50 protein-coding genes and 1 pseudogene (1 of these 51 only partly in view) are annotated in these 56714 nt (G+C 73.0%); 22 read left to right on the top strand and 29 right to left on the bottom strand.

Going from position 1 to position 56714, the window contains the following annotated elements; all coding sequences use genetic code 11:
* Positions 1 to 79: 79 nt before the first annotated feature.
* A complete protein-coding gene (locus QF032_RS22405) occupies positions 80 to 1231 on the bottom strand; it encodes an NADH-quinone oxidoreductase subunit D (RefSeq protein ID WP_306949981.1) in 1152 nt (383 codons plus the stop codon).
* 31 nt (positions 1232 to 1262) lie between these two features.
* Between QF032_RS22405 and QF032_RS22400 the strand changes: the two genes are divergently transcribed.
* The gene (locus QF032_RS22400; RefSeq protein WP_307045110.1) at positions 1263 to 1775 is read left to right on the top strand and encodes a PH domain-containing protein; all 513 of its coding nucleotides are present in this window, start codon (positions 1263 to 1265) and stop codon (positions 1773 to 1775) included.
* Complete coding sequence (locus QF032_RS22395; protein ID WP_373430368.1) at positions 1772 to 3145, top strand: PH domain-containing protein; 1374 nt, start codon at positions 1772 to 1774, stop codon at positions 3143 to 3145. Before QF032_RS22400 ends, QF032_RS22395 begins: the two co-directional genes overlap by 4 nt.
* Positions 3146 to 3229: 84 nt before the next feature.
* On the opposite strand, the gene QF032_RS22390 is transcribed toward QF032_RS22395, so the two are convergent.
* Together QF032_RS22390 and QF032_RS22385 are read right to left on the bottom strand one after the other, a co-directional pair.
* Positions 3230 to 4795: a hypothetical protein gene (locus QF032_RS22390; protein ID WP_307057231.1), complete on the bottom strand. Its 1566-nt coding sequence runs from the start codon at positions 4793 to 4795 to the stop codon at positions 3230 to 3232.
* A 274-nt stretch (positions 4796 to 5069) separates the two neighbouring features.
* On the bottom strand, positions 5070 to 6197 hold the full coding sequence (locus tag QF032_RS22385; protein WP_307045106.1) for an alpha/beta hydrolase: 1128 nt from the start codon (positions 6195 to 6197) through the stop codon (positions 5070 to 5072).
* A 234-nt stretch (positions 6198 to 6431) separates the two neighbouring features.
* Here QF032_RS22385 and QF032_RS22380 point away from each other — a divergent pair, with 234 nt between their 5' ends.
* The 6 genes from QF032_RS22380 (at position 6432) to QF032_RS22355 (ending at position 11630) form a co-directional block, all read left to right on the top strand.
* Complete coding sequence (locus QF032_RS22380; protein ID WP_307045104.1) at positions 6432 to 8243, top strand: phosphatidylglycerol lysyltransferase domain-containing protein; 1812 nt, start codon at positions 6432 to 6434, stop codon at positions 8241 to 8243.
* Between the two features lie 92 nt (positions 8244 to 8335).
* Positions 8336 to 9331 carry a dihydropteroate synthase gene (gene folP / locus QF032_RS22375; protein WP_307057229.1) on the top strand — a complete coding sequence of 332 codons (996 nt, stop codon included), beginning with the start codon at positions 8336 to 8338 and terminating at the stop codon, positions 9329 to 9331.
* The gene (locus QF032_RS22370) at positions 9328 to 9840 is read left to right on the top strand and encodes a nuclear transport factor 2 family protein (protein ID WP_307057227.1); all 513 of its coding nucleotides are present in this window, start codon (positions 9328 to 9330) and stop codon (positions 9838 to 9840) included. The genes folP and QF032_RS22370 overlap by 4 nt, the downstream gene beginning before the upstream one ends.
* A 280-nt stretch (positions 9841 to 10120) precedes the next feature.
* Positions 10121 to 10480 carry a dihydroneopterin aldolase gene (gene folB / locus QF032_RS22365; RefSeq protein ID WP_306949992.1) on the top strand — a complete coding sequence of 120 codons (360 nt, stop codon included), beginning with the start codon at positions 10121 to 10123 and terminating at the stop codon, positions 10478 to 10480.
* Positions 10477 to 11088 carry a 2-amino-4-hydroxy-6-hydroxymethyldihydropteridine diphosphokinase gene (gene folK / locus QF032_RS22360; RefSeq protein ID WP_306949994.1) on the top strand — a complete coding sequence of 204 codons (612 nt, stop codon included), beginning with the start codon at positions 10477 to 10479 and terminating at the stop codon, positions 11086 to 11088. Before folB ends, folK begins: the two co-directional genes overlap by 4 nt.
* A gap of 56 nt (positions 11089 to 11144) precedes the next feature.
* Positions 11145 to 11630 carry a DUF3180 domain-containing protein gene (locus QF032_RS22355; protein ID WP_306949996.1) on the top strand — a complete coding sequence of 162 codons (486 nt, stop codon included), beginning with the start codon at positions 11145 to 11147 and terminating at the stop codon, positions 11628 to 11630.
* A 58-nt stretch (positions 11631 to 11688) separates the two neighbouring features.
* On the opposite strand, the gene folE is transcribed toward QF032_RS22355, so the two are convergent.
* From folE to dacB, 6 genes are all read right to left on the bottom strand, one after another.
* Entirely contained in the window at positions 11689 to 12294 is a 606-nt protein-coding gene (gene folE, locus QF032_RS22350; RefSeq protein ID WP_307045098.1) for a GTP cyclohydrolase I FolE, read from the bottom strand.
* A gap of 151 nt (positions 12295 to 12445) precedes the next feature.
* Positions 12446 to 14485, bottom strand: coding sequence for an ATP-dependent zinc metalloprotease FtsH (gene ftsH / locus QF032_RS22345; protein WP_307045096.1), 2040 nt, complete (start codon positions 14483 to 14485; stop codon positions 12446 to 12448).
* A gap of 185 nt (positions 14486 to 14670) precedes the next feature.
* A complete protein-coding gene (hpt, locus tag QF032_RS22340) occupies positions 14671 to 15231 on the bottom strand; it encodes a hypoxanthine phosphoribosyltransferase (protein ID WP_057577731.1) in 561 nt (186 codons plus the stop codon).
* 74 nt (positions 15232 to 15305) lie between these two features.
* A complete protein-coding gene (gene tilS, locus QF032_RS22335; protein WP_307045094.1) occupies positions 15306 to 16337 on the bottom strand; it encodes a tRNA lysidine(34) synthetase TilS in 1032 nt (343 codons plus the stop codon).
* 192 nt (positions 16338 to 16529) lie between these two features.
* On the bottom strand, positions 16530 to 17663 hold the full coding sequence (locus tag QF032_RS22330; protein WP_307045093.1) for a zinc-dependent metalloprotease: 1134 nt from the start codon (positions 17661 to 17663) through the stop codon (positions 16530 to 16532).
* A gap of 111 nt (positions 17664 to 17774) precedes the next feature.
* Entirely contained in the window at positions 17775 to 19388 is a 1614-nt protein-coding gene (dacB, locus tag QF032_RS22325; RefSeq protein WP_373430486.1) for a D-alanyl-D-alanine carboxypeptidase/D-alanyl-D-alanine endopeptidase, read from the bottom strand.
* Between the two features lie 124 nt (positions 19389 to 19512).
* Here dacB and QF032_RS22320 point away from each other — a divergent pair, with 124 nt between their 5' ends.
* Both QF032_RS22320 and QF032_RS22315 read left to right on the top strand, forming a co-directional pair.
* Positions 19513 to 20004 carry an inorganic diphosphatase gene (locus QF032_RS22320; RefSeq protein WP_007452023.1) on the top strand — a complete coding sequence of 164 codons (492 nt, stop codon included), beginning with the start codon at positions 19513 to 19515 and terminating at the stop codon, positions 20002 to 20004.
* 114 nt (positions 20005 to 20118) lie between these two features.
* Complete coding sequence (locus QF032_RS22315) at positions 20119 to 21780, top strand: threonine/serine exporter family protein (protein ID WP_307045090.1); 1662 nt, start codon at positions 20119 to 20121, stop codon at positions 21778 to 21780.
* A gap of 18 nt (positions 21781 to 21798) precedes the next feature.
* Here QF032_RS22315 and QF032_RS22310 read toward each other — a convergent pair whose 3' ends face one another.
* Positions 21799 to 22773: a DedA family protein gene (locus QF032_RS22310; protein WP_307057223.1), complete on the bottom strand. Its 975-nt coding sequence runs from the start codon at positions 22771 to 22773 to the stop codon at positions 21799 to 21801.
* A gap of 138 nt (positions 22774 to 22911) precedes the next feature.
* Between QF032_RS22310 and QF032_RS22305 the strand changes: the two genes are divergently transcribed.
* Positions 22912 to 23277 (top strand): YbjQ family protein, encoded by a 366-nt coding sequence (locus QF032_RS22305; protein WP_107448815.1) that lies wholly within the window; start codon positions 22912 to 22914, stop codon positions 23275 to 23277.
* Positions 23278 to 23357: 80 nt separating this feature from the next.
* Here QF032_RS22305 and QF032_RS22300 read toward each other — a convergent pair whose 3' ends face one another.
* Complete coding sequence (locus QF032_RS22300) at positions 23358 to 24122, bottom strand: MerR family transcriptional regulator (protein WP_307057221.1); 765 nt, start codon at positions 24120 to 24122, stop codon at positions 23358 to 23360.
* Between the two features lie 160 nt (positions 24123 to 24282).
* Here QF032_RS22300 and QF032_RS22295 point away from each other — a divergent pair, with 160 nt between their 5' ends.
* Entirely contained in the window at positions 24283 to 25566 is a 1284-nt protein-coding gene (locus QF032_RS22295) for an ion channel protein (protein ID WP_307057219.1), read from the top strand.
* 79 nt (positions 25567 to 25645) lie between these two features.
* Here QF032_RS22295 and QF032_RS22290 read toward each other — a convergent pair whose 3' ends face one another.
* The 5 genes from QF032_RS22290 to QF032_RS22270 form a co-directional block, all read right to left on the bottom strand.
* A complete protein-coding gene (locus tag QF032_RS22290; protein ID WP_306955990.1) occupies positions 25646 to 26374 on the bottom strand; it encodes an ABC transporter permease in 729 nt (242 codons plus the stop codon).
* A gap of 35 nt (positions 26375 to 26409) precedes the next feature.
* The gene (locus tag QF032_RS22285) at positions 26410 to 27393 is read right to left on the bottom strand and encodes an ATP-binding cassette domain-containing protein (RefSeq protein ID WP_307057217.1); all 984 of its coding nucleotides are present in this window, start codon (positions 27391 to 27393) and stop codon (positions 26410 to 26412) included.
* 79 nt (positions 27394 to 27472) lie between these two features.
* Positions 27473 to 28114, bottom strand: a complete 642-nt coding sequence (locus QF032_RS22280; protein ID WP_306950016.1) for a PadR family transcriptional regulator — start codon at positions 28112 to 28114, stop codon at positions 27473 to 27475.
* A 72-nt stretch (positions 28115 to 28186) separates the two neighbouring features.
* Complete coding sequence (locus QF032_RS22275; RefSeq protein WP_307057215.1) at positions 28187 to 29650, bottom strand: aldehyde dehydrogenase family protein; 1464 nt, start codon at positions 29648 to 29650, stop codon at positions 28187 to 28189.
* Between the two features lie 135 nt (positions 29651 to 29785).
* Positions 29786 to 30610, bottom strand: coding sequence for a helix-turn-helix domain-containing protein (locus QF032_RS22270; protein WP_306955991.1), 825 nt, complete (start codon positions 30608 to 30610; stop codon positions 29786 to 29788).
* 374 nt (positions 30611 to 30984) lie between these two features.
* On the opposite strand from QF032_RS22270, the gene QF032_RS22265 reads away from it, so the two are divergent.
* Positions 30985 to 31470: an ATP-binding protein gene (locus tag QF032_RS22265; RefSeq protein WP_307057213.1), complete on the top strand. Its 486-nt coding sequence runs from the start codon at positions 30985 to 30987 to the stop codon at positions 31468 to 31470.
* Between the two features lie 92 nt (positions 31471 to 31562).
* Here the strand turns inward: QF032_RS22265 and QF032_RS22260 are convergent, their stop codons facing one another.
* From QF032_RS22260 to rpmG, 5 genes are all read right to left on the bottom strand, one after another.
* Entirely contained in the window at positions 31563 to 31781 is a 219-nt protein-coding gene (locus QF032_RS22260; protein ID WP_107448818.1) for a DUF397 domain-containing protein, read from the bottom strand.
* 829 nt (positions 31782 to 32610) lie between these two features.
* Entirely contained in the window at positions 32611 to 32847 is a 237-nt protein-coding gene (gene rpsR / locus QF032_RS22255; RefSeq protein ID WP_307057211.1) for a 30S ribosomal protein S18, read from the bottom strand.
* Positions 32848 to 32851: 4 nt separating this feature from the next.
* Positions 32852 to 34000 (bottom strand): CobW family GTP-binding protein, encoded by a 1149-nt coding sequence (locus QF032_RS22250; protein ID WP_307057209.1) that lies wholly within the window; start codon positions 33998 to 34000, stop codon positions 32852 to 32854.
* Positions 33997 to 34251 carry a type B 50S ribosomal protein L31 gene (locus QF032_RS22245; RefSeq protein ID WP_307045076.1) on the bottom strand — a complete coding sequence of 85 codons (255 nt, stop codon included), beginning with the start codon at positions 34249 to 34251 and terminating at the stop codon, positions 33997 to 33999. Before QF032_RS22245 ends, QF032_RS22250 begins: the two co-directional genes overlap by 4 nt.
* Positions 34252 to 34255: 4 nt before the next feature.
* The gene (gene rpmG / locus QF032_RS22240) at positions 34256 to 34420 is read right to left on the bottom strand and encodes a 50S ribosomal protein L33 (protein ID WP_266724813.1); all 165 of its coding nucleotides are present in this window, start codon (positions 34418 to 34420) and stop codon (positions 34256 to 34258) included.
* 62 nt (positions 34421 to 34482) lie between these two features.
* Between rpmG and rpmB the strand changes: the two genes are divergently transcribed.
* The 3 genes from rpmB (at position 34483) to QF032_RS22225 (ending at position 35633) form a co-directional block, all read left to right on the top strand.
* Positions 34483 to 34719, top strand: coding sequence for a 50S ribosomal protein L28 (gene rpmB, locus QF032_RS22235; RefSeq protein ID WP_307045074.1), 237 nt, complete (start codon positions 34483 to 34485; stop codon positions 34717 to 34719).
* Positions 34719 to 35024: a 30S ribosomal protein S14 gene (rpsN, locus tag QF032_RS22230; RefSeq protein WP_307045072.1), complete on the top strand. Its 306-nt coding sequence runs from the start codon at positions 34719 to 34721 to the stop codon at positions 35022 to 35024. Before rpmB ends, rpsN begins: the two co-directional genes overlap by 1 nt.
* Positions 35025 to 35111: 87 nt before the next feature.
* The gene (locus tag QF032_RS22225) at positions 35112 to 35633 is read left to right on the top strand and encodes a hypothetical protein (protein WP_307045070.1); all 522 of its coding nucleotides are present in this window, start codon (positions 35112 to 35114) and stop codon (positions 35631 to 35633) included.
* Positions 35634 to 35719: 86 nt separating this feature from the next.
* Here QF032_RS22225 and QF032_RS22220 read toward each other — a convergent pair whose 3' ends face one another.
* A complete protein-coding gene (locus QF032_RS22220) occupies positions 35720 to 36517 on the bottom strand; it encodes a GbsR/MarR family transcriptional regulator (protein ID WP_307045068.1) in 798 nt (265 codons plus the stop codon).
* Positions 36518 to 36740: 223 nt separating this feature from the next.
* Here QF032_RS22220 and QF032_RS22215 point away from each other — a divergent pair, with 223 nt between their 5' ends.
* Together QF032_RS22215 and QF032_RS22210 are read left to right on the top strand one after the other, a co-directional pair.
* The gene (locus QF032_RS22215) at positions 36741 to 37409 is read left to right on the top strand and encodes a DUF4097 family beta strand repeat-containing protein (protein WP_307045066.1); all 669 of its coding nucleotides are present in this window, start codon (positions 36741 to 36743) and stop codon (positions 37407 to 37409) included.
* Positions 37410 to 37512: 103 nt separating this feature from the next.
* Positions 37513 to 38052 (top strand): DUF4232 domain-containing protein, encoded by a 540-nt coding sequence (locus QF032_RS22210; RefSeq protein WP_307057207.1) that lies wholly within the window; start codon positions 37513 to 37515, stop codon positions 38050 to 38052.
* 119 nt (positions 38053 to 38171) lie between these two features.
* Here QF032_RS22210 and QF032_RS22205 read toward each other — a convergent pair whose 3' ends face one another.
* Positions 38172 to 39326: a DUF2786 domain-containing protein gene (locus QF032_RS22205; protein WP_307045063.1), complete on the bottom strand. Its 1155-nt coding sequence runs from the start codon at positions 39324 to 39326 to the stop codon at positions 38172 to 38174.
* A gap of 71 nt (positions 39327 to 39397) precedes the next feature.
* On the opposite strand from QF032_RS22205, the gene QF032_RS22200 reads away from it, so the two are divergent.
* Positions 39398 to 41110 carry a bifunctional 3'-5' exonuclease/DNA polymerase gene (locus QF032_RS22200; RefSeq protein WP_307045061.1) on the top strand — a complete coding sequence of 571 codons (1713 nt, stop codon included), beginning with the start codon at positions 39398 to 39400 and terminating at the stop codon, positions 41108 to 41110.
* Between the two features lie 104 nt (positions 41111 to 41214).
* Complete coding sequence (locus tag QF032_RS22195; protein ID WP_307045060.1) at positions 41215 to 42174, top strand: D-2-hydroxyacid dehydrogenase family protein; 960 nt, start codon at positions 41215 to 41217, stop codon at positions 42172 to 42174.
* A 298-nt stretch (positions 42175 to 42472) separates the two neighbouring features.
* Here QF032_RS22195 and QF032_RS22190 read toward each other — a convergent pair whose 3' ends face one another.
* The gene (locus QF032_RS22190; protein ID WP_307045058.1) at positions 42473 to 43429 is read right to left on the bottom strand and encodes a helix-turn-helix transcriptional regulator; all 957 of its coding nucleotides are present in this window, start codon (positions 43427 to 43429) and stop codon (positions 42473 to 42475) included.
* 146 nt (positions 43430 to 43575) lie between these two features.
* On the opposite strand from QF032_RS22190, the gene QF032_RS22185 reads away from it, so the two are divergent.
* On the top strand, positions 43576 to 44409 hold the full coding sequence (locus QF032_RS22185; RefSeq protein ID WP_307045055.1) for an NAD(P)H-binding protein: 834 nt from the start codon (positions 43576 to 43578) through the stop codon (positions 44407 to 44409).
* Positions 44410 to 44481: 72 nt separating this feature from the next.
* Here the strand turns inward: QF032_RS22185 and QF032_RS22180 are convergent, their stop codons facing one another.
* Positions 44482 to 44805 (bottom strand): 2Fe-2S iron-sulfur cluster-binding protein, encoded by a 324-nt coding sequence (locus tag QF032_RS22180; protein WP_306950047.1) that lies wholly within the window; start codon positions 44803 to 44805, stop codon positions 44482 to 44484.
* A gap of 737 nt (positions 44806 to 45542) precedes the next feature.
* On the opposite strand from QF032_RS22180, the gene QF032_RS22175 reads away from it, so the two are divergent.
* Positions 45543 to 46535: an alpha/beta fold hydrolase gene (locus tag QF032_RS22175; protein WP_307057204.1), complete on the top strand. Its 993-nt coding sequence runs from the start codon at positions 45543 to 45545 to the stop codon at positions 46533 to 46535.
* 148 nt (positions 46536 to 46683) lie between these two features.
* Here QF032_RS22175 and QF032_RS22170 read toward each other — a convergent pair whose 3' ends face one another.
* The 4 genes and pseudogenes from QF032_RS22170 to QF032_RS22155 form a co-directional block, all read right to left on the bottom strand.
* Positions 46684 to 47916 (bottom strand): acyl-CoA dehydrogenase family protein, encoded by a 1233-nt coding sequence (locus QF032_RS22170; RefSeq protein ID WP_307045050.1) that lies wholly within the window; start codon positions 47914 to 47916, stop codon positions 46684 to 46686.
* Between the two features lie 10 nt (positions 47917 to 47926).
* Positions 47927 to 48931 carry an aromatase/cyclase gene (locus QF032_RS22165; protein ID WP_307057202.1) on the bottom strand — a complete coding sequence of 335 codons (1005 nt, stop codon included), beginning with the start codon at positions 48929 to 48931 and terminating at the stop codon, positions 47927 to 47929.
* Between the two features lie 20 nt (positions 48932 to 48951).
* Positions 48952 to 55053 (bottom strand): annotated as a pseudogene (locus QF032_RS22160) (type I polyketide synthase); the annotation flags it as partial.
* Between the two features lie 26 nt (positions 55054 to 55079).
* Positions 55080 to 56714, bottom strand: the 3' portion of a protein-coding gene (locus QF032_RS22155) for a beta-ketoacyl synthase N-terminal-like domain-containing protein (protein ID WP_307057199.1). Its footprint extends 447 nt past the window's final position; only the last 1635 of its 2082 coding nucleotides appear in the window; the start codon falls outside the window, past its right edge; its stop codon occupies positions 55080 to 55082.

The raw sequence follows: 56714 nt of genomic DNA, 5'->3' as shown, positions 1-56714 counted from the left end.
ACCCTGCCTGCCCGACTGCCCGATGGCCCGGCGGCCCGACGACCCGGAGGCGCGATGGCCTGACGACCCGGCGGCCCGGCTATTTGTCGATGTCTCCCACCACGAAGAACATCGACCCCAGGATGGCCACCATGTCGGCGACCAGGGTGCCCGGCAGCAGTTCGGTGAGCGCCTGGATGTTGTTGTACGACGCCGAGCGCAGCTTCAGCCGGTACGGCGTCTTCTCGCCCTTGCTGACGAGGTAGTAGCCGTTGATGCCGAGAGGGTTCTCGGTCCACGCGTACGTGTGCCCCTCGGGTGCCTTGAGGACCTTCGGCAGCCGTTGGTTGATCGGGCCGGGCGGCAGGGCGGCGAGACGGTCCAGGCAGGCGTCCGCGAGAGCGAGCGCGTTGTAGGTCTGCTCCAGGAGGCACTCGAAGCGGGCGAGACAGTCGCCCTCGGTGCGCGTCACCACCTTCAGAGTGTCCTGCAGCTCCCCGTAGGCGAGATACGGCTCGTCCCTGCGCAGGTCGAAGTCGACGCCCGAGCCGCGCGCGATCGGCCCGCTCACGCCGTAGGCGTGCACATGCTCCGGCGCGAGGACGCCGACGTCCCGCGTGCGCCCCCGGAAGATCTCGTTGCCGAGCACGAGGTCGTCGAAGACGTCCATACGGGAGCGCACGGCGGCGACCGCCCCCCGCGCGCGGGAGGCCCAGCCGGCCGGCACGTCCTCCTTGAGGCCGCCGACACGGTTGAACATGTAGTGCATGCGCCCGCCGGAGACCTCCTCCATCACGTTCTGCAGCACCTCGCGCTCACGGAAGGCGTAGAACACGGGCGTGATGCCGCCGAGCTCCAGGGGGTAGGAGCCGAGGAACATCAGGTGGTTGAGCACCCGGTTCAGCTCGGCGAGCAGCGTGCGGGTCCACACCGCGCGCTCGGGGACCTCCATGCCGAGCATCCGCTCCACCGCGAGGACCACGCCCAGCTCGTTGGAGAACGCCGACAGCCAGTCGTGACGGTTGGCCAGCATGACGATCTGCCGGTAGTCGCGGGCCTCGAACAGCTTCTCCGCGCCGCGGTGCATGTAGCCGATCACCGGCTCCGCGTGCTGGATGCGCTCGCCGTCCAGCACGAGCCGCAGCCGCAGCACACCGTGCGTGGAGGGGTGCTGGGGACCGATGTTGAGCACCATGTCGGTGCTCTCCGCGGCGCCGCCGATCCCGACCGTGGTCTCCGTCGTGGGAGTCATGGCACCAGTCTCCCCTACGTACGCTGGGCGCATGGAGACGGGGAGCCCGGTGAGCCCGGGGGGCGCGGAGACGACGGAGGCCGGACCGCGGTGGACCGGGCTGCCGCCAGGACTGCTGCGGATGCGGCGGCTGCTGCTGGTGCTGTGGCTGGCGCCCGCCGCCGTCGGCACCGGGCTGCTGCTCGGTCTGCTCGTCGGCCCCGCGTGGGCCGCGTTCGCGCTGCTGCCGCTGGCCGGCATCGGCTGGGGCTGGGTGCTGCTCGGCCGCAACTGGCGCTCCTGGCGGTACGCGGAGCGGGCCGACGACCTGCTGATCAGCCGGGGCGTGCTGTGGCACGAGGAGACCGTCGTGCCGTACGGGCGCATGCAGCTCGTCGAGGTCACCTCCGGCCCCTTCGAGCGCCGCTTCGGGCTGGCCGGCGTCCAGCTGCACACCGCGGCCGCCGCGACCGACGCCGCCATCCCGGGTCTCGACCCCGCCGAGGCGGAACGGCTGCGCGACCGGCTCACCGAACTCGGCGAGGCCCGATCGGCGGGGCTGTGACGGCACCGGGCGTGGAGGACGGTGTGGAGGACGGCGGGCCGCAGGCGCCCGGCGCGTCCGCGGTCCGTCCGGCGCCGCCCGCCGCCGAACGGCGGCTGCATCCCGTGACGCCGTTCCGACGGGCCTGGGCGCCCGTCGCCGTCCTCGTCGGCTGGGCGGTGCACGACCCGAACCAGGCGCAGGAGCAGCTCACCCGGCTGACCACGACGACGCTGCTGATCGCGCTCGCCGTCCTTGTGCCCGCGGCCTCCCTCTACGGCTTTCTGACCTGGTGGTTCACTCATTTCGCGGTGACCGACGGCGAACTGCGCATCCGGACCGGGCTGCTGTTCCGGCGCACCGCGCACATCCGGCTGGAACGCATCCAGGCGGTCGACGTCAGTCAGCCGCTGCTGGCCCGCGTCGCGGGCGTGGCGAAACTCCGGTTGGACGTGGTCGGCGCCGAGAAGAAGGACGAACTCGCGTTTCTGGGCGAGGAGGAGGCCCGCGCGCTACGGGCCGAGCTCCTCGCGCGCGCGGCGGGCTTCGCCCCGGATGCGGCGCGCGAGATGGGTGAAGCTCCCGCGCGCGAGGTGCTGCGGGTGCCGGCGCGCGAGCTCGCGATCGCGCTGGCGCTGACGGGCGCCACCTGGGGCGCGCTGGCCGCCGCGCTCGTCGTGCCGCCCGTGCTGTGGCTGGCCACCCACAGTGTGTGGACGGTCCTGGCGACCGGGGTGCCGCTGCTCGGCGCGGTCGGTGCGAGCAGCGTGGGACGCTTCGTCGGCGAGTACGACTGGACGGTCGGCGAGTCGCCGGACGGGCTGCGGATCGATCACGGCCTGCTGGACCGCACGCACGAGACGGTGCCGCCCGGACGGGTGCAGACCGTGCGGATCGTCCAGCCGCTGCTGTGGCGGCGACGGCGCTGGGTGCGCGTCGAGCTGGACGTGGCCGGCTCCGCCAACTCCGTGCTCGTGCCGGTCGCCCCGTACGCGGCCGCGGAGATCGTCGTCGCGCGCGTGCTGCCCGGGGTGGCCGTCCCGGCCGAAGCGTCGCTGGAGCGCCCGCCGCGCCGGGCAGGACGGTGTGTGCCGGTGTGGTGGCGGGGGTACGGCATCACGGTCACGGACACCGTGTTCGCCGCCCGGCACGGCCTGCTGCGCCGCCGTCTGTCGCTGGTGCCGCACGCCAAGGTCCAGAGCGTACGGCTGACGCAGGGGCCCTGGCAGCGCCTCTGGGGCCTCGCGGACGTCCATGTGGACACGGGGGCCGGAAAGACGGTCACGGCCCGCCTGAGGGACGCGCAGGACGCCGCGCGACTGCTCGACAGCCAGGCCGAACGGTCTCGGACCGGGCGCCGCGACGCCCGGCCCGACCGGTGGATGACATGACCCGCTCGCCCCGACCGCGCGCCGCCGCCCCCGCCCGGGGCTGAGCGGCGGCGCGGCGGCCGGACAGCGGCGGCGTCAGCGTCGTCAGGAGACCGCGCTGCGCAGCTGCTGGAGGTCGATCTGTTCCGTCTCGTCGTGGGCGGTCAGGTCGATCACCTGGCCGACTCCGCGCGACGCCTCGCCCGCCGGCTTGAACTCCGCCTCGGACTCGGCCTTGTGCAGCGCGAGGGCCTCCTGGCCGACGACGTCCGCCAGGTCCTCGTTCTGGACGGCTTCGAGGGCGTCCGGCGTCGACTCGCTCTTGGTGCCGAAGAAGTCGAACCCGCCTTCCGCCGTCGGGCGTCGCACGGGCTGCGCGGTCGGTACGACGGCCACGGCGGTCGGCACGGCGAAGTGACCGGAGGGCGGCCGCACGGGAGCGGCGGGACGCGGCAGGAGCGCGCCGGCCGCACCCGCCGCAGCCTCGACGGCGGCGGGGGTGGTGGCGGTGGTGGCGGTGGGCGCCGGGGCGGCACCGGGCTCCGGGTCCAGGGGCGGCTCGGGCTGCGGCGCGGTCCGCGCGGCGTCCGACTCCCCACGGGACCTGACGGCTTCCGGCGCGTCGGCCAGGGCGCCGGGGTGCTCGTTCTCCGTGGCGATCTCCGGGGCCGTGTCCTCCTGCGGCCCCTCGGTCTCCGGCACCGCGTCGTGCGAGGCTTCGACGCCCTGTGAGGTCCTGTCGTCCCGCGAGGCCTCGACGCCGGGCGGGGTCTCGTCGTCGGCTGCCGGGTGGGGGGCGGTCGCGCGCGCGTGCTCGTCGACCGCCTCGGGCTTCCCCTGCGCCTCGTCCTCCCGGGCGCCGTCCGCGTGGCCGTCGGCGGCTCCGGCCTCCGCGGAGGCCGCCCGGGCGGGCTCCTCCCCGGAGGGGGCCGCGGCGAGGTCCTGGTCCTTCGCGGACTCGACGCCGTCGGTGTCCAGCCGTGCCAGAGCGGCCTGCGCCCGCAGGAACAGCTTCGAACCCTCGGGTGAGAAGACCGCCGAGAACTGCGGAACGTCCGCGCGGGGCTCACCCGACTCGGCCACAGCCGACTCCACCGACTCCGCCGCCTCGGCCGACTCCGCGCCTTCGGCGGCGTCCGGACCCTCGACGGCGTCCCGTACCTCGACGGCGGAATCCGCGGTGGGCTCGCTCGCGGGCGGGCCGGGCAGCGCGGGCACCGCCTCTATCTCGAGCAGACGGCGGCCCTCCAGGGCGCTCGCCCGCTCGGTCTCGGCGGTGGCGTAGCGGCGCAGCAGCGCCGCGTGCTCGTTGCGCAGGCCGGCGAGCTCGGCGCGCTTGGCCCGCAGCCGCTGCTCCAGCTTGACCCGCAGCTCACGCGACTCGTCGAGGTCGCTCTCCAGTTCGGCGACCCGTTCCTCATAACGCCACTCGTCACTGGCACGCGCGCGCGTGAGGTCGGCGACGTGCTTGCCGGCCTGCATGTCCCAACGGCGCATGACGACCGCGCCGACGATCGCCGTGACCGCGGCCGCCGCCGCCAGGCCGCGGAGAGTCGTCTGCTGCGTGAACACCCAGGGGCCGAGAGCGCAGACAAGGGAGACGCCTGCGATCACCGAGGGGGGCAGCAGCCTGTGCAGAGGCGGGGAATGACGGTGACGTCCACGTGGCATGGCCAGAAACTTACCGCGCGTAGGCGAATGTTGGCGCCCCGCCCCACAAAAACTCAGCCATACCGAAGCCTTCACAGGACATCAGGAAACCCGGCTGTCACCGAATTCGACAAACGACAAGATCATTTCCGGTCCCGCACTTCCCCGTCACCTCACCGGCCTCCCGCACCCTCACGGACGCCCCCTGCGCCCCACGGGCGCACACCGCCGCACACCGGTCACGCGCCTGGCCGCCGCCCCACCTCGTTCCCCCCGTTCCCCCCGTTCCACCCGCTCACCGCGCGGTGAGCCGTTCGCTGACCCACTCCAGGGTCGGCGGGATCTCCCGGCGCCAGGTGTTGAAGTTGTGCCCGCCGCTTTCCAGGATGATCGACGAGATCCTGGTCCTGTGGGTGGACTTCGCCAGCTCTATGAACTTCAGCGTCGGCTTGTAGTTGGACTCACCGGCCTTGCTGCTGGTGACGAGCAGCGAGGTGGCCGGAGCGGAACGATTCTTCAGAAACCAGTGCAAATCGGCTTCATTGCGGAGCTTCTTGTTCCCGTGGAAGAGGTCGCCGGTGGTCGGGTCGCTCGGCGCCTTGTAGTAGGCCGACAGGCCCGCGCCCGCCCCGTAGACCTCCGGGTGGTGCATCGCCAGCTTCAGGGCGCAGTAGCCGCCCGTGGAGTCGCCGATGATGCCCCAGCCGCCGGGCTTCTTGTTCACCCGGTAGTGGGCCGTCACGGCCTCCGGCAGGTCCTTGGCGAAGAACGACTCGGTCTGCGGGCCGTGCGGGATGTCGACGCACTCGGTGTCCCGCGGCGGCGCGACCGTCGGCCGCATCATCACCAGGATCATCGGCTGCATGCGCCCGTTCTTCGCGAGCGTCCGCGCGGTGCTCGGGTAGTGCAGCTTGTTCACCAGCGCCTCCGCCGTGCCCGGGTAGCCCGTGAGGACCACGGCCGCGGGGAAGGTCCGGGTGCGGTTCTGCGGATCGAAGTACTCCGGCGGCAGGTACACGTACGCGGGCGTGGCGATGTCCGTCGTACGCCCGATGACGGCGATCTTCTGGATCTGCCCGCCGAAGCGCGGCATCCCGCTGCCGCCGCCGTCCACCCGCCGGGTGTCGACCACCCGCAGCGGACCCGCCGGCGCGCCGCCCTTCGCGTGGTCGACGACCACGCCCTGGTCCGTCTCCTGACCGAACAGGTCCGCCCAACTGGCGTAGAAGCCGAACGCCTGGTTGGCGGACAGCCCTATGGACACGAAGAGCGCCAATTGCGTGGCGAGCAGCAGCCCGACGCGCCCGCCGACGGCCCGCCAGTTGCGCTTGGCCAGACGCGGCCACAGCCACACCGTTCCGATGAACAGCAATACGGCGAACAGCACTGACAGCAGAAGCACTTTGTTGCTCGTGAGACCCATGCGGTGTTTCCTGCCTGCTCTCCATCCGGGATCACGCCCGCTCCCCCGACTCCTTCGCGAGGGCTTGTCCCGAACTTTCCCTGGTCTTTTCAACGGCTTTGGCGAGACGAGTGAACCTCTCTCCCCAAGACACCGTCCTAGAGGGCGCAATGTCGCCGGATGCCCGAATCGGCACCGGGTCCAAAGTCTCTCGCGGAACTACGGGATGCGATGTCTGTCACCGAAGATGGGGAAATGTCGGGTGGGGTTCCGCCCCGTAGCAGCCGGGTGCGGCGGATAGTGCGAGGTCCGCGCCCCGAGGCCGTGCCGTCCCTCGTCGCCCGGGCCTGTGCCCTCGTGGGCCTGCTGGACGTCGCCGGCGGCGTCTTCCCGCGGTTCCGGCACAGCCGTATGCACAGCTTCGCCGAGGTGCTGCCCGGTTCGTTCGGGCCCTTCGCGGCCGCGCTGTCACTCAGCGCCGGCGTCCTGCTGCTGCTGCTCGCCCACGGCCTCAGGCGCGGCAAGCGGCGCGCCTGGCGAGCCGCCGTGGTCCTGCTCCCGGCGGGCGCGATCTCGCAGTTCGTGTACCGGCACTCCATCGTGGGCGCGCTCATCTCGGTCGCCCTCCTCGTCCCGCTGCTGGTGCACCGCGACCAGTTCAAGGCGCTGCCCGACCCGCGCAGCCGCTGGCGTGCGCTCGCCAACTTCGTCCTCATGGGCGCCGGCTCCCTGGGTCTGGGCCTGGTCATCGTCAGCGTCCACCCGGGGCGCCTGATCGGCGACCCGAGCCTGGCCGATCGCATCACGCACGTCCTGTACGGCCTCTTCGGCTTCGAGGGCCCGGTCGACTACCAGGGCAACACCTCCTGGACGGTCGCCTTCTCCCTCGGCGCCCTCGGCTGGATCACCGCCGTCACCACGATCTACCTCGCCTTCCGCCCCGAGCACCCGGCCGCGCGTCTCACCGAGGAGGACGAGAGCCGGCTGCGCGTCCTGCTGGACAAGCACGGCCGGCGTGACTCCCTCGGCCACTTCGCGCTGCGCCGCGACAAGGCCGTCGTCTTCTCCCCCAGCGGCAAGGCGGCCGTCACCTACCGCGTGGTCTCCGGCGTGATGCTCGCCAGCGGCGACCCCATCGGCGATGTCGAAGCCTGGCCCGGCGCCATCGAACGCTTCATGGACGAGGCCAAGGCCCACTCCTGGACGCCCGCCGTCATGGGCTGCTCGGAGACCGGCGGCGAGGTGTGGACCCGCGAGACCGGTCTGGACGCCCTGGAGCTGGGCGACGAGGCGGTGGTGGACGTGGCGGATTTCTCCCTCGCCGGCCGCGCGATGCGCAACGTGCGCCAAATGGTCAAGCGCATCGAACGCGCCGGTTACGAGACCCGGGTGCGGCGCGTACGTGACCTGGGCGAGGCCGAGCTGGAGCGCATCCGGCGGGCCGCGGAGGACTGGCGCGGCACCGACACCGAGCGCGGCTTCTCCATGGCCCTGGGCCGCGTCGGCGACGCCTCCGACGGGGACTGCCTCATCGCCACCGCTCACAAGGCCGACGAGGTCCCCGGCGAGTACGGCGACCTGAAGGCGATCCTGCACTTCGTGCCCTGGGGTCCGGACGGGGCCTCCCTCGACCTGATGCGACGCGACCGCTCGGCCGACCCGGGCATGAACGAACTGCTGATCGTCGCCGCTCTCCAGGCCGCGCCGAAGTTCGGCATCACGCGCGTGTCGCTGAACTTCGCGATGTTCCGCTCCGCCCTGGCCCGGGGAGAGAAGATCGGCGCCGGTCCCGTGCTGCGCGCCTGGCGCGGGCTGCTGGTCTTCCTCTCGCGCTGGTTCCAGATCGAATCGCTGTACAAGTTCAACGCCAAGTTCCAGCCTCGCTGGGAACCCCGCTTCGTCGTCTACCGGGCCTCCGCCGACCTGCCCCGCATCGGCTTCGCCGCAATGCAGGCCGAGGGCTTCGTCAGCCTCGCCCTCCCCCTGCCGCGCTTCCTGCGCCGCCGCTCCCGCGCGCCCCGCGCGTGTGCGCACGCCGTGGCGGAGAGAGACGTACGCGCGGCATAGGTCGCACGGGTCCGCGCAGCCACCGCCTTCCCGGCGGCCCTGCCCGGGAGCCGCGCCGCGGCGCGGCTCCCTCCTGGGCCTACGCTGAACATATGAGCAAGCAGAGCGGACGCGGGCACGTCGTCGGACTTCCCCAATGGGACCGCTGCGCGGTCATGGGAGTCGTCAACGTGACCCCCGACTCCTTCTCCGACGGCGGCCGGTGGTTCGACACCACCGCCGCCGTCAAGCACGGCCTCCATCTCGTCGCCGAAGGCGCGGACCTCGTCGACGTCGGCGGCGAGTCCACCCGGCCGGGCGCCACCCGCGTCGACGAGGCCGAGGAGCTCCGCCGGGTCGTCCCCGTCGTCCGCGGACTCGCCTCCGAAGGCGTCGTCGTCTCCGTCGACACCATGCGCGCCTCCGTCGCCGCCCGGGCCCTCGAGGCCGGCGCCGCCCTCGTCAACGACGTCAGCGGCGGCCTCGCCGATCCGGCGATGATTCCGGCCGTGGCGGACGCCGGCGCCCCCTTCGTGGTCATGCACTGGCGCGGTTTCCTCGAGGGCTGCAACGTCCGGGGCGTCTACGCCGACGTCGTCGCCGAAGTGGTCGACGAGCTCCACGCGCGCGTGGACGCCGTCCTCGCCGGCGGCGTCTCCCCCGACCGCGTCGTCGTCGACCCCGGACTCGGCTTCTCCAAGGAGGCCGACCACGACCTCACCCTGCTCGCCCACCTCGACCGGCTGCACGGCCTCGGACACCCGCTGCTCGTCGCCGCCTCCCGCAAGCGGTTCCTCGGCCGTGTCCTGGCCGGGCCGGAAGGCGCCCCGCCCCCCGCGCGGGAACGCGACGCCGCCACCGCCGCCGTGTCCGCCCTCGCGGCACAGGCCGGCGCCTGGGCCGTCCGCGTGCACGAGGTCCGCGCGACGGCCGACGCGGTGCAGGTCGCGCGCGCCGTGGAAGGGGCGCGCGAGGAAAGACGCACGCCGGGCGCGAGCGCACCCGACCCGGCGCGGGCGGCGACGGACGCATCCGGCGGACCCGGCGTACCCGACCCCGCCGGCCTGGCCGGCCCACACCGCCCGACCCGCGCGGAAGGAGCCCGGTGAGCGCCCCGCACACGGACGTCGAGCAGGTCGAAGCCGCCAACACCGCCTTCTACGAGGCACTGGAGCAGGGGGACTTCGAGGGGGTCTCCTCCTTCTGGCTGGCCCCGTCCGACCTGGGCGTGGACGAGACCTACCACGACCCGGCGGACGCCGGCGTGGTCTCGTGCGTACACCCCGGCTGGCCCGTGCTCACCGGCCGCGGCGAGGTCCTGCGCTCGTACGCGCTGATCATGGCGAACACCGACTACATCCAGTTCTTCCTCACCGACGTGCACGTCTCGGTCACCGGCGACACCGCACTGGTGAACTGCACCGAGAACATCCTCAGCGGCGGTCCCGCGCCGGAGGCCGGCGAGGAGCTCGGACCGCTCGTCGGCCAGCTCGTGGTCGCCACCAACGTGTTCCGCCGGACGCCGAACGGCTGGAAGCTCTGGTCGCACCACGCCTCCCCGGTCCTGGCGGAGAACGACGAGAACGAGGACGACGAGGAGGAGGACACCCCCTCCTGAGCGGTGCGGAGAGCCCCCGGGAGACGAGCGGCGAGGCCCGGACGGCCCACCCGGGCGAAGAAGTGGTTGGGATCACGAACCCGTGGGTAGGGGCGGCTACCAACCCGTGAGCCACCGGGTTCCCCGAGGGGAACGGCCGGTGAAATCTCGGGCTCCCGCCCGGCCCACCGTGGCCGGAGACCGGGTCTGTCAGTGCTCGCGGGTAGATTCGAGCGAGGCCGGGGTGCCGCCCGCACACGGCACGCACCGGCCGGAACCGACGACTGCAGGAGTGATTCGCGTGGATCGTGTCGCGCTGCGCGGCCTGAAGGCCCGCGGGTACCACGGCGTGTTCCCCAAGGAACGCGAGGAGGGCCAGACCTTCCTCGTGGACCTCGTCCTGGGCCTGGACACCCGACCGGCCGCGGCCGACGACGACCTGGCGAAGACCGTGCACTACGGCATCGTGGCGGAGGAGGCCGTGGCCGTCGTCGAGGGCGAGCCCGTCGACCTCGTCGAGACGCTCGCCGAACGCATCGCCCAGGTCTGTCTGAAGCACGAGGTGGTCCAGGAGGTCGAGGTCTGCGTCCACAAACCGGACGCCCCGATCACCGTCCCCTTCGACGACGTGACCGTCACCATCACCCGGAGCCGAGTATGACCGCGTTCTTCACCGGGGGTCAGAGCGACCCGACCGTCCAGCCGGTGCCCGCCTCCGTCGTCGAGAGGGTCGACGCCGCCGACACCACCCTGCACAACCCGAAACGCGCCGTGCTCTCCCTCGGCTCCAACCTGGGCAACCGCCTGGAGACGCTGCAGGGCGCCATCGACGCCCTCGAGGACACCCCGGGCGTCCGCGTCAAGGCCGTCTCCCCCGTGTACGAGACGGCGCCCTGGGGCGTCGAGCCCGGCAGCCAGCCGGCGTACTTCAACGCGGTGGTCCTGCTGAAGACGACCCTGCCGCCGTCCTCCCTCCTGGAGCGGGCGCACGCCGTCGAGGAAGCCTTCCACCGGGTCCGGGACGAACGCTGGGGCGCACGCACGCTGGACGTCGACATCGTCGCCTACGCCGACGTCGTGGACGACGACCCGCACCTCACCCTCCCTCACCCCCGCGCCCACGAGCGGGCGTTCGTGCTCGCCCCCTGGCACGACGTGGAGCCCGAGGCCCAACTCCCCGGCCTCGGCAGGGTCGCCGACCTGCTCGACGCGGTCACCCGCGAAGGCGTCGCCGCCCGCAAGGACCTGGAACTCCACCTGCCCGAGTAGTCGTTAAGGTCAACAGGAAGGTCGCAGGACCACTGCGGGGGAGCTGAAGGGACACCGTGAGAGAGCTGCACATCAGGGTGCTGGCAGGCGTGTTCGTCGTGGCCGGCGTCCTGTCCTGGGCGGGCGCCCGCCTCTGGAACTCGGTCGGAACCCTGCCCAGCGTCCCGCTGGCCGCGCCCATCGTGCTCGCCGTGATCGCGGTGATCCTGCTCGCCACGGCGATCTCGCTGCGCTCGCGCCTCAAGGCCCAGCGCGAGCGCCGCCCCGAGGCGAAGGGCGTCGACCCGCTGATGGCGGCCCGCGCGGTCGTCTTCGGCCAGGCCAGCGCCCTCGTGGCCGCGCTCGTCTCCGGCATGTACGGAGGCACGGGCGTCTTCCTCCTGGAGTCCCTGGACATCCCCGCCCGCCGCGACCAGGCCATCTACGCCGGCTTCTCGGTCCTGGCGGGCATCGCCGTCATAGCGGCGGCCATCTTCCTGGAACGCGTCTGCAAGCTCCCGGAGGACGACGACCACGAGAACGGCGCGGCCTCGGCGGCGTGACCCCGCCGCGCGGGAGCGCGGCGGGGCCGACGAAGACGGGGTGTCGACGGGAGTGGCGTCAGCGCGCCAGTATCAGGCTCATCGCCTCCGCGCGGGTCGTCGCGTCCCTGAGCTGCCCCCGCACCGCGGACGTGGTGGTCTTGGCGCCCGGCTTGCGGATCCCGCGCACGGACATGCACATGTGCTCGGCCTCGATGACGACGATCACGCCACGGGCCTCGAGGATCCGCATGAGCGAGTCCGCCACCTGCGTGGTCAGACGCTCCTGGACCTGAAGGCGGCGTGCGAACACCTCGACCAGCCGCGCCAGCTTCGACAGGCCCGTGATCTTGCCGGACTCCGCCGGGATGTACCCCACATGCGCGACACCGTGGAACGGCAGCATGTGATGTTCACAGAGCGAGACGATCTCGATGTCCTTGACGAGCACCATCTCGTCGTGGCCGAGGTCGAACGTCGTCGTGAGCACTTCCTCGGGCGTCTGCTGGAGACCCGCCAGCAACTCCCGGTACGCCCGCGCCACCCGCGCCGGCGTCTCCTGGAGGCCCTCGCGGTCCGGGTCCTCGCCGACCGCGATCAGGAGCTCCCGTACGGCGTTCTCGGCGCGCTTCTCGTCGAACTCGCCGATCGAGCCCTCGCCGTCCAGCGTCACGGGGTCGGTCATCTGGTGCCTCGTTCCTGTGCGGGTCGCGCGTACGGGTCACGCGCCTCATCTGCGGCATCGAGCGTCGTTCAGGAGAAATGCCGCGCCCCCCAGGCTAGAACCTGGGGGGCGCGGCATCCATTCCGGGCCTGGTGAGGCCGCCGGGAGCACGTCAGCTCTCGGGGCGCTCCTCCGGGCTGGGCTCGGCCACCGGGCCGGCGTCGACCGCGGTGGACTTCGCGGTCGAGATCGCCGGGGTGGCGCCGTTGGCGCCGTTCGTCAGTGCGAGCTCCTTGGGGGAGAGCACCGGCGGACGGGTGGACGGCGTGCGGCGCGAGGAACCGGTCCAGGCGGGCCGCGCCGGGCGCTTGACGATGGACGAGAAGACCTCGGCGATCTCCTCCTTGCCCAGCGTCTCCTTCTCCAGCAGCTGCAGCACCAGGTTGTCGAGGACGTCGCGGTTCTCGACCAGGATCTCCCAGGCCTCGTTGTGCGCGTTCTCGATGAGCTTCTTGACTTCCTCGTCCACCAGCGCAGCGACCTCTTCCGAGTAGTCGCGTTGGTGAGCCATCTCACGGCCGAGGAAAGGCTCGGTGTTGTCGCCGCCGAACTTGATCGCTCCCAGACGCTCGGTCATGCCGTACTGGGTGACCATCGCGCGGGCCGTGGTGGTGGCCTTCTCGATGTCGTTCGCCGCGCCCGTGGTCGGGTCGTGGAAGACGAGCTCCTCGGCCGCGCGGCCGCCCAGCATGTAGGCCAGCTGGTCCAGCATCTCGTTGCGCGTGGTGGAGTACTTGTCCTCCTCCGGCAGAACCATCGTGTAGCCCAGGGCACGGCCTCGCGAGAGAATCGTGATCTTGTGCACCGGGTCGGAGTTCGGAGAAGCCGCCGCGACCAGGGCGTGACCGCCCTCGTGGTACGCGGTGATCTTCTTCTCCTTGTCCGACATGATCCGGGTCCGCTTCTGCGGGCCCGCGACCACACGGTCGATCGCCTCGTCCAGCATGTGGTTGTCGATCAGCTTCTTGTCCGAGCGGGCCGTCAGCAGCGCGGCCTCGTTCAGCACGTTGGAGAGATCGGCACCGGTGAAGCCGGGGGTGCGGCGGGCGACGGCGGACAGGTCGACGTCGGGCGCGACCGGCTTGCCCTTCTGGTGGACCTTGAGGATCTCCAGACGGCCCTGCATGTCCGGTCGGTCGACCGCGATCTGGCGGTCGAAACGGCCGGGGCGCAGCAGCGCCGGGTCGAGGATGTCGGGGCGGTTCGTGGCGGCGATGAGGATGACGCCGCCCTTCACGTCGAAGCCGTCCATCTCGACGAGGAGCTGGTTCAGGGTCTGTTCGCGCTCGTCGTGTCCGCCGCCGAGGCCGGCGCCGCGGTGGCGGCCGACCGCGTCGATCTCGTCGACGAAGACGATCGCCGGGGCGTTCGCCTTGGCCTGCTCGAAGAGATCGCGGACCCGGGAGGCGCCGACGCCGACGAACATCTCGACGAAGTCGGAACCGGAGATCGAGTAGAAGGGGACGCCCGCCTCGCCGGCGACGGCGCGCGCGAGGAGCGTCTTGCCGGTGCCGGGCGGGCCGTACAGGAGCACGCCCTTGGGGATCTTGGCGCCGACGGCCTGGAACTTGGCCGGTTCCTGGAGGAACTCCTTGATCTCGTGGAGTTCCTCGACGGCCTCGTCCGAGCCGGCGACGTCGGCGAACGTCGTCTTCGGGGTGTCCTTGGTGATGAGCTTGGCCTTGGACTTCCCGAAGTTCATGACCCGGGAGCCGCCGCCCTGCATCTGGTTCATCAGGAACAGGAAGACGACCACGATGAGGACGAAGGGGAGCAGGGACAGCAGGATCCCGACGAAGGCGTTCTGCTTCGTCGGCGAGACGGTGTAGCCGTCGGGGATCTGCTTGTCCTGGTACTTGGTCTGCAGCGTGTTGGCGATCGTCACGCCCTGATCGCCGATGTAGCTCGCCTGGATCTTCGAGCTGCCCTTGATCTTCACGCCGTCTTTGAGCGTGGCCTTGATGGTCTGCTCGTCACCGGTGGTGAGTTTGGCCGACTCGACCTTGTTGTCGTTGATCGCTGCAATGACCTGGCCGGTGTCCACCGTCTTGTAGCCGCCGGACGAGCCGACGACCTGCATCAACACGACCACGGCAAGGACGGCCAGCACGATCCACATGACCGGCCCACGGAAGTATCGCTTCACGTCCATCCATACGGAGCGGTGTCGCCCCGTCCCTCCTGCCATAGTGAGTTTGATAAGACAGTTCTTCTGACGGTACCCCAGCTTCGTCGCGCGAAGCCGCACGGGACGGCTGGCGCACCCGTCTGCATGCTCCAACGGCGTGAGGCCCGCCGGGGTTCCCGATCTTCGTACGGGGCTTGGGCTTTTCGGGTTCAGCCGCCGTAGACGTGGGGCGCGAGCGTACCGACGAACGGGAGGTTCCGGTACTTCTCGGCGTAGTCGAGGCCGTAGCCGACGACGAACTCGTTCGGGATGTCGAAGCCGACCCACTCGACGTCGATGGCCACCTTGGCGGCCTCGGGCTTGCGCAGCAGCGTGCACACCTTGAGGGAGGCGGGCTCGCGCGAGCCGAGGTTGGAGAGCAGCCAGGACAGGGTCAGGCCGGAGTCGATGATGTCCTCGACGATGAGGACGTGCTTGCCCTTGATGTCGGTGTCGAGGTCCTTGAGGATCCGCACCACACCGGAGGACTGGGTGCCCGCCCCGTAGGACGACACGGCCATCCAGTCCATGGTGACGGGGGTGGACAGGGCTCGGGCGAGGTCGGCCATGACCATCACCGCGCCCTTGAGGACACCGACGATGAGCAGGTCCTTGCCCGCGTACTCCGCGTCGATCTTCGCGGCCAGTTCGGCCAGCTTCGCGTCGATCTCTTCCTTGGTGATGAGCACCTCTTTGAGGTCGGTGCCCATGTCTTTCGCGTCCACCCGCATCACTTTCGGTTGTCCCACCGGCCGCCGGGACCGCCCACGACGACCACGTACGCGGTCCTGGCGGAGGGTTCGGATCAGCCTTGCCGAATCACCAGTCTGCCACCCTGGCGCTGGGCGACGACTTTGCCGGGGAGATTGATGACCCCCTGGCCGCGCCATCCGGTGATCAACCGGTCGACCTCTTCGATGTGCCGGGCGAAGAGGGAACCGGCCGGGGCGCCCGCCTCGATCGCGGCACGGCGCAGGATCCGGCGGCGCACGGCGGGCGGCAGGGCGTAGAGCTTGGCGCACTCCAGCAGACCGGCCGCGTCCCGTACGGAGGACTCGGCTTGGCCGGCCCACGCGTCGAGCGCGTCGGCGTCGTCGCGGGAGAGCTGGGCGGTCCGGGCGAGCGCTTCGACGACGCCCTTGCCGAGGGCCTTCTCCAGCGCGGGCAGGCCCTCGTGGCGGAGCCGGGAGCGGGTGTAGGCCGGGTCGGCGTTGTGCGGGTCGTCCCAGACGGGCAGGGACTGGACCATGCAGGCCTTGCGGGCGGTCTGCCGGTCGAGCTGGAGGAAGGGGCGGCGGTAGCGGCGGGCGGCCCCCGGCCCGCCGGAGACGGCGGCCATGCCGGACAGGGAGCGGATGCCGGAGCCACGGGCGAGGCCGAGCAGGACCGTCTCGGCCTGGTCGTCGCGGGTGTGGCCGAGCAGGACCGCGGCGGCTCCCTGACGCTCGGCGGCCGCGTCGAGGGCGCTGTAGCGGGCGTCGCGGGCGGCTGCCTCGGGGCCGCCTTCGCGGCCGACGGTCACGGCGGTGGACTCGACGGGGTCGAGGCCGAGTTCGCGCAGGCGCAGGGTGACTTCCGCGGCGCGCAGGTCGGAGCCGGGCTGCAGGCCGTGGTCGACGGTGACGCCGCCGGCCCGGATGCCGAGCCGGGGGGCTTCGAAGGCGAGGGCGGAGGCGAGGGCCATGGAGTCGGCGCCGCCTGAGCACGCCACGAGCACGAGCGGCGACGGGGGCGGTTCGTGCGGGCTCGCTTCGGGGGCGGGGTGGTCGTTGAGGACGTCGTGGAGTACGCGGCGGACCGCCAGGCGTATCGCCGCGACCGCAGGATGGGGACCCATTGTCCGGTTCCCTTCATGAAGTTTTCGGGGGCTGAGCCCGGGTTCGGTCACTCAGAGTGTGTAGATGGTGACAGAACCGGGGCGTTCCCCGAGCATTGCACGCCTGCCCGGGGCCGACGGTCCCTCGGACGGGTGATTGAAGGGGCGTTCGCCTGCCGTCGGCCGGATACGGTCATCTACGTTTTCGCGGGTTCACGACTCGGCCTTGCGGTGCACCCTCGCCACCCAGTCCGCCGGTTTGCCGATCTCGGCCTTGGTCGGAAGTGTGTTCGGGGAGGTCCATACGCGGTTGAAGCCGTCCATGCCGACCTGGTCGACGACGGCACGCACGAAGCGTTCGCCGTCCCGGTACTGCTTGAGCTTGGCGTCGAGGCCGAGGAGCCTGCGCAGGGCGATGTCGAGCCGGGAGGCGCCCTTGGCGCGGCGCTGCTGGAACTTCTCCCGGATCTCGGCGACGGTCGAGACGACTTCGGGGCCGACGCCGTCCATGACGAAGTCGGCGTGGCCCTCGAGGAGGGACATCACGGCGGTGAGGCGGGCGAGGATCTCGCGCTGGGCGGGCGTCTGCACGAGTTCGACCAGGGAGCGGCCCCCGTCGTCCTCCTCGCCCTCGGGGCGGCCGCCGGCGAGGGACTGGGCGGCTTCCCGGACGCGCTCGAGGAACGTCGACGGGTCGACGTCGGTCTCGCCCAGGAACGACTGGATCTCGCCCTCGAGATGGTCGCGCAGCCAGGGCACGGCGGAGAACTGGGTGCGGTGCGTCTCCTCGTGGAGGCACACCCAGAGGCGGAAGTCGTGGGGGTCGACGTCGAGTTCGCGTTCGACGTGGACGATGTTCGGCGCGACGAGCAGGAGACGGCCGCCGCCGCCCGCGCCGGCGGGGAGTTCACGGGTGGCCGGGGCGAAGGTCTCGTACTGGCCGAGGACGCGGGAGGACAGGAACGAGAGCAGCATGCCGAGTTCGACGCCGGTGACCTTGCCGCCGACGGCTCCGAGGACCGCGCCGCCGGGGCTGTTGCCGCGTCGTTCCTGCATCTTGTCCAGGAGGGGTTTGAGGATCTCCCGGAAGCCCGCGACGTTGGCCCGCACCCAGCCGGGGCGGTCGACGACGAGGATGGGAGTGTCGTGGATCTCCTCGGTGGCCATCCGGGTGAAGCCCCGGACGTGCGCCTCCGAGGCCTTGGCGTGCCGGCGCAGTTCCGCGACGACGGCCCGTGCCTCGTCGCGGCTGACTTCCGGGCCCGGCCGCACGAGCCGGGTCGCGGTCGCCACCGCCAGATTCCAGTCGACCATCCCCGCAGATGCAGCACCACCGATGCTCGTCATGCGTCAACCGTACGTGAGCGCCGCCGCCGGGGGCAGGCCGCGGGAGGCCGGTCAGGGAGATGTCAGGGTCGGCGCGGGGGGTGTTTCAGGGGTAGTGGGCCCCGGCCGCCGTCAGCGGCAGCCGCAGCCCGCGAGCGCCGTGGCAGCCCTGTCCAGCGCCGCCTGCGCCGCTCCCGGGTCGGTGGTGCCGGCGGCCAGGAAGGCGAAGGCGAGGAGCCGTCCGTCCTGGTCGACGACCGTGCCGGCGAGGGCGTTGACGCCGGTCAGGGTGCCGGTCTTGGCGCGGACGACGCCGGCCGCGCCGTCCGCGTACCGGTCGGCGAGGGTGCCGGTGAAGCCGGCGACGGGCAGGCCGGTGAGGACGGGGCGCAGGTCGGGACGGGCCGGGTCGGCGGCCTTCACCAGGAGGGCGGTCAACAGGTTCGCCGTGATCCGGTCCTGGCGGTCGAGTCCGCTGCCGTCCATGATGCGGACGCCGGCCGTCGGCAGCCCGAGCTTCTTCAACCGGGCCCGGACCGCGGCGCCGCCGCCCGCGAAGTCGGCGCGGACGCCGGTCGCGAGGGCGGTGTGGCGGGCGAGGGCCTCGGCGATGTCGTTGTCGCTGTTGGTCAGCATCCGCTCGACCAGGACCGACAGCGGCGGTGAGGAGACCGAGGCGAGGCTCTTCGCGCGCGTGGTGGCCTTGGAGGGTCCGGGGGGCGTGGTGGTGATGCCGTCGGCCTTCAGGAACGCGGCGAACGTGCGGGTCGCGTCGGCCGCGGGGTCGGGCACGCGTGTGACCGGACCGCTGGTGGAGTCGTCGGGGCGGCCCTCGTCGGCGGACAGGGCGGTGACGCGCGCGAGGTTGCCGTTGGGCCCGATGGGGTGAACTTCGCTGCCCGCGTACAGGGTCGTGTCGTACGACAGCGTCACGTGGGTGAGGCCGCGCTTCTTCAGGGCGGCGGCGGTGGACGCGGCGAGGGTACGCAGGCCGGCCCAGCCCGCGCCGTCGTCGTCGCGGGCCGTGAGGGTGGGGTCGCCGCCGCCGACGAGGACGAGCTCTTTGGTGTCGGGTTCGAGCACCGTGCGGGTGGTGAGGCGGTGCTCGCCGCCCATCGCGGAGAGCGCGGCGACCGCGGTGGCGATCTTCGTGGTGGAGGCCGGCGTCAGGCCCGTCCCCGCGCCCGCGCCGTACAGGCGCCGGCCGGTGGCGACGTCGACGACCCCGGCGGCGTGCCGGGCGCCGAGGACCGGGTCGGCCAGGAGGGGGGTCAGGACGCTCGCGACGCCGGCGCCCGTCGGCAGGGCGTTCGGGGCCGACTTGACGACGACATCGGCGCCGCCGCCGAGGCCGACCAGGACGGAGGCGGCACTGGGGGCGGGGCGGGGCGCTCCGGCCGCGGTGTCGGACGTACGGGACGAATCCGCCGTACGCCCGTGATCTCCGCCACCCGTCCGTTCGAGGGCGGTCGCGCGGTCCCGCTCGGCCGTACGCTGACCGGTGGAGTCCCAGGGGCCGGCGACGGTCACCACGCCGGCGGCCAGCGCCAGTCCGACGGTCGCCGCACCCGCGCCGTACTGCCAGGAACGGGCGTTCGGACCGGTCGCGGTGAGCCGCGCGAGCTGCGGCTTCGCGACCCGTGCGACCCGCGGTCGCGCGGTCGCCGCCACGCGCGCGAGACGAGGCCGTACGATCCCTGCGGCCCGTGCCAGACGCGGTCGTACGGCGTCCGTGACCCGCACCACGTGCGGTCTCGCGGCCCGCCAAGGCCTCAGCTCTGGCACGAACACCAGCCCCTTTCGCGATCACACACCTGCGTGAGGGACACTTAACCACCAGAACTATGTGTTGATCATGGAGGAGCCACCGGTGGAGTTCGACGTCACGATCGAGATTCCGAAGGGTTCGCGGAACAAGTACGAGGTGGACCACGAGACCGGTCGGATCCGCCTGGACCGTCGACTCTTCACCTCGACCGCCTACCCGACCGACTACGGCTTCGTCGAGAACACCCTCGGCGAGGACGGTGACCCGCTGGACGCGCTGGTCATCCTGGACGAGCCCACGTTCCCGGGCTGTCTGATCCGCTGCCGCGCGATCGGCATGTTCCGGATGACGGACGAGGCCGGCGGCGACGACAAGCTGCTGTGCGTCCCGTCGACGGACCCGCGCGTGGAGCACCTGCGCGACATCCACCACGTGTCGGAGTTCGACCGCCTGGAGATCCAGCACTTCTTCGAGGTCTACAAGGACCTGGAGCCCGGCAAGTCCGTCGAGGGCGCCGACTGGGTCGGCCGCACCGACGCCGAGGCCGAGATCGAGCGGTCCTACAAGCGTTTCAAGGACCAGGGCGGTCACTGAGGCCCCGGTCGCCTGATGTCGTCGAGAGGGCCGCACGCATGCGCGTGCGGCCCTCTCGGGCGTCTGTGCGCATACTGAGGCCTACGGAAGGTGTCGTTCAGGGAGCGTTGCTGAGTGTCGGAGGCGGAGAACCGCAAACCGCAGTCGGACGAGGCGAGGAGCGCCTTCGATCCCGAGATCACGTCCGAGTTCGCCATGCCGGTGGGGCTGACCGTCCCCAGAACCGGCGGGGAGGCCGAGACCACGTCGGAGTTCGCCGTTCCGCGGGGGCTGGACGTGAGCCAGCCGGCCGCCGGGGAGGGCGAGGGATCGGCGTTCAGCGTGCCGAGCACCTACAGCGCCAGGGAGGCGCCGGCCGCCTTCACCCCGCCCTCCGGCGTCCCGATGGTGAGCCTGATCAAGGACCTGCCCTGGCAGGACCGGATGCGCACGATGCTGCGCATGCCGGTCACCGAGCGGCCGGCGCCGGAGCCCGGGCCGAAGACGGAGGAGGGCGGTCCGGCCGTCCCGCGCGTGCTCGACCTGACCCTGCGCATCGGCGAACTGCTGCTGGCGGGCGGGGAGGGCGCCGAGGACGTGGAGGCCGCGATGTTCGCGGTCTGCCGCTCCTACGGGCTGGACCGCTGCGAGCCCAACGTCACGTTCACCCTGTTGGCCATCTCCTACCAGCCGTCCCTGGTGGAGGACCCGGTGACGGCGTCGCGGACGGTGCGCCGCCGGGGCACCGACTACACGCGTCTGGCGGCCGTCTTCCAGCTCGTGGACGACCTGAGCGACGCCGACTCCCATCTCTCGCTGGAGGACGCCTACCGGCGTCTCGCGGAGATCCGCCGCAACCGGCACCCCTACCCGACCTGGGTGCTGACGTCCGCGAGCGGACTGCTCGCGGGCGCGGCCTCGGTGCTCGTCGGCGGTGACGCGGTCGTGTTCGTGGCGGCCGTGCTCGGCGCGATGCTCGGCGACCGGCTGGCGTGGCTGTGCGCGGGGCGCGGGCTGCCGGAGTTCTACCAGTTCCTGGTGGCGGCGATGCCGCCCGCCGCCATAGGCATCGCGCTGACGCTGGCGGACGTCGACGTGAAGGCCTCCGCGGTCATCACCGGCGGGCTGTTCGCGCTGCTGCCCGGGCGCGCGCTGGTGGCGGGCGTCCAGGACGGCCTGACGGGTTTCTACATCACCGCGGCGGCACGCCTGTTGGAGGTCATGTACTTCTTCGTGGGCATCGTGGCCGGCGTGCTGGTGATGCTCTACGTCGGGGTGCAGCTCGGCGCGCATCTCAACCCGGATGTCTCGCTGGGCGTCTCCAAGCGGCCGCTGTGGCAGATCGGCGCGTCCATGCTGCTGTCCCTGACGTTCGCGGTGCTGCTCCAGCAGGAACGGTCCACCGTGCTGGCCGTGACGCTGAACGGCGGGGTGGCCTGGTCGGTGTACGGCGCGATGCACTACGCCGGCGACATCTCGCCGGTGGCCTCCACGGCCGTCGCGGCCGGGGTGGTGGGGCTGTTCGGGCAGTTGCTGTCGCGCTACCGGTTCGCGTCCGCGCTGCCCTACACGACCGCAGCGATCGGGCCGCTGCTGCCCGGATCGGCCACGTACTTCGGGTTGTTGTCGATCGCGCAGAACGAGGTGGACGCCGGGCTGGTGTCGATCACCAAGGCCGCGGCACTGGCCATGGCCATCGCCATCGGGGTGAACCTCGGATCCGAGATCTCGCGGCTGTTCCTGCGGGTGGGCTCCGCCGACAAGCGGCGGGCCGCCAAGAGGACGCGGGGGTTCTGACGCCCCCGCGCCCGCGCTCTAGTACCCCTGGTCGTGGGGGTACTGGCCGTTGTGCCGGGCGCCGCCGTACGGCTGCTGTTGCTGCGGGGGCTGCTGCTGCCACTCCTGGGGGTACTGCTGCTGGGGGTAGGGCTGCTGCTGCGGGTACTGCCCGCCGTAGTACTCGTTCTCGTACGTCCGGCCCTGGCCGCCCTGGGGATCCTGCCCGTTCCGGTGGCCGGGGTGGCCCTGGTGCTCACGGTGGCCCGGGTCGCCGTACGGCTGGTGCTGCTCGATGCGGCGCAGTTGCGTCGTCGCGTCGTCCATGGCCGGGGGCGCGCCGTACGGCTGCTGCTGCGCCTGCTGCCGGGCGGGCTCCTGCGCGGCCGGGGCGTTGCGGGCTTCCTTGCGCGCCTTGAGGACCTCGATGACCACCGGGACGACCGAGATGAGGACGATCAGGACCAGGATCGCCTCGACGTTCTCCTTGATGAGGTCGATCTGGCCGAGGAAGTAACCCGCGACCGTGACGCCCGTGCCCCACAGGATGCCGCCGATCACGTTGTACGTGATGAACGTGCGGTACTTCATACGGCCGGCGCCGGCGATGATCGGCGCGAAGGTGCGCACGATGGGGACGAAGCGGGCCAGGACGATCGCCTTGGGGCCGTACCGCTCGATGAACTCGTGGGCCTTGTCCAGGTTCTCCTGCTTGAAGAGCTTGGAGTCGGGCCGGCTGAACAGCTTCGGTCCGAAGAACTTGCCGATCAGATAGCCCACCTGGTCGCCGAGGACCGCCGCGACCACGATCAGGGTGCACACCAGCCACAGCGGCTGGTGGATCCACTTGCCGTCGGCGACCAGCAGACCGGCGGTGAACAGCAGGGAGTCACCTGGCAGGAAGGCGAACAGGCCCGACTCGGCGAAGACGATGACCAGGATGCCGACCAGGCCGAACGTCGAGATCAGGTAGTCCGGAGTAATCCACTCGGGGCCGAGGGCGAGGGTAGTCACGGGTTCCGGGCTCCTGAGGGGTGAAGGCGGTCGGTGGGCGACCTGGCCGCCCAAAGCTATCAACGCGGCGCCGCGGGACCAGGTTCCCAGGGGCTCCCCCAGGATGCACTGTGCCCCTCCTTGGTCAAACCTGTGAACATGGGCATCGATGATTACGGCGGCGGGCAGGGGCCCGAGCCGGACGTACTGGTCGTCACCACGAACGACGTGCCCGGCTTCCGGGTGCAGCAGGTCATCGGCGAGGTCTTCGGGCTGACGGTGCGCTCCCGGCACCTGGGCAGCCAGATCGGCGCGGGCCTGAAGTCGATGATCGGCGGCGAGCTCAAGGGGTTGACGAAGACCCTCGTGGAAACCCGCAACCAGGCCATGGAACGGCTCGTCGAGCAGGCACGCGCGCGGGGCGCCAACGGCGTGCTGGCGTTCCGCTTCGACGTGACGGAGGCGGCCGACGTGGGCACCGAGGTGTGCGCCTACGGGACGGCGGTGGTCCTGGCCCGGGAGTGACCCCGGGCCGGGACCGACGGGCCTCCCCGCCGGGACCGGCGGCCGTCCCTGACCAGGACCGGCGGCCTCCCCGGCCGGTCCTACGCCGCCGTGTGCCGTGCCGCGTTCGCCGTGATCGCCTCCCGGAGGTGCGCGGCGAGCCCCGGGCGCATCGAGTCGTAGTACGCCTTGAAGCGCTCGTCGGCGACGTACATCTCGCCCAGGCACACGTGCATCTCGTAGGGGCAGTCGTAGTACCAGGCGGTGATGTGCCGCCGGTGTTCCTCGGCCATGTCCATGGCCGCCTCGCCGGCGGGCCCCTCCCCCGCGTCCATCAGCGCCGCGTAGCGCTCGCTCCAGTCGTCGACCTCGGCGCGGACGCGTTTCCAGTCCTCCTTGGTGTAACCCGCGGCCCGGCGCTGCGACTCGGCGTAGGCGTCGGTGCCGCCCCAGCGCTGCTCCGCCTCCTCCGCGTACTGTTCCGGGTCCTTGTCGCCGAAGACCTCGAACCGCTCCTCGGGCGTGAGGTTGATGCCCATCTTCTTCGCCTCCATGGCGTGTTCCACGGCCTCGGCCATCTTCTGCAGCTTCTCGATCCGGGCGGTCAGCAGTTCGTGCTGGCGGCGCAGGTGCGCGCGCGGGTCGGCCGCCGGGTCGTCGAGCAGGGCCGCGACCTCCTCGAGCGGGAAGCCGAGCTCGCGGTAGAACAGGATCTGCTGCAGCCGGTCGAGGTCGGTCTCGTCGTAGCGCCGGTGTCCCGCGTGGCTGCGCCCGCCGGGGACGAGCAGGCCGATGTCGTCGTAGTGGTGCAGCGTGCGCACCGTGACACCGGCGAATCCGGCGACCTGTCCGACGGAGTAGCTCACTTCGTCCGCTCCCTTCTCGGTACGCGCTCCACGGTGCGTCCTCACGCCGCGTGAGGTGCAAGGCGGTTCCCTCCCCGGATCCCTCCCCGGATCGCTCCTCGTCTGCCGCCGTCCGAATGTCGCGTCCGCTTTGCCTGTCTTGCCCGCTTATCGTGAGCCCGTGGCCCAGGACCCCGCACAGCAGCCGCCCAGCGCCCCGGCGACCCCGGCACGCACCCTGCTGCCGTCGATCCTGCCCGCCCTCGCCATCGGCGTGCTGGCGAGCCTGGTGCTCCTGCTGGTGGAAGGGGCGGCCGACCAGCTCCAGCACGTGCTGTGGCAGAACCTTCCGGACGCGCTGGGCGTGGGCCGGTACTCCGTGCTCTGGATGATGGTCATGCTCACCATGACGGGCGTGCTGGTGGGGCTGGTGGTGTGGAAGGCGCCGGGGCACGCCGGTCCCGACCCGGCCACGATGGGGCTGGACGCGCGCGTGCTGCCGCCGGCGGTTCTCCCCGGGCTGCTGGTGGCGACGGCGCTGATGCTGGCGGGCGGGCCCAGCCTGGGCCCGGAGAACCCGATCATCGCGGTCAACGTGGCGGTCGTCTTCTGGCTGGGCCACCGTTTCCGGCCGACCGCGCCGGGCGCGGTGTGGGTGATGCTCGCGGAGGCGGCGACCATCGGCGCGCTCTTCGGCACGCCGGTGGCGGCGGCGCTGCTGATCTCCGAGGCGCTGGCGGGGCGGCAGACCAAGGGGCCGTTGTGGGACAGCGTCTTCACCCCTTTGGTCGCCGCCGCGGCCGGAGCGATGACGACCACCCTGGTGGCCGATCCGAGCTTCGACATGCACCTGCCGCCGTTCGGACAGCCCGGGTGGGCCGACCTGCTGGCGGCGACGGTGGTCGCGTCGGCGGGCGCGCTGCTCGGCCTGTGCGGCGTCTACGCCTTCCCGTACGTCCACGGCGCCTTCGCGCGGCTGCGGCACCCCATGCTGATTCTCCCGGCCGGAGGGGTCGTGCTGGGCCTGCTGGCGGCCCTGGGCGGCCATCTGACGCTCTTCAAGGGGCTGGACGAGGTCGCGGAGCTCGCCGCCGACCCCGACGGCTGGACGGCCGGCCAGTTCGCCACGATGACGGCGGTGAAGATGGCCGCGCTGGTGGTCGCCGCGACCTCCGGCTTCCGGGGCGGGCGGATCTTCCCGGCCGTGTTCGTGGGCTCCGCCCTCGGTCTCACCGCCCACGCGCTCGTGCCGGGCGTCCATCCCGCGGTGGGCGTGGCCACGGGGGTGCTGGGCATCCTCCTGGCCATCACCCGGCAGGGCTGGGTGAGCCTTTTCGTCGCCGCCGTCCTGGTCTCCTCGCCCTCGATCATCGCCCTGCTCTGCATCGCCTCGCTGCCGGCCTGGCTGCTGGTGACGGGGCGGCCGCAGATGCAGCTGCGCGCGGACGGGACCCCGGTCCGCTGACACCCCGCGGGTCGCTCGGCGAGCACTCGGCGCCGCGGACACGGAGAAGACCGCGGCGACCGGGCTCCGGCAGCGGCCCTCAGCGGCTCATGCGGCTGAACTTCCGTACGGCCAGCGGGAAGAAGACCGCGAGCAGGGCCAGCGGCCAGCCCACGGCCGGCCACACGTGGGCGGGGTCCGCGCCCGCGCCGCCGAACAGGTCGCGCACCGCCGTCGCCGTCCGGGACATCGGGTTCCATTCGACGGCCGTGCCCAGCCAGTCGGGCATGGACGTGGGCGCGGCGAGGGCGTTGGACAGGAAGCCGATCGGCCAGACGAGGATCTGCACGGTCTGCACCATCTCCGGCCTCCCTGCCACCAGCGCCAGGTGGATGCCGACCCACAGCATCGCGAAGCGGAACAGGAGGAGGAGGCCCAGCGCGCCCAGGAAGGGGCCCGGTCCGCCCTGGGGCCGCCAGCCGAGCGCCAGACCGACGGCGATCAGCACGGCCACGCTCACGGCCGACTGGAGCATGTCGGCCGCCGAGCGGCCCACCAGAACCGCGCCGTCGGCCATCGGCATCGCGCGGAAGCGGTCCACGACGCCCTTGTCGAGGTCCTGGGTGACGGCGACCATCGTGCCCTCCAGGCCGAAGGCCATGGTGAGCGCGAGCATGCCGGGCATCAGGTAGTCGAGGTAGGCGCCGCCGACCCCGCGGCCGCCGCCGATCAGGTAGCCGAACATCAGCAGCAGCATCACCGGGAAGACGAACCCGACGGCCAGCCGGCCCGGCCGGCGTGCCCAGTGGGCGAGTTCGCGGCGGGTCATGGTCCAGCAGTCGGTCAGCGCGTACGCGTAGCCGCTCACACGGCCTCCTTCGCAAGGTCGTCCGCGCCGTCCACGCGCCCGGTCAGGTGCAGGAAGGCCTCGTCCAGCGTGGGGCGGCGCAGGGCCACGTCCTCCGCCTCGACGCCGGCCTCCTCCAGCGCGCGGACGACGGCGAAGAGCGCGGCCATGCGGTCGGTGACGGGTGCGCTGAGCAGCCGCCGGTCGGTGTCGACGGTGACGTCCTCCTTCGGCAGGGGCAGCAGGGCGACCGCCGCCCCCAGGAGGCCCCCGTCGCGCAGGACGACGTCGATGCGGTCGCCGCCCGTCAGCGCCTTGAGCTCGTCCGCCGTGCCGTCGGCGATCACCCGGCCGCGGTCGACGACGCAGATGCGGTCGGCCAGCTGGTCGGCCTCCTCCAGGTACTGGGTGGTGAGCACCACCGTCGTCCCGCCGCCGACCAGCGAGCGGACCGCGGACCAGACCTCGGCGCGCCCGCGCGGGTCGAGCCCGGTGGTCGGCTCGTCCAGGAAGAGCACCTCGGGGTCGGCGCCGTGCCGGCCGCCGATGAGGGAGGCGGCGAGGTCCAGCCGGCGCCGCATGCCTCCGCTGTAGGAGCGGACCGGTTTGCGGCCGGCGTCGGCGAGGCCGAAGCGTTCGAGGAGTTCGGCGGCGCGCACGCGCGCGTGGCGGGCGCCCAGATGGTGGAGGCGTCCGAACAGCTCCAGGTTCTGCCGGCCGTCCAGTTCCTCGTCGAGGGCGGCGTGCTGGCCGAGCAGGCCGATGCGCCGGCGGACCTCCCGGGCCTCGGCCTGGACGTCGTGGCCGGCCACCTCGACGCGTCCGGCGTCCGGTCGCAGCAGCGTCGACAGGATTCTGACCAGGGTCGTCTTGCCCGCGCCGTTCGGTCCGAGCACCCCCTGCACGGTGCCGCGGGCCACCGTGAGGTCGAGCCCGTCCAGCGCGCGTGTCTCCCCGTACCTCTTGTGGACGCCGTCGACGGTGATCGCCGTGTCGGCCATGGAAGCCCCCACTTCTCAATTAGTCAAACTTGACTATCAGAGGGAAGGTAACGCGCCCCTTGTCATTCGTCAAACTTGATTAGCGCCAATCCCCGGGATGCCGCTCCCTCGTCGCGTACGGGTTCTCCTCGCCCGGCGCGAGCACGCCGACGAACGGCTCGCCCTCACCCGCGAAGGTGTACGCCCCGCCCTCGATCCGCGCGATCAGGCCGCGGGCCCACTCCGCCTCGGCGTCGGCCGTGTGGACCCAGAGGTTCATGATCTCGCCGATGTGACCCAGCTGACCGGGGCCTCCCTCGGGGACGTAGTGCTCGGTGACGGCCGAGCGCCACGCGTCGATGCCGCGCACGCGCTCCTCCAGGAGCGAGACGGCCTCGGCACGCGGGAGGTCCACCACGAAGCCGATGGCGGCCGACTTCACGTCCGTCTTCTGGTCGTGGGAGACCAGCGCCTCGCGCAGCAGCCGGAAGTACTCCTCGACACCCGCGTCGGTGACCTCGTACTCGGTGCGCGGCGGGCCGCCCGCGGTGGACGGGGCCGTCTCGTGCTCACGCAGCAGGCCCTGCTTCGCCATCTGCTTCAGGGCGTGGTAGATCGAGCCCGGCTTGGCGTTGGACCACTCGTGGGCGCCCCAGTACTCCAGGTCGCTGCGCACCTGGTAGCCGTGGGCCCGCCCGTGCTGGCGCACGGCGCCCAGGACGAGGAGACGGATCGCTGACATGCGCCCAGGTTAGGGCGTGGCCTCCGGGCGCCCCCACGGGGCGACCCGGACAGCCACCCGCCCGGTGCGGACCTAGAAGGGGAAGCCGCTGCGGCCGTGCTGGACCGAGATCCACTTGGTGGTGGTGAAGGACTCCAGGGTGCTTTCGCCGTTGAGCCGGCCGACACCGGAGTTCTTCTCGCCCCCGAACGGGACGATCGGCTCGTCGTGCACGGTGGCGTCGTTGACGTGGAACATGCCGGTCACGACCTGCTTGGCGAAGGCGACCCCGCGCTCGATGTCACGGGTGTGGACGGCGCCGCTCAGGCCGTACGGCGTGTCGTTGGCGATGCGCAGGGCCTCCGCCTCGCCGTCGAAGGTGTTGATGAAGGCGACCGGACCGAAGACCTCCTGCTGGAGCAGGGCGGAGTCGAGCGGCAGATCGGCGAGGACGGACGGCTCGACGAGGTTGTCGGTGGTCGCTCCGTGCAGCAGGGCGGTCGCGCCCTCGGCGATCGCCTGCGCGACCGCGCCGGAAACAGCCTCCGCCTGCTGGGAGTTGATGACGGGGCCGATGAGGGTCTGCGGGTCGCGCGGGTCGCCGGCCTTCAGCGTCCTCACCTTGGCGACGAACTTCTCGGTGAACTCGTCGGCGAGCGAGCGGTCGACCAGGATGCGGTTGGCGGCCATGCAGACCTGGCCCTGGTGGACGAAACGGCTGAAGACGGCCGCGTCCACCGCGTAGTCCACGTCGGCGTCGTCGAGGACGACGAAGGCGCTGTTGCCGCCGAGTTCGATGACGGACCGCTTGAAGTGCGAGGCGGCGACCGTCGCGACGTGCCGGCCGACCTTGTCGGAGCCGGTGAAGGAGATGACCCGCGGGACCGGGTGCTCCAGGAAGGCGTCGCCGATCTCGGCGATGTCGGTCACCACGACGTTCAGCAGGCCCGGGGGGAGACCGGCGTCCTCGAACAGCTTGGCGATCACGGTGCCGCCGGAGACCGGGGTGTTCTGGTGCGGCTTGAGCACCACGGAGTTGCCGAGGGCCAGCGCGGGGGCGACGGACTTCAACGACAGCAGGAACGGCACGTTGAAGGGGCTGATCACCGCGACCACGCCGACCGGCTCGCGGTAGACGCGGTTCTCCTTGCCGTCGACGGGCGAGGGGAGGATGCGGCCCTCGGGGCGCAGCGACAGGTGGATCGACTCGCGCAGGAACTCCTTGGCGAGGTGGAGCTCGAAGGCGGCCTTGCCGAAGGTGCCGCCGGCCTCGGCGACGAGGATCTCGCTGATCTCCGCCTCGCGCTCCTCGACCAGCCGCAGCACGTTCTCGAACACCGTGCGGCGGGCGTAGGCGTTGGTGGCGGCCCACGGCCGCTGCGCGCGGGCGGCGGCCCGGTAGGCCTCGTCGACCTCGTCGACGGTGGCGATGGTGATCGAGGCGAGCTTCTCCCCGTCGTAGGGGTTGAAGTCGATGATGTCCCAGGAGCCTGTCCCCGGACGCCACTTACCGTCGATGTACTGCTGGGCCAGGTCGGTGAAGTAGGACGACGACATGCGCTCCCTCGATCCCCTGCTGCGAACGGCTGTGACCGATCGGCGTCACGATCTGATCACACGTCATCGTACGGGTGTTTCAAGGGAGTTGAAGGGTTTACCGAAGCCTGTGGGGGAATCCCCGAGGCCGCGGGGTCAGGAGAGCTGGATCAGGCCACGGAGCAGGTCCCGGCTCTCGTCCGGTCCGGGACTGTCCTGTTGCAGTTCCTTCAGGGCGAGTTCGTACTGTGCGACGTCCTCGCGCTTGTCCAGGTAGAGGGCGCTGGTGAGCTGCTCCAGGTAGACCACGTCCGACAGGTCGGACTCGGGGAAGCTCAGGATGGTGAAGGCCCCGGACTCGCCGGCGTGCCCGCCGAAGCTGAACGGCATCACCTGCAACCGGACGTTGGGCCGCTCGGAGACGTCGATCAGATGCTGGAGCTGCCCGCGCATCACCTCGCGGTCGCCGTACGGCCGGCGCAGCGCGGCCTCGTCGAGGACGATGTGGAAGTCGGGGGCGTTCTCGGCGACGAGGTACTTCTGGCGCTCCAGGCGCAGTGCCACGCGCCGGTCGATGTCGGCTGCGCTCGCGCCCCGCATGCCACGGCTGACGACCGCGTGCGCGTACGCCTCGGTCTGCAGCAGACCGTGCACGAACTGCACCTCGTACACGCGGATCAGGGCGGCCGCGCCCTCCAGGCCGACATAGGTGGGGAACCAGTTGGGCAGCACGTCCGAGTAGCTGTGCCACCATCCGGCCACGTTGGCCTCCCGGGCGAGGCCGACGAGCGCGTGGCGCTCCGCGTCGTCCGTGATGCCGTACAGCGTCAGCAGGTCTTCCACGTCACGGGTCTTGAAGCTCACCCGGCCCAGTTCCATCCGGCTGATCTTCGACTCCGACGCCCTGATCGAGTATCCCGCCGCCTCGCGCGTGACGCCGCGGGCCTCACGCAGCCGTCGTAGTTGCGAGCCGAGCAGCATCCGCCGCACCACCGATCCGGGCTCTCCCGCGCTCACGTTCGCCAGCCTCCCCAGCCGTCCTAGGGGCCGCAGTCTGCCACTAAAACACTTCGAGCAGTACTCGTCCGATTACAGAGATGGAACGAACCAAAAGCATACGCACAGAGCGATGCGAAGGAAGAGTGAGGAGAAAGCAAGAGAAGTGGCGGTGATGGGAGAGAAGTTGGCGGAAAAAATGGCCAAGAAGCGGTACGGGCGGGTCCATTTCGGTCACGTGCACGTGCATCTGCCCTTGCATCCGCAGTGCGCATCAGAAACCATGGTCCCGCGCCACCGCTGCATCGCAACGACCGCGAATCCCGGGAGTGCCTCGCATGGGGACGAATGGATCGACCATGCTCGAGCCGTTACGGCAGGGCCTTCCGCCGCTGGATCCCGCGGCCGTGTCCAACGCCGTCTCCTGCGCCCTGCCCGCCCGCTACGAAGCGGTGCGCGAGGCACGGCAGTTCACCAGGCGCACCCTCGGTCAGTGGGACGTGGGCGACCGGTTCGACGACGTCTGCCTGGTCGTCTCGGAGCTGGTGACCAACGCGCTGAGACACGGACTGTCCGCCGACGACGTTCCGCGCGCGCCCGACCGGGAGCACCCTCCCGTGCGGCTGCACCTGATGCGCTGGACCGGGCGGCTGGTGTGCGCGGTGCGCGATCCCAGCCACGACAGCCCCCTGCCGCAGGAGGGCGAGGACTTCTCCGCGGAGTCCGGTCGCGGCCTGTTCCTCGTGGACTCCTTCGCCGACAGCTGGGGCTGGCAGCCGCTCTCCGGCAGCCTGGGCGGCAAGGTGGTCTGGGCGCTGTTCCGGCTGCACACACCTGCCGGATGACGTAGCGCGGCCCGCGTCGACGCCCTGGTTCTACGCGCGTCGTGGGGCCGTTTTCCGCCGATTCGTCCGAGGTGAGGCTCCGGACCGGGCCGTCAGCCGCCGATCAGGTGGTCGAACTCGCCGTCCTTGATGCCCAGGAGCATGGCCTCGATCTCCGCGCGCGTGTAGACGAGCGCCGGGCCGTCGGGGAAGCGCGAGTTGCGCACCGCGACGTCACCGCCCGGCAGGCGCGCGAACTCCACGCAGGAACCCTGCGAGTTGCTGTGCCGGCTCTTCTGCCAGGCAACCCCGTACAGCTGTGTGGCCGTCATGCCGTTGTACACGTCGTGCCCCCCGTCAACGTGGTGGTCCACAGGTCGCTCCCTGGTGGTGCACTGGCTTGTGTGGCCATTGGTGCCGTTGTCAACTGTCCCGGATCATAACCCCGTTCACATGCAGTCGCATGAGCAGATGCACGTGCACGCGCGGTGCCTGAGTGGTTACAGCTGTGACGCCCGCTTTACCGACGTCGTTCCGTCCGGCCGGGCGTCGGGAGGTGCTCCGGAAGGTCGTCCGGATCGAACTACTCGTGTACGGGGACAGACGCGCGCCGGGGCCTTCGTGTTCCGTCGACGCGGAACCGACACGCGATCGGATCGCCCCGCCGGGAGCCGCGCGACCGCCGCGAGGGCCGTCGCGAAGGCATCGGTTCCGGCGGACGCCCGGCCTCCGCTCGGGCCGCGGGCGACGGTCCGCGGGGCGGCCGGGCCGTGATCCGACCAGGGCCCGGCCACGGTGCGCGGCACGCACGCCCCTGTGGGGCCCCGCAACTCCCCCGTTCCCCGTCGCACGACGACGACGGCCGCCGCCCCCGTGCACGACGCGGAGGTCGGCGCGGGGGCGGAGCGGGGTGGCCCGACGCATCAGGGCGCGGTCGGCTCACCGCCGGGGTGCGGCTGCGTCCGGGCGGCCAGAGCGAGTAGACGGCCAGGGGAACCTCTGCTCGTACGGGTGCGGGAGGCGTCGTACGGAGGAGGGTGGGCCGGGGCTACGGAAGGTGACGCGTGCGCACCGGGTCCGGGTGGACGGGACGGGCGTGTACAGGACAGCTGCGCGCCCGTCCCCTGGCCGGAGCGGCGCGGGAGACGCCCGGGGCGCGGTTCAGCGTGCGGACGTGTAGGGGAGCAGCGCCATCTCCCGGGCGTTCTTGACGGCTCGGGCGAGTTGCCGTTGCTGCCGGGCGGAGACCCGGGTCACCCGGCGGCTGCGGATCTTGCCCCGGTCGGAGAGGAACGTGCGCAGCAGGTCGGTGTCCTTGTAGTCGACGTAGGTGACGCCGGCCCGGTCGAGGGGGTTGGGGCGGGCCTGGGCGGGCTTGCGCTCGGGCTTGCGGGGCATCGGGTCAGACCTCCAGGAGGGTGTCGAAGGCGGGCGGCAGCCGCTTCCAGGCGGTGCGGCCGGCGGCGTACTCGGCGTCGGTGAGCAGGCAGGACTCCAGGAGCCGGGCGAGGCCGTCGCGGTCCAGGCCGGGGGACGTGAAGACCAGGTGCTGGCAGCAGTCGCCGTGTTCGGGGTGCCAGTCGAGAGCGGCCGCCGCACGGCGCACCGGCGGGACCAGGTCCCAGGCCGCGTCGGGGAGGGACGCCAGCCACGGGCCGGCCGGCTCCACGCACAGGGCGCCGCCCGCCGCGTCCCAGTGGAGCAGCACGTCGGGCTTGTCGGCGAGCCAGAACCGGCCCCGGCTGCGGGCTGCCGCGCAGGTCAGGTCCTCCAGCGCGGCGTACAGCCGCTCCGGGTGGAACGGCCGGCGGCGGTGCCAGACGAAGGTGCTCACACCGTGCGCGTCGGCCTCCGCGGGGAGCAGCGCGCAGGCCGGATGCTGGGCCGCGGCGGCGGCCTCCGCGTCGAAACCGGCCAGCACCGCCCCGGCCAGCGGCGACCGCGGGTCCGCGCGGGCGCCGGGCGTGACCCGGACCTGGCGGGCCGTCGGATGCAGCTGCGCCAGCAGCTCGCGGTCCTCGTCGTCGGCCTCCTCGGAGTCGACGACGGCCAGCACGGGCGCGTACTCCAGCTGCCGCGCGAAGGTGTCGGCAACGGTGCGCCGGTCGGTGGCGGCCGCGGCGAGGCCGCAGTCGGCGAGGTCGTCGCCGTTGCCGAGACAGGGCAGGAGCAGTGCCGGGTCGACGGCGGTGACGACGCCGGTGACCGTGAGCCCGCCGGCCACCACCACCTCGGCCATGGCCTTGGGCTCGACGGAGTCCCACAGTTCGACGACCGCGAGGCGGGTGACGCCGTCGTCGGCGAGACGGCGCAGCTCGGGCACCAGGTCCTCGCGCAGCGCGCAGCAGGCGCAGTCGTCGACCAGAGGCGTCTCCCCGGCGGAGAGGACGCCGGTGGCGTCCCTGACGGTCCGTACGACCGTGCCCGCCGCGGCCGTCGCGAGGTCGTGGTGCAGGACGACGCCGCCGGGCACGTCGGCGAGCAGACGGGCGACCGTCGCCCGGCGGGCGTCGGCGTGCAGCCCGCCGACGATCACCACCGACAGGCTCACGCCCCGCCCTGCTTCCCGTAACGCCGCTCGAAGCGCTCGACCCGGCCGGCGGTGTCCAGGACGCGCGCGGTGCCGGTGTAGAAGGGGTGGCTGACGTCGGAGATCTCGACGTCGACGACGGGGTACGTGACGCCGTCCTCCCACTCGATCGTCCGGTCGCTGCTCATGGTGGAGCGGGTGAGGAAGGCATAGTCCGCGGCACGGTCGCGGAAGACCACGGGTCCGTAGGGCGGGTGGATCTCGTTGCGCATGGGTTCAGCGCTCCTCTCGGAAGTCGACGTGGCGGCCGGCGACGGGGTCGTACTTGCGCAGGGTCATGCGGTCGGGGTCGTTGCGACGGTTCTTGCGGGTCACATAGGTGAATCCGGTCCCCGCTGTGGACTTGAGCCTGACGACCGGACGGAGTTCGTTGCGAGCCATGCTGCTATGTTACTGAAAATGAATCCCATTAGCGATAACGCTTCGAGAGAGGTACGTCACCCATGTCCGCGCACTGCATGCTGACCGGCGCCCGGCCCGGCTTCGGCAACCGCATCTCCCGCTCCCACCGGCGCACGTCGCGCCGCTTCGACCCCAACGTCCAGAGCAAGCGGTACTGGCTGCCGGGCGAGGGCCGGCACGTACGGCTGCGGCTGAGCACGAAGGGGATCAAGACCGTCGACGTGATCGGCGTCGAGGCGGCCATGGCGCGGATCCGCGCGCGGGGGGTGCGGGTCTGATGGCGAAGAAGAGCAAGATCGCGAAGAACGAACGGCGCCGGGCGATCGTCGCGCGGTACGCGGCGCGGCGGGCCGAGCTGACGGAGACCGTCCGGCGGCCGTCGTCGACGGACGCGGAACGGGAGGCCGCGCAGCGGGAGTTGCGCGCGCAGCCGCGGGACGCCAGCGCGACGCGGGTGCGCAACCGGGATCAGGTGGACGGCCGTCCGCGCGGGTACTTCCGCACGTTCGGGCTTTCTCGGGTGGGTCTGCGCGCGCAGGCGCACGCGGGACACCTGCCGGGGGTGCGCAAATCCTCCTGGTAGCGACAGGAGAACACCTGGCGGCGTGCTGGTAGCTTGCTGCGGTCCTTGAGGTCCAGGTTTTCTTCGGTCCTAGCTCGGGAGCTTGCAGTGACTTCGGCGATCTTCTCGCGGGGTGCGTCCCGCCGTACGGTGCGGGCCGCGGCGGTGGCCGCCGCACTGGCGGGCGCGCTCGCGCTGACCGCGTGCAGCGGCGACGGGGGGTCCGGTGAGGACTCCGCGAGCACCCCGGCGGCGACGGCGGACGGCGGCGGTCCGGGCGGCGGCGCGGCCTCGCCCTCCGACTCCGTCTCCGCCTCGGACGAACTGGAGGGCAGCTGGCTCGCCACGACGGACGGCAAGGCCGTCGCCCTGATCATCACGGGGAAGCAGGCCGCCCTGTTCGTGACCGGCGGGAGCGTGTGCAGCGGGACCGCCGGCAAGGAGGGGGGCATGCGGATGATCCACCTGACGTGCACGGTCGGGAAGGACGACCGGGCGACCGGCATGGTCGATTCCGTCGACGCGAAGTCCCTCGAGGTCACCTGGACCGGCGCGGCCGGCAAGGAGACGTTCACCAGGGCGGAGGGCGGCCAGTGGCCGTCGGGTCTGCCCACGGCCGGGATCGGATAGCCCCGGACGTACGTACGCACGTCCGGGCCGGCCGGCCCGCGGCCGGTCGGCGGCCGGGCCTTGCGGCCCCGTCGGCGGCCCGTTCCTCAGCGCGGCGCCTGCGCCCGCAGGCTCTCTTCGCGGGTGGGCGCAGGGGTGGCGGGTCCCGCGCCCTCGCGCGCTTGCGCCGCGGCATCGGCCTTCGTGTGCAGCACCGCGCGGGCCTGCTCCGCCGCCCGGATCGTGCTCTCGCTGACGAAGTCCAGGAAGCGGGCGATGTTCTCGAGGCGGGCGGCGGCCGGGGTGGCCGGGCCGAGGATTCCGACGCCCTGCCGTGCGACGTCGATCACTTGGGTGAGAGCCCGGGCGCTGGCCAGCATCGACTGGTACCAGACGTCGTCGTCGACCACGTAGCGCTCGCGGCGGCGTTGGTCGCGCTCCCGGCGGACGAAGGCCTGCTCCTCGAGGTACGTGATCGCCTTGGAGACTGACGCGGGGCTGACCTGGAGGCGCTGCACGAGATCGGACGCGGTGAGGCTGCCCGTGTCGGTGAGGGTGAGGCAGGCCATGACCCTGGACATCATCTTCGGCATGCCCGAGGCCATGAGGACGGTGGTGAACGCCTCCTCGTACTCGCGCACGGCCTCGGCGTCGCGTCCGTGGGCCTGCGGGAACGTGTCCGGCCCGCGGGGCGCCGTCTGCCTGCGCCGGTGGGCACGGCGCTCGGTCGCCCGGTGGGCCAGGTCGGCGCGGTAGGCGGTGGGGCCGCCGTTGCGCATCACCTCGCGCGTGATCGTCGAGGTGGGACGGTCGAGACGTCTGGCGATCTCCGCGTAGGCGAGGCCGTCGGCCAGTCCCGACGCGATCTGCTGACGTTCCTGCTGGGTGAGTCTGCCTCCCGGCATCACGGCCTCCTTCGTGCGCCTCGATGTCGGCAGTTTAGCGTTCACCGACATACATTGCAACGAACGGAAGCCGCCACGTTGCGTTGCCTTTCAATCCATTGCAACAATTACGCGCCCCTCACCTGCTTAAATGTCAATTCTGCGCAACGAACTTGTTGCCTAGGCAGAGAACGCAACGTAGCTTTTCCTGTGTCGGAAACAGCAACGAACACAGGAGAGCACGATGCAGAAGTTCGCCACCGCCGCCCCGGTCTCGGTCGTCCTCGACGTTCCCGCGGGACGTGTCCGGTTCATCGCGGCCGACCGCGCCGACACCACGGTCGAGGTGCTGCCCGCGGACGCCGCCAAGGGCCGCGACGTGAAGGCGGCGCAGGAGACCTCGGTGGAGTTCGCCGACGGCGCCCTGCGGATCACGGGCCCCTCGAAGAACCAGCTCCTCGGCGCCTCCGGGGCCCTCGAGGTGACCGTCCAGCTGCCCGTCGGCTCGCACGTCGAGGCGACGACCGCGGCCGGCGAGTTCCGCGGTGTCGGCCGGCTCGGCGACGTCGCCTTCGAGGGCGCGCAGGGCACGGTCAAGATCGACGAGGCGGCGAGCGCCCGGCTCACCCTTCTCGCCGGCGACGTCTTCGTCGGTCGCCTCACCGGCCCCGCCCGGATCAGCACCCAGAAGGGCGACCTGCACGTCGCCGAGGCCGTGCACGGCACGGTCGTCCTGCGCACCGAGGCCGGCGCCATCACCGTCGGCGCCGCCCGCGGGGTCTCCGCCTCCCTCGACGCCGGCACCACCTACGGCCGCATCCACAACGCCCTCGCCAACACCGACGGCGCCGCCGCCGGCCTCGCCATCCAGGCCACCACCGCCTACGGCGACATCACCGCCCGCAGCCTCTGAACAGCCGGACAGCGGTCAGGGCGGGGGCGCGCGGCGCGGAACCGCGCGCGTGCGTGATGATCCTGGGAGCACCGTCGTCACGACCAGACCCGAGGAACCACTCATGCGCGCCGTTCCCATCACCGTCACCGCTCTCGCCGCGGCCCTGCTCCTCACCGCCTGCTCAGGCGGGGACGACAGCGGCTCCGGCGACGAGGGCAAGGCCGCGGGCTCCCCCGCCACCGGGTCCGCCTGCGCGGCCGGCGACCTCGGCCAGGAGGTCGGCCCCGTCGACGCCGCGCCCGCCGCCGGGGACACCGGCAACGTCACCGTCACGCTCACCAACAAGGGCAAGGAGTGCACCCTGGCCGGCTTCCCCCAGGTCATCCTCCAGGCCGGCGACGACTCCGTGCCCGCGGTGCAGGACGAGGCCGGCGAGCCGCAGGCCCTGACCCTCCCGGCGCAGGGCACCGCGACCTTCACGATCACCTACGTGCGCGGCAAGGAGGGCGACGAGAAGTCCCTCGCCGTCAAGACGGTGAAGTACGGCCTGGCGGACGTCTCGTCCACCGCGGACTTCCCCTGGGCCTACGGCGCCGTCGCGCTGAAGAGCAAGGGCGTGCCGGACGCGACGGTCAGCGTCTTCCACCTGGCCGGCGACTGACCGGACGGGCTTGCGGCTGACGGCTGACGGCTGACGGCTGACGGCTGACGGCTGACGGCTGACGGCTGACGGCTGACGGTCGCCCCGTCGGCGACCGAGGGACGTCCGCCGGCGCGCGGTCACGGCAGGCGGGGCCGGGACCGCACGCGGGCCCGGTCCGCCGCCTCGGCGCCCTCGGTCCAGCCCGCCTCGTCGGTGACGCCGCGCAGACGGGTGGAGACCGTCTGCGGGAACATGCGGTCCGTCGCCGCGGTGACCGCGACCTCGCGGGAGGCGAGGACCGGCAGCAGGTCGTCGGAGACCTGGGTCTCGGCGGCGGCCCTGAGGCGGGTGCCGACGCGGTGGGCGTACGCGGCGAGGAACGACTGCCGGAAGGTCTTGGTCCGCCGGCGGCCGCTCGCCCGCTGCGCCGCCTCCGCCTTCGCCATCGCCGACTGGGCCTGCACCAGCAACGAGGTGTAGAGCAGTTCCACGGCCTCGAGGTCCGCCTCGAAGCCGACGACCGTGGAGAAGGCGAACGGCTCGTTCCACACCGCCCGGCAGTGGTTGGCGTCGGCGACCGCGTCCAGCAGCACCGCCTTGGCCTGCTCGTACGGTGGCTCGACGCCGATCCGGCAGGCCCCGGGCGCGTCCGGGGCCGGCGCCCGCGCGTCGAGCAGGGCCTCGTCGACGCTGTGCCGGGCCATCAGCTCCTGCGCCTTCGCCGTGAGCGCCTCGGCCTCCTCCGGGAAGCCGGTCGCCTCGGCCTTCGCGAGCAGCGCGCGGATACGGGTGAGCATGCGGGCGGAGGAGTCCGCGGGCGACCCGGCCGCCGGCCCCCGGTGGTGATGGCCGCGCCCGTGCCCGGGCTCGTCGAGAGGGTCGAGGCCGGGCAGGCGCAGCAGCAGACGGTAGAGCTCCAGGACCGCGGTGGCGTGCGAGAAACGGTCGCCGGACGGGGGCGGACCGGTCGGCAGCTCCGCCAGCTGGGCCGCCCAGCGGCGACCGCGCGCCCGGTCGTCGCGCGCCTGTGCGCGGATCAGCGCCGCGACGAGGCCCACATGGGCGCCCTCCAGGTCGCGCCGCACGATCCGCACGAGGTCCGCGGGCTGCCAGCCGCGCCGCCACAGCGCCGCCACGAACTCCGCGCCGCGCCGCGCGAGTTCCGCGTCCGAAGCGGGATCGGCGGCGAGCAGGGACGCGCCCGCGTCGAGGGCGGCGTCGGCCGTGTCGTAGAGGGCGGTCCGCAGGGCGCGTTCGACGGCGCCGGCCGGGTCGCTGCTGGTGCTGCTCACCGTTCGATCGTGCCATGCGCCGCCCGCGCACCTTCACCCTCACTGTCAGACCCCCCTGTCACACTCGCGGTATGGCCGACCGGTGGGCGCTCGCTCCGACCGAGGACGGTGGCGTGGAACTCGCCCCCCTCGGTCCGGACGGCCTGCCCGCCGGCCCGTCGCTGCGCGAGCCGGATCTGGCGCGGGCCGTGCGGGAGCGGCCCGACGTCGTGCGCTGGGTCTGGCGTTCCACGTCCGAGGTCTACCCGCGCCTGCTCGACGCGGGCGTGCGGGTCGACCGCTGCTACGACGTGGAGGACGCCGAGACGCTCCTGCTCGGCCACGAGGGCCGGTCCGGCGAGCCACGGTCGGCGGCCGCCGCGCTGGCCCGGCTGCGCGGCGGGCCCGTCCCGCCGGACCCGCCGCAGCGCTCGGCCGAGCCCGGCGCCCAGTCCTCGCTGTTCGAACCGCGGGCCGCCGCGGGGCTGCCGCTGGCGGACCTCCTCGCCGTCTACGCGGAGCAGCAGCGCAGGCACGAGCGGGCCGAGCACCCGGCGCGGATGCGGCTGCTGACGGCCTCCGAGTCGGCGGGGATGCTGGTGGCCGCCGAGATGAACCGGGCGGGGCTGCCGTGGAGCGCGCAGGTGCACCGCGCGCTCCTGGACGACCTGCTCGGCGAGCGGTACGCGGGCGGCGGCGAACCGCGGCGGCTGGCGGAGCTGGCGGACGAGGTGTCGGCCGCCTTCGGTCGCCGCGTCCGCCCCGACCTTCCGGCCGACGTGGTGAAGGCCTTCGGGCAGGCCGGGATCCGGGTGCGGTCGACCAGGCGCTGGGAGATCCAGTCCCTCGACCATCCGGCCGTGAAGCCGCTGCTCGAGTACAAGAAGCTGTACCGCATCCGGGTGGCCCACGGATGGTCCTGGCTGCAGGACTGGGTGCGCGACGGGCGGTTCCGGCCGGAGTTCCTCGCGCACGGCACGGTCACCGGGCGCTGGGTCACCAACGGCGGGGGCGGCCTGCAGATCCCGAAGGTCATCCGGCGGGCGGTGGTCGCGGATCCCGGCTGGCGGTTCGTGGTCGCCGACGCCGACCAGATGGAGCCGCGCGTGCTGGCGGCGATCTCCCGCGACCCCGGGCTGATGGAGGTCGCGGGCCGGGAGAGCGACCTGTACCAGTCCGTCTCGGACCGCGCCTTCTCCGGCGACCGCGACCAGGCCAAGCTCGCCGTGCTCGGCGCGGTCTACGGGCAGACCTCCGGCGACGGCCTGAAGAACCTCGCCGCCCTGCGCCGCCGCTTCCCGCGCGCGGTGGAGTACGTCGACGAGGCGGCCCGGGCCGGCAAGGAGGGCCGGCTGGTGCGGACCTGGCTCGGCCGGACATGCCCGCCGGCCGTCGGGGCGGCCGAGGCCGAGGAGGCCGGCATCCCCGTCGACGACCCCGGCGGCCCCGGCGGCCCCGCCGAGGAGGACAGCGCCGACGACCGTCAGTGGACGCCGGGTTACGCCTCCACCGACGCCCGCGCACGCGGCCGGTTCGCCCGCAACTTCGTCGTCCAGGGCAGCGCCGCCGACTGGACGCTGCTGCTGCTCGCCGCGCTGCGGCGGGCCTGTGCGGACATGGCGGCGGAACTGGTCTTCTTCCAGCACGACGAGGTGATCGTGCACTGTCCGCGGGAGGAGGCCGACACGGTCGTCTCCGCGATCCGGGAGGCGTCCGACCTGGCCGGACGGCTGACGTTCGGGGAGACGCCGGTGCGGTTCCCCTTCACCACGGCGGTGGTGGAGTGCTACGCCGACGCCAAGTGACGTCCGGCGAGGGCAGTCGCCGGGGCGCCCGAGGGACGGCCGTAGTCTCGGGAGGTCCTGCCCGCGGACCCGCCCGTGGGCCCGCCCCCTCCGGAGGAGACGCCGTGGCCTTCCGCTGTGCCGTACTCGACGACTTCCAGAACGTCGCGGCAACCGCCGCCGACTGGTCCGTGCCCGGCGAGGAGGTGGAGGTCGTCCCCTTCACCGAGCACTTCGGCGACGAGGACGAACTCGCCGCGGCACTGGCCGGCTTCGACTGCGTGGTCACCCTGCGCGAACGCGTCGCCTTCCCTGCGTCGCTGCTGGACCGGCTCCCCCGGCTGCGGCTGCTGATCGCCTCCGGCATGCGCAACTCGGTGATCGACTTCCCGGCGGCGAAGGCGAACGGGGTGACGGTCTGCGGCACCCAGAGCTCGTCGACCCCGCCGGTAGAGCTGACCTGGGCGCTGCTGCTCGGTCTCGCGCGCGGACTGGTGCAGGAGAGCACCGCCCTGCGCGAGGGCGGGCCCTGGCAGTCCACGGTGGGCGCGGACCTGCACGGGCGGCGGCTCGGGCTGCTGGGACTGGGGAAGATCGGCGCTCTGGTGGCCCGGGTGGGCCTCGCCTTCGGCATGGAGGTGAGCGCCTGGAGCCAGAACCTGACGGAGGAACGGGCGCGGGAGGCCGGTGTGCGGCGAGCCGCCTCGAAGGAGGAGCTGCTGGCCGAGAGCGACTTCGTGTCGGTCCATCTCGCGCTGGGCGAGCGCACCCGGGGGCTGCTCGGCCCCGCCGAACTCGCGCTGCTCAAGCCGACGGCCTACCTGGTGAACACCTCGCGCGCGGCGATCGTCGACCAGGAGGCGTTGCTGGCGGCACTGCGGGAGCGGCGCATCGCGGGAGCGGGGGTGGACGTCTTCGACGTCGAACCGCTGCCCGCCGGCCATCCGATGCGGACGGCTCCCCGGCTGCTGGCCACTCCCCATCTCGGGTACGTGTCCCGGGCCAACTACGAGCGCTACTACGGACAGGCGGCGGAGGGCATCCGCGCGTACCTGGCGGGGTCGCCGGTACGGGTGCTGGGCTAGCCGCCGGGTCCTGCGGGGGCCGGGTGCTGGGTGGCGGCCGGGTGCCGGGGCCGGGTGGCCGCCGGGGCCCGGGGTGGCGACCTGGGTGCCGGTCGGTGGCTGCCGGGCCGGGCAGCCGAGTGACCGCTGGGGACGGGGGTGGCGGCGAGGCCGAAGGCACCAAGGCCGGGTGGCCGTCGGGGTGGCGGCCGGTGCCGGCCGGGTGGCCGCCGGGGCCGGCGTCGCGGCCGGTGCGGGTTCCGGGTGGCCGTCGGGGTCTGAGGAGCCGTCAGGGCCGGGCCCGGAGTGGGGGGTGGGGTCATGGGGTCGGCGGGGTGCGGGCGACGGCTCGGGTGAGGCGGGCGGCGAGGGCGCGGAGGTGGTCGCCCAGTTCCGGCGGGTCGAGGACCTCGAAGTCGACGCCCTTGAGCGCGATGTGCAACGCGATCTCGTCCAGGGTCGCGGCGCCCGTGTGGAACAGACAGGAGCGGTCGTCGTACCGCTCCAGACGGCCCGCGGTGGGTGAGGTGTGCTCCGCGAGGGCTTCCGCCGGGCAGTGGAAGAGGATGGTCGCCCGGCAGCGGTAGGGGGCCGAGGACAACTTGTCGGTGAGGTAGGCGTTCAGGTCCTCGGCGGGGCCGGGCCGGGGGGTGAACCGGGGCCCGGACTGCGGGGCGGCGTCGACGCGGTCCAGACGGAACGTCCGCCAGTCGTCGCGCTCCAGGTCGAAGGCCAGCAGATACCAGCGGCGGCCGGTGTGGACCAGCCGGTACGGCTCGACGCGGCGCGTCCTGCCCTGGTAGCCGAAGCGCACGCTCTCGTGTCCCCGGCAGGCGGCGGCCAGCACCGCCAGCAGGTTCGCGTCCACGGCCGGGCCGGACGCCGTCAGCGGCAGGATCGCCGACTGCATCGCCGCCACCCGGTGCTTCAGCCGTGAGGGCAGCACCTGCTCGAGCTTGGCCAGTGCCCTGAGCGAGGTCTCCTCGAAGCCCGCCACCGAGCCGGACGCGGCGGCCCGCAGTCCGACGGTCACCGCGACGGCCTCGTCGTCGTCCAGCAGCAGCGGCGGCAGTGCCGCGCCGACGCCGAGCTGGTAGCCGCCGCCGGGGCCGGCCAGGGACCGCACCGGGTAGCCCAGCTCGCGCAGCCGGTCCGCGTCGCGGCGGACGGTGCGGGTGGTCACGCCCAGCCGTTCGGCCAGTTCCGGGCCCGGCCAGTCGGGGCGGGACTGCAGCAGGGAGAGCAGCCGCAGTAATCGGGCCGAGGTCTCGAGCATCTGGCGGAAAACTCCTCATCGATCGCACCCGGTCGAGGACAGAACCTGTCCTCAGGGCTTCCTAGTGTCTTTCTTGCCGGCCCGCGAGGGAACGGCCCGCAGAAGCACAGGCAAGCAGAACCACCGGCACAGCAAGGGAGAACGTCATGATCCTCGTCACCGGAGCCACCGGGAACGTCGGCCGTCGCGCACTGGAGACGCTGCTCGCACAGGGCCGCGAGGTGCGGGCCGCGTCGCGCGCCCCGGAGCGGGCGACCTGGCCCGCCGGGGTGTCGACCGTCGCGCTCGACCTGGCCGACCCGGCGTCGCTCGCCACCGCCCTGGAGGGGGTCGAGGCGGTGTTCCTGTTCGCCGCCCCCGGCTGCGGACCGGCCTTCGTCGCCGCCGCCGAGGCCGCCGGCGTGCGCCGGGTGGTGCTGCTGTCCTCCGGCTCGGTGGACGACGAGTCCGAGGAGCAGGACGGCCCGATCGCCGCCTACCACGCGGAGATCGAGCGGGCGCTGCGCGGCTCCACCCTGGAATGGACGTTCCTGCGGCCCGACGTGTTCGCCGCCAACACGCTGATGTGGGCCGGGCAGACCAAGGGCGGCGACGTGGTCCGCGGCGCCTACGCCGAGGCCACCGCCGCGCCGATCCACGAGGCCGACATCGCCGCCGTGGCCGTGGCCGCGCTCACCGAGGACGGTCATGCCGGGGAGATCCACCGGCTGACCGGTCCGCAGTCGCTGACCCACGCCGACCAGGCCGTGATCATCGGCGAGGTGCTCGGCCGCCCCGTCACCTACCAGGAACTGCCCGCCGAGACCGTCCGCGAGGCGATGAGCGCGCACGTCCCCGGGCCGGTCCTCGACGACATCCTCAAGGTGTGGGCCGACTCGGTGGGCCGGCCCGCCCTGGTCACGGCCGACGTCGAGAAGATCACCGGCCGGGCCCCCCGCAGCTACCGCGACTGGGTGTCCGAGCACGCCGCCGCGTTCTGACCCGGCCGGACCCCGGACTGCCGGGCCCTGGACGGACGTACCCCGGGGCGGCCGGACCCGGGGCGGCCCGTGTCACACCTGCCGCTCCGGGACGTCCACCACCAGACCGTCGATCGCGTCGGTGACCGGCAGCTGGCAGCTGAGCCGGCTGTTCTCCCGGCGCGGGCAGGCCGTCGTGTACAGCAGTTCGTCCTCGATGTCGGACACGGCCGGCAGCGTGATCGGGCTGCCCTGGTCGACGTAGACGTGGCAGGTCGCGCACATGGCGCCGCCGCCGCACTCGCCGACGATGCCCTCGACGCCGCCCACGACCGCCCCCCGCATCACGGAGTTCCCCTCGGGGACGTCGAGGGTCGTCGGGGTTCCGTCCGGACTCCGGTAGGTGATCCTGGCCATGCGTCGTGTCCTCCCTGCGTTCGCGCGTCCGCGCACGTGCCGCGGAGCCGCGCCGGCGTACGTTCCACGGATGCCTGCGGTGCTCTCGCCGCCCACCGTGCCGCGCCGCCCTGGGGAGTCGCTGGGGGCTCGATCGAACGCGGCCTCCGGGCCGCCGCCGCCCGCGCACTCCAGGCCGGTGCGCCCCGTGCTCCAGGCCGGTGCGCCCCGTGCTCCAGGTCGGTGCGCCCGGCACTCCAGGTCGGTTCGAGAGACACGCTGAAGGCTGGCCGGTACGTACGGCACTCATGGCGCACAGGAGGCACCCATGCCGAAGACCGGCGAGCGGCTCACATGGACGGCCGCAGGACCAGGCGAACGCCTGGAGTACGCGACGCTCGAGGTCCCGCTCGACCACGCCGATCCCGACGGCGCGCGGATCACCCTCGCCGTCAGCCGGCTGCCCGCCACGGATCCCGCACGCCGCCGGGGCGTCCTGATCGGGGTGACCGGCGGGCCCGGCGGCGACGGCGGTCTCGGCACCGGCATGCCCGCCCGGCTGGCCGGCACCCCCCTCGCGGAGGTGTACGACCTGATCGGCTTCGACCCCCGCGGCACCGGCGCCTCGACGCCGCTGCGCATCGAGGTCACCCCCACCACCGCGCCCTTCGACTCCCGGCCGCCGGACTCGGCGTTCGCGGCGATGGCCGCCGACATGCGGGAGCGGGAACAGGGGTGCCTGCGGGCCGGCGGGCGACATGCGTCCGCACATCAGCACCCGCAACCTCGCCCGCGACATGGACTGCATCCGGGTCGCGCTCGGCGAGGAGAAGCTGAACTTCCTCGGCTACGCGTACGGCAGTTACGTCGGCGCCGTCTACGGGACGATGTTCCCCGAGCGCCTGGACCGCAGTGTGCTCGACTCCTGCGTGCATCCCGGCTGGACCTGGCGGGAGCAGTTCGTGGCCCAGGCGCGGGCGGTCCGCGAGAACGTGGACCGCTGGGCCGCGTGGACCGCGCGGCGCGACAACCACTTCGCCCTCGGGACGACCGCGTCGCTGACCGTGGCCGCCGTCGAGGGCGTCGCCGCGCGGCTGGAGGACCGGCTCGGGGCGTCCGTGCGGACGTCGTTCGACGGCATCGTGGGCGGTCTGGCCACTGACCGTTCGGCGTGGGAGCGGCTGGGACTGTTGGTCGGGGCCCTGCGGGACGCGCTCGCCGAGGGCGCCGACGAGCGGACGGCGGCGCTGCTGGCCGAGCACGCCACGGGCGGCTGGGGGGCGCGGGCCAGCGAGCAGTGGAAGCAGAGCGTCCTCGAGGCGGTGACGCTGGAGACGGAGTGGCCGACCGACCTGGAGACCTACTACGCGGACATGCGCGTCTGCCGGGAGCGCTACCCCTACGGGCACGGTGTGCTGCGGGCGGCCCCCTGGGTCGGCGCGTTCCGCACCTTCCGGTCGCCCGAGCCGCCCACCGTGCTCGCCCGGGACGGCTATCCGGCGGGCCTGGTCGTGCAGGCCGACGGCGATCCGATGGACCACCGCGAGGGCGGCGAGGCCCTCGCGGAACGCCTCGGCCATCACCTGATCCTGGTGGAGGACTCAGGCGAGCACGAGGTCTACGTGCTCAGTGGCAGCAATCCGCGCCTCGAGGCCTATGTGGAGGGGTACCTGGTGGACGGGGTGCTGCCGCCGGCCCGGGTGGGCGTGCCCGGCGTGCGGCAGGCGCCACCGGTTCCCGAGGACGCCTGATCCCCGGGGGATGTCCGCATCCCCCGGCCGTATCCCCCGGGGCGTCCGCATCCCGGGGGACTCCTGGATCTCCGGGGGTGTGCGACACGGAGCGAAGGGGAGGGGCCCGCCGACCGGCCCCTCCCCTTCGCCGTCGTGTGCCGTCCCGTCAGCGGCGCTTGCCCGCCGGGACGACGTACCGGGCGTAGAGCAGCTCACGCATCACGTCGTCGCCGCCCTCCACGATGGAGACGTAGCGCAGGTCGCGCACCAGCTTCCCGATCGGATGGTCGTGGGTGTAGCCGAGCCCGCCGAACATCTCCGAGCCGGTCGTCGCCACCTCCCAGCCGGCCTGGCCGCAGTACAGCTTGGCGGCCAGCGCCGAGCGCAGGGTGCCCACCCGGTACAGGGCCGCGGCCGGGTTCTCCGCCGCCAGGAAACGGTCGAACTCGGCCGCCGCCGCCCGGCACTGGTTGCGCATCACGTCGATCGTCATCTCGATCTGGCCGAGCTTGGCGGCGAACACGGCGTTCTCGCGCAGCGGAGCGCCCTTGATCCGCTTCTGCGCCGCGTACTCCATGGACAGGTCCCGGATCCTGCGGGCGACGCCGATCGCGGTGGCGGCGATGAGGATGCGGCTGGCGTTGAGCCCGATCTCCAGCAGGCGCAGCCCGTTGCCGCGCAGTCGGCCCGCCGCGGGCACCCGGCAGTCGCGCAGCCGGACCCGGTAGGTGCCCGAGCCGCGGACGCCGAGCATGTCCCAGCGCTTGACGATCTCCACCCCGGGCGTGGCGCGGGGCACCGCGACGACGGCGTAGTCGCCGTCGTCGTCGGCGGACCGGGCGAGCACGAGCAGGGTGTCGGCCGGGTCGGAGTTGGTGGAGAAGTACTTCTCCCCGTCGAGGACGAGGTCGTCGCCGTCGCGCCGGAAGGTGGTGGCGGTGCGGTTGAGTTCGCTGCCCGCGTCCTCCTCGCTGCCGAGGATGCCCAGCCGCCCGCCGTCCCGGACGAGACGCTCCAGGACGGGACGGGCCACCTCCTCCTCGCCGTGCAGCTGGAGCATCACCGTGCCGAGCACCGGCAGGAAGGAGCCGAAAGCGAAGCCGGCGTCGCCGTAGGCCAGTTCGGAGACGATGTCCACGCTGTCGGCGAGGGACGCACCGGCGCCGCCGTACGCGGCGGGGATCCACCAGTTGGCCAGCCCGGCGGCGTGCAGCCGGGCCGACTCGGCGGTGGGCTGCTCGGGCAGGCCGTCGAAGTACTCGCCCTTGGAGAGCAGTTCCGCGCGGACGAACTCCCGGACCCGTTTCAGCACGTCCGCCGCGCCGGCCGGGCCGCCGGCACCCGTCGTGGCGGTGGCGGTGGCCGTGCCCGTCGTCGTCTCGGTGGTCTCGGTCGTCATGGTGTCCCCCTCACCCGGCCTGGACGAACGCGCGGGCCTTGGCCATGGTGGCGCGGCTGTTCGAGCCCAGCGCGTGCCGCACCGCCTGCCGGGCGTCCGCCAGCGTCTTGGGCGGGTCGGGCAGCGCGTCGATGCCCGCCGGGTCGAGAAGGACCTGGTGGTACGAGGTGACCTTCACGGTGCCGTCGGGACCCTCCTCGAACCGCCACTCCCCGTTGTGGGCGTGGAGCACCGGCGGCAGGATCGTCTGCTTGTAGGTGATCCGCCGCAGCGGCTCGCAGACCCGGCCGGACGCCGTGGTGTGCAGCGAGCCGTCCGGGGAGCGGGTGTCCATCTCCATGAACTGCAGCCCGGTCTCCTCCTCGCGGAGTTCGAGCCGCGCCACGTGCGGAAGGCGCTCCGGCCACCGGGACGCCTCGTAGATGAAGGCGTACGCCTCCTCGATCGAGCCGGTGAAGGTCTCGGTGTCCGCGAAGTCGAACAGCAGCTCCCGCTCGGCGTCCCCGCGTTCGGCGGCCCGCCGCAGGTGCTCCAACTCCGAGCGGCTGTTGGTGTCGACGGCTCGGCTGATCCGCTCGTGGGCCACCGGATCGCCGTCGACGGCCCGGTAGAAGTGGTCGAGCTCCACCGTGCAGCCGCCGTCGGGCCGCTCGGTGACGCGCCAGGTTCCGCCCATCGCCGCGACCGGTTCGCGGGGCTCGATCTGCTCGAACTCGATCCGGAGCCCGGCCGGGTCCAGCCGCCGGCGCGACTCCCAGGTGCGCAGTTCGCCGTTGGCGAGGGCCCAGATCCGGATGCGTTCGTCCGTCTCGTCGCCGCCGGTGCGCTCGGCCCGCACGGTGGGCGGGAAGTACAGCGGCCACAGGCCGACTTCGGCGACGATCCGGTAGACCGCGCTCGCCGGGGCCGACACCTCGATGCGGTGGGTCACTTCGGTGGTGCCGTCGACGGTGACCTCGGCGGTGCCGTCGACGGTGCCGTCGGTGGCGGATTCGGTGCTGACTTCGGTGGTCACGGTTGCGGCGTCGCGTGCCATCACGCGCCCTCCAGTCCTGAGATGAAGTTGACAAGTGCCCGCGGCGTCGGGTGTTCCAGTACGGCGCCGGCGGGGAGCCGGAGCCCGGTCGCGGCGGTGAGCCGGTTGCGCAGGTCGACACTGAGCAGGGAGTCGAAGCCGAGTTCCTTGAAGGAGTCCTCGGCGCCGACCGCGGACGGTTCGAGGTAGCCGAGCACCTCTGCGGTGTGCGTCCGCACCAGCTGCATGAGGTCACCGCCCGCCAAAGGCGTGGCCGCCACGGGGGCGGGTGGGGATGCGGGGGCGGACGCCGGGGGCGGGGGCGTGACCGGAGCAGCCGGCACGGGAGCCGGAGCCGGAGCCGCGGGCATCGGCGCCGATGCGGCGGGCCGGGAAGGCGAGTCGTTCCGGGGCAGGTCCGGCAGCCCTTCGAGCAGGCGGGCAGCACGGCTTCCGGGCCGCGGCTGCTCCGGGGCGAGCCGCAGCGGCACCCGGACCGGAGCGGGCGAGGCCAGGTTCTCGAAGAGGAGCCGCATCCCGTCCCCGCTGTCCAGCGGGGCGATCCCGATGCGGGCCAGCGCGGCGGTGTCGGCCTCGGTCAGATGGCCGGTCATCCCGGTGGGCCGCCGCCACAGGCCCCAGGCCAGCGACGTCGCCTCCAGCCCGCGGGCCCGGCGGTACTGCGCGAGGGCGTCGAGATAGGTGTTGGCCGCCGCGTAGTTCGCCTGGCCCGGGTTGCCGAGCACCCCCGCCACCGACGAGAACAGCACGAACGCCGACAGGTCCAGGTGTTCGGTGAGCCGGTGCAGATGCCAGGCCCCGGCGACCTTGGGCCGCAGCACCGCCCGGAGCTGGACCGGCGTGAGCCCGGTGAGCACTCCGTCGCGCAGCACGCCGGCGGTGTGGAAGACGCTGCCGGGCCGGTGCTCGGCGACGACCTTCGCGACGGCGTCGGCGTCGGCGACGTCGCAGGCCACGACGGACACCTCGGCGCCGGCCGCGGTCAGTTCGGCGCTCAGCTCCGTCGCGCCCTCGGCGGCCGGGCCGCGGCGGCTCACCAGCACCAGATGCCGGGCGCCCCGCTCGGCGACCAGGTGCCGGGCCAGTTCGGCGCCGAGACCGCCGGTGCCGCCGGTGATGAGCGTGGGACGCAGCGGATCGTAGGTGCGCGGGGTGGTGAGCACGAGCTTGCCCTGGTGGCGGGCCCGGCTGAGCATGCGCAGCGGCACCCGGCCGTCCCGTACGTCCCAGGTGCGCACCGGCAGATGGCGCAGGGCGCCCGCCTCGAACAGGGCGACCAGCTCGTCCAGGACCTCGCTGATCCGGTCCGGCTCGACGCCCAGGATGTTGTACGCCCGGTAGGTGATCCCGGGGTGCTCGGCCTCGGTGGCGGCCACGTCGCGCAGATCGGTCTTGCCCATCTCGGCGAACCGGCCGCCCGGCGCCAGCAGGCCGAGGGAGCGGTCGAGGGCCTTGCCGGACAGCGAGTTCAGCACGACGTCCACGCCCCGGCCGCCGGTGACGGACCGGAAGGCGTCGGCGAAGTCGAGCGTGCGGGAGGAGGCGATGTGGTCGTCGGGGACGCCCCAGGCGCGCAGCGTGGGCTGCTTGTCGGCGCGGGCGGTGGCGAACACGTCGGCGCCCAGGTGCCGGGCGAGCTGGATCGCCGCGAGTCCGACGCCGCCGGTCGCGGTGTGGATCAGCACCCGGTCGCCCGGCCGGGTGCCGGCCACGTCGACGAGGCACTGGTAGGCGGTGATGAACACGATGGGCACGCCGGCCGCCTGGGCGAAGCTCCAGCCGTCCGGGAGCGGTTTGACCATGCGCTCGTCGGCGACGGCAACCGGTCCGAGCGAGCGCTCGAACATGCCGAACACCCGGTCGCCGGCCGCGAAGCGGGTCACCTCGGCGCCTACCTCGGTGATCACGCCCGCGCCCTCGCTGCCCATGGTCTTCTCGGTGGCGACGAGGCCGAGTCCGACCGTGACGTCACGGAAGTTGAGCCCGGCGGCGCGCACCTCGACGCGCACCTGGCGGGGGCCCAACTCGGCTTCGGCTTCCGGGTGTTCGATGAGTGCGAGGTCGTCGAGGGTGCCCTTCACGGTGACGTCGAGCCGCCAGGCGCGGCTGCCGGCCGGGGGCCGCAGTCCGCTCTCGCGGGCGATCCGCAGCCGCGGCCGGTACAGCCGTCCGGCCCGCAGGGCCACTTCGGGTTCACCGCAGGCGAGGGCCTGCGGCAGGGCCGCCAGGGAGGCCGGGTCGTCGTCGACGTCGATCAGCACGAAGGTGTCCGGGTGCTCGGCCTGCGCCGAGCGCACCAGTCCGGTGACGGCCGAGGCGGCCAGGTCGCGGACGGGTTCGCGATCGGTGACGGCGAGCGCGCCCCCGGTGACCACGGCGAGCCGCGAGGCCGTGAACCGCGGGTCGGCGCGCCAGCTCTGCACCAGGTCGGCGGCGGCCAGGGTCAGCCGCTCGGCCTGCGCCGGGTCGCCGTCCGTGCCGGGGGCGGAGCCGAGCGGGGCCACGACGACCGCCGGCGCCGGGACCGTCACCGACTCCAGGTCGGGGAAGTCCGGCCGGTCCCACAGGCCGTCCGCGCCGACCGTCACCCACGTGTCGGGACCGGACGCGTCCGTGCCGCGCAGCCGCTCCCACGCCGGTTCGAGGCTGACGCCCCGCTCCTCGGCGGGCAGCGGCCGCAGCGTCAGCGAGCGCACCGAACCGACGGGCCGGTCCTGGCCGTCGAAGAAGGTCAGCGACAGGTCGTCGCCGTCCGGCCGGGCGTGCACGCGCAGGGTGCGGGCGTCGGTGGGCGTCAGGTCTGCGTCGCGCCAGGCGAACGGCACCAGCAGTCCCGCGTCCGCCCGGAGCACGGCCGGGTGCAGGGCCGCGTCGAGCAGCGCCGGGTGGGCGGTGGCGAAGTCGCCCGGCTCCAGGTCGGGCAGGGCCACCTCGGCGAGGATCTCCGCGCCGCGCGTCCACAGGGCGCGCAGTCCGGCGAACGCCGGGCCGTAGTGGTAGCCGCGTTCGGCGAGTACCCGGTAGGCGTCGGCGACGTCGACCGGGGTGGCGCCCTCGGTGGACCAGCGGGCGGACTCGGCCGGGGCCTGCTCGCGGCCGGCGAGCGCGCCGGAGGCGTGCCGCACCCAGCCGCCGTCGGCCTGCCGGGCGTGCACGGTCAGGGCCCTGCGTCCGGCGGCGTCCTCGGGGTCGAGGACGATCCGCAGGTCCGCGGCCCCCTGTCCGGGCAGCGGCAGCGGCACGCTGAGGGTGAGGTCGGCCACGACGGGCCGGCCGATCCGTTCGCCGACCTCGCCGAGCAGCGACAGGAACACGGTCGCCGGCACCAGGGCGGCGCCCCGGACCACGTGGTCGGCCAGCCACGGGTACCGCTCCCGGTCCACGGTCGCGGTGACGACGGTCTGCCCGGACGGCAGCTCGGTGGGCGCCGCGGTGAACGCGCCGCCGTCGCCGCCGGCTGCGGCCGCCGGAGCCGTCGCCCAGAAGCGGGTGCGCTCGAACCGGTAGGACGGCAGGTCGATCTGACGACCCGCCGGCTGCAACGCGGCCAGGTCGACGGGCCCCACGGAGTCGGGGAGCGCCGCCGCCGACGCCAGGAACTGGCCCGCGCCGCCGCTGTCCCGGCGCAGGGTGCCGAGCACGGCGCCCGTCACCCCGGCCGCGTCCAGGACCTCCTGGGCGCCGAAGGTCAGCACGGGGTGCGGGCTGCACTCGATGAACGTGCGGTGCCGTCGCTCCACCAGTCCCCGCAGCACCGGCTCGAACCGCACGGTGTTGCTCAGGTTGTCGTACCAGTACGCCGCGTCCATGTCCGCGGTGTCGATGACCGCGCCGGTCAGCGTCGAGTGGAGCCTGACGTCGGAGGAGCGCGGCGAGATCCCGGCGAGGTCGGTGAGGAGGCGTTCCTCCAGCGCCTCCATCGCCTCGGTGTGCGACGCGTAGTCGACCTCGATGCGCCGGGCGTCGACGCCCTGCCGTTCGCAGCGGGCCAGCAGGTCGGTGAGGCCGGCGACGTCCCCGGCGACCACGGTCGACGTCGCCGAGTTGACCGCCGCGACGCTCACCCCGTCCACGCTGTTGAGGAGCCGCTCGGTCTCCTCGGCGCCGAGCAGGACGGACGCCATGCCGCCGGGGGGCGCGAGCTGCGCCAGGGCCTGGCTGCGCAGGGCCACCACCCGGCAGGCGTCGGCGAGGCTGAGCGCACCGGCCACGTGGGCCGCGGCGATCTCGCCCTGGGAGTGGCCGACGACCGCGGCGGGCCGTACGCCGGCCGACTTCCACAGCGCGGCCAGCGACACCATCATCGAGAACAGCGCGGGCTGGACGACGTCGACCCGTTCCAGTCCCTCGCCGCGCAGCGCGTCGGTCAGCCGCCAGCCGCACAGCGGGGCCAGTTCCTCCGCGCAGGCCTCCATGCTCGCGCGGAAGACCGCCGACTCCTCCATCAGCGCGAGACCCATCCCGCGCCACTGGGACCCCTGCCCGGGGAAGACGAACACCGGTCCGGCCAGGTCGCGGTAGGACTCGGTGCGCAGCACGGTGGGCGACCGGTAGCGGCCCGGCACGGCCGGCAGCGGGGCGTCGGAGGCCAGCGCCTCCAGTCCGGTCAGCAGGTCCGCGCGGTTGTCGGCGACCACGACGCCGCGCTGCCGGAACCCGCTGCGGCCGCGCAGGGTGTGCGCGACGTCCTCGGGCGCCTCCTGCGGGGTGCGGCCGACGTGGTCGGCGAGGGCCCTGGCCTGGGCGCGCAGCGACTCGGCGTGCGGGGCGGAGACCGACCACAGCAGCGGCGCCGCCGCGCCGGCGGCGCCTTGCCGCGCGGGCTCGGGCTCGGCCTCCTCGATCACCAGGTGGGCGTTGGTGCCGCTGATCCCGAACGAGGACACGCCGGCCCGCCGGGGCCCGTCGCCCCGCTCCCACGGACGGGCTTGGGTCAGCAGGGCGAGACCGCTGTGCTCCCAGTCGATGTGGTGGGTGGGCCGGGACACGTTCGGTGTGGCGGGCAGGACGCCTGCGCGCAGCGCCTCGATCATCTTGATCACCCCGCCGACGCCCGCGGCGGCCTGGGCGTGTCCCAGGTTCGCCTTCAACGAGCCGATCCAGAGCGGGTGTTCCGCGTCGCGGCCCTTGCCGTAGACGGCGGACAGCGCCCGTGCCTCGATGGGGTCGCCGAGTTCGGTGCCGGTGCCGTGCGCCTCGACGGCGTCGACGTCGTGCGGGTCCAGTCCGGCCTGGCTCAGGGCCTGCCGGATGACGTCCTCCTGGGCGGCCCGGTTGGGCGCGGTGAGGCCGTTGCTGGCGCCGTCGGAGTTGGTGGCGGTGCCGCGGACCACGGCGAGGACGCGGTGGCCGCGCGCGCGGGCGTCGGAGAGGCGCTCCAGCAGCAGCAGTCCGGCGCCCTCCGCCCAGGCGGTGCCGTCGGCGTCGTCGGAGAAGGGGCGGCAGCGGCCGTCGGGCGAGAGTCCGCCCTGCCGGGTGAAGTCGACGAACATGCCGGGCGTCGACATCACCGCGACACCGCCGGCCAGCGCCAGGTCGCACTCGCCGTCGCGCAGCGACCGCACCGCCAGATGGACGGCGACCAGCGAGGACGAGCACGCGGTGTCCACCGTGAGGGCGGGGCCGCGCAGCCCGAAGTAGTAGGCGATGCGTCCGGAGGCGACGCTGGTGGAGCTGCCGGTGATGCGGTAGCCGCCGGCGCCCTGGTTGTCCTCGTACAGGCGCGGCCCGTACTCCTGGGCCATCGCCCCGACGAACACGCCGGTGTTGCTGCCCGTGAGGGCGTCCCGGCTCAGGCCGGCCCGCTCGAAGGTCTCCCAGGCCGTCTCCAGCAGCACCCGCTGCTGGGGGTCCATGCCCTCCGCCTCGCGGGGCGAGATGCCGAAGAACTTGGCGTCGAAGCGGTCGGCGTCGTCGAGGAAGCCGCCGCGGGTGGTGGTGGAGCGGCCGTCGGCGAGGTCCGCCGCACGCCAGCCGCGGTCGGTGGGGAAGGAGGAGGTGGCGTCGCGGCCGTCCGCGACCAGCTGCCACAGGTCGGCGGGCGTGCGCACACCGCCCGGGTAGCGGCAGCCCATGGCCACGACGGCGACGGCTTCCTGGTCACCGTCCAGTGGTCCGGTCTGGGGAGTCATCGAAACTCGTGACCTTTCGTGTCGTCCGACCGGAGCGCCTCGATGAGCGCCGCCGGAGTGGGGTGGTCGAACAGCAGGGTCGTCGGCAGGACGCGGCCGGTGGCCCTGGCGACGGAGGTGCGCAGTGCGACGGCCATGCGGGAGTCCAGACCGAGGTCGGTGAAGGTGGCGTCCAGGTCGAGGTCCGCGCCCGGCGCGCGGCCGAGGATCTCCACGGTGAGGTCGAGGACCAGGTCCAGCGGGTCGCCGGACCACTGCGGCGCGGCGTCCTCGGCGGCGGGGCCGCCCGTGGACGCCGTCGTGTCCAGCCAGTAGGGGCGCCGTTGGAAGGCGTAGAGCGGCAGGTCCGCCGGGCGGGCCCGCGGGCCGTAGACCGCCAGCCAGTCGACCGGCTTGCCCAGCACGAACGCGGCGGCCGCCGCCGTGGCGGCCGTGCCGGGACCGTCCCCGGGGGCCGTCCGGTCCTGCGGCTCCGCGCCCGGCCGGCCCGTGAGAACGGTGCCTCCGGCCTCGGAGCCGCCGTTCCCGTCGGTCCCGTTCTCGTGGGCCCCGTCGGCCAACTCCCGGAGCCGGGCGACCAGTTGTGTGCGGCCGGAGGCGACGACGACGGCGCGTACGGGCAGCGCCGCGCGGGTCGTCGCCGAAGCGAGGCCGAGGTCGCGCAGGTCCACGTCGTCGCGGCCCTCCAGCCGGTCGGCCAGCCGGGCCGCCTGGGCCCGCAGCGCCGCGTCGGTGTGCCCGGAGAGCAGCACGGGCACCGGCTCGCCGGCCGCCGCCCCGGGCTCACCGGGCCCCGGCACGGGTACGGCGTCCCGGCCCCGGGGCGCCTCGCCGAGCACGGCGTGCGCGTTGGTGCCGCCGAGGCCGAACGACGAGACGCCGCAGACCAGCGGCCCCTCGTCGGGCTGCCAGGCCCGCCGCCGGGTGGCGACGCGCAGCCGCAGCCCGTCGAGGTCGATGTCGGGGTTGGGCCGCCGGTGGTTGAGGGTCGGCGGGAGCTCGCGGTGGAAGAGGCTCGCCGCGGTTTTGATCAGCCCGGCGATGCCGGCCGCGCCCTCCAGATGCCCGATGTTGGTCTTCACCGAGCCGACCAGCAGCGGCCGCTCCGCGGGGCGGCCCCGGCCGAGGACGCCGCCGAGGGCCCGGGCCTCCACCGGGTCGCCGGCCTTGGTGCCGGTGCCGTGCAGCTCCACGTACGCGACCTCGGCCGGGTCGACGCCCGCCCGGCGGTAGGCCTCCGCCAGCACGCTCTGCTGGGCGGCCTGGGTGGGTGTCGTCAGGCTCGCGCCGCCGCCGTCGTTGTTGACGGCCGCGGCCAGCACCGTGCAGTACACCCGGTCCCCGGCGGCGAGGGCCGCCTCGAGGGGCTTGAGCACCAGCACGCCGGCGCCCTCGCCCCGCACGATCCCGTCGGCGCCGCGGTCGAAGGTGTGGCAGCGGCCGGTCGGCGACATCGCCCCGAGCTCCTCGATGAGCCGGTCGCCGGTCGGGGTGAGGTTGAGCTGGACGCCCGCGACCACCGCGGTCGCGCACTCTCCGCGCCGCAGACTGCCGAGCGCCTGGTCGAGGGCGGCCAGCGAGGAGGACTGGCCGGTGTCGACGACCGCGCTGGGGCCGGTGAACTGGAAGAA

The organism is Streptomyces achromogenes (genome assembly GCF_030816715.1).
Taxonomy (GTDB): domain Bacteria; phylum Actinomycetota; class Actinomycetes; order Streptomycetales; family Streptomycetaceae; genus Streptomyces; species Streptomyces achromogenes_A.
This window is presented reverse-complemented; position numbering and strand designations above follow the sequence as displayed.

Bases quoted from the DNA above. Each gene is read 5' to 3' on its own strand.
- QF032_RS22400 (WP_307045110.1), top strand. From the start codon at position 1,263: ATGGAGACGGGGAGCCCGGTGAGCCCGGGGGGCGCGGAGACGACGGAG.
- QF032_RS22390 (WP_307057231.1), bottom strand. From the start codon at position 4,795: ATGCCACGTGGACGTCACCGTCATTCCCCGCCTCTGCACAGGCTGCTG.
- QF032_RS22280 (WP_306950016.1), bottom strand. From the start codon at position 28,114: ATGTCAGCGATCCGTCTCCTCGTCCTGGGCGCCGTGCGCCAGCACGGG.
- rpmG (WP_266724813.1), bottom strand. From the start codon at position 34,420: ATGGCTCGCAACGAACTCCGTCCGGTCGTCAGGCTCAAGTCCACAGCG.
- QF032_RS22260 (WP_107448818.1), bottom strand. From the start codon at position 31,781: ATGACGGCCACACAGCTGTACGGGGTTGCCTGGCAGAAGAGCCGGCAC.
- QF032_RS22180 (WP_306950047.1), bottom strand. From the start codon at position 44,805: ATGGCCAGGATCACCTACCGGAGTCCGGACGGAACCCCGACGACCCTC.
- QF032_RS22385 (WP_307045106.1), bottom strand. From the start codon at position 6,197: ATGGGTCTCACGAGCAACAAAGTGCTTCTGCTGTCAGTGCTGTTCGCC.
- QF032_RS22285 (WP_307057217.1), bottom strand. From the start codon at position 27,393: ATGGCCGACACGGCGATCACCGTCGACGGCGTCCACAAGAGGTACGGG.
- QF032_RS22380 (WP_307045104.1), top strand. From the start codon at position 6,432: ATGTCGGGTGGGGTTCCGCCCCGTAGCAGCCGGGTGCGGCGGATAGTG.
- QF032_RS22405 (WP_306949981.1), bottom strand. From the start codon at position 1,231: ATGACTCCCACGACGGAGACCACGGTCGGGATCGGCGGCGCCGCGGAG.
- QF032_RS22220 (WP_307045068.1), bottom strand. From the start codon at position 36,517: ATGCCGGGAGGCAGACTCACCCAGCAGGAACGTCAGCAGATCGCGTCG.
- QF032_RS22215 (WP_307045066.1), top strand. From the start codon at position 36,741: ATGCAGAAGTTCGCCACCGCCGCCCCGGTCTCGGTCGTCCTCGACGTT.
- QF032_RS22175 (WP_307057204.1), top strand. From the start codon at position 45,543: ATGCGTCCGCACATCAGCACCCGCAACCTCGCCCGCGACATGGACTGC.
- QF032_RS22265 (WP_307057213.1), top strand. From the start codon at position 30,985: ATGCTCGAGCCGTTACGGCAGGGCCTTCCGCCGCTGGATCCCGCGGCC.
- QF032_RS22330 (WP_307045093.1), bottom strand. From the start codon at position 17,663: ATGACGAGCATCGGTGGTGCTGCATCTGCGGGGATGGTCGACTGGAAT.
- folK (WP_306949994.1), top strand. From the start codon at position 10,477: ATGACCGCGTTCTTCACCGGGGGTCAGAGCGACCCGACCGTCCAGCCG.
- QF032_RS22275 (WP_307057215.1), bottom strand. From the start codon at position 29,650: ATGTCGTCGTCCTACTTCACCGACCTGGCCCAGCAGTACATCGACGGT.
- QF032_RS22290 (WP_306955990.1), bottom strand. From the start codon at position 26,374: ATGACCCGCCGCGAACTCGCCCACTGGGCACGCCGGCCGGGCCGGCTG.
- QF032_RS22305 (WP_107448815.1), top strand. From the start codon at position 22,912: ATGGGCATCGATGATTACGGCGGCGGGCAGGGGCCCGAGCCGGACGTA.
- QF032_RS22190 (WP_307045058.1), bottom strand. From the start codon at position 43,429: ATGCTCGAGACCTCGGCCCGATTACTGCGGCTGCTCTCCCTGCTGCAG.
- QF032_RS22245 (WP_307045076.1), bottom strand. From the start codon at position 34,251: ATGCGCAACGAGATCCACCCGCCCTACGGACCCGTGGTCTTCCGCGAC.
- QF032_RS22210 (WP_307057207.1), top strand. From the start codon at position 37,513: ATGCGCGCCGTTCCCATCACCGTCACCGCTCTCGCCGCGGCCCTGCTC.
- folE (WP_307045098.1), bottom strand. From the start codon at position 12,294: ATGACCGACCCCGTGACGCTGGACGGCGAGGGCTCGATCGGCGAGTTC.
- rpmB (WP_307045074.1), top strand. From the start codon at position 34,483: ATGTCCGCGCACTGCATGCTGACCGGCGCCCGGCCCGGCTTCGGCAAC.
- ftsH (WP_307045096.1), bottom strand. From the start codon at position 14,485: ATGGACGTGAAGCGATACTTCCGTGGGCCGGTCATGTGGATCGTGCTG.
- QF032_RS22170 (WP_307045050.1), bottom strand. From the start codon at position 47,916: ATGACGACCGAGACCACCGAGACGACGACGGGCACGGCCACCGCCACC.
- QF032_RS22270 (WP_306955991.1), bottom strand. From the start codon at position 30,610: ATGCTGCTCGGCTCGCAACTACGACGGCTGCGTGAGGCCCGCGGCGTC.
- tilS (WP_307045094.1), bottom strand. From the start codon at position 16,337: ATGGGTCCCCATCCTGCGGTCGCGGCGATACGCCTGGCGGTCCGCCGC.
- hpt (WP_057577731.1), bottom strand. From the start codon at position 15,231: ATGCGGGTGGACGCGAAAGACATGGGCACCGACCTCAAAGAGGTGCTC.
- folP (WP_307057229.1), top strand. From the start codon at position 8,336: ATGAGCAAGCAGAGCGGACGCGGGCACGTCGTCGGACTTCCCCAATGG.
- rpsN (WP_307045072.1), top strand. From the start codon at position 34,719: ATGGCGAAGAAGAGCAAGATCGCGAAGAACGAACGGCGCCGGGCGATC.
- QF032_RS22185 (WP_307045055.1), top strand. From the start codon at position 43,576: ATGATCCTCGTCACCGGAGCCACCGGGAACGTCGGCCGTCGCGCACTG.
- QF032_RS22200 (WP_307045061.1), top strand. From the start codon at position 39,398: ATGGCCGACCGGTGGGCGCTCGCTCCGACCGAGGACGGTGGCGTGGAA.
- rpsR (WP_307057211.1), bottom strand. From the start codon at position 32,847: ATGCCCCGCAAGCCCGAGCGCAAGCCCGCCCAGGCCCGCCCCAACCCC.